At 63.6% G+C, this 54,782-nt stretch carries 59 protein-coding genes and 1 tRNA gene (2 of these 60 cut by a window edge); 34 read left to right on the top strand and 26 right to left on the bottom strand.

The features are described from left to right. Both bfr and CCK88_RS12435 read right to left on the bottom strand, forming a co-directional pair. Positions 1-455, bottom strand: the 5' portion of a protein-coding gene (bfr, locus tag CCK88_RS12440) for a bacterioferritin (RefSeq protein ID WP_086470723.1). Its footprint begins 31 nt before the window's first position; 455 of the gene's 486 nt are visible here — the first part of the coding sequence; the start codon lies at positions 453-455; its stop codon lies beyond the left edge, outside the window. Beyond that, a complete protein-coding gene (locus CCK88_RS12435; protein ID WP_086470722.1) occupies positions 421-732 on the bottom strand; it encodes a (2Fe-2S)-binding protein in 312 nt (103 codons plus the stop codon). The genes bfr and CCK88_RS12435 overlap by 35 nt, the downstream gene beginning before the upstream one ends. 192 nt (positions 733-924) lie before the next feature. On the opposite strand from CCK88_RS12435, the gene CCK88_RS12430 reads away from it, so the two are divergent. Then, entirely contained in the window at positions 925-1,749 is an 825-nt protein-coding gene (locus CCK88_RS12430) for an alpha/beta hydrolase (protein WP_170926460.1), read from the top strand. On the opposite strand, the gene CCK88_RS12425 is transcribed toward CCK88_RS12430, so the two are convergent. Both CCK88_RS12425 and CCK88_RS12420 read right to left on the bottom strand, forming a co-directional pair. Further along, positions 1,712-2,407 (bottom strand): DUF599 domain-containing protein, encoded by a 696-nt coding sequence (locus CCK88_RS12425; protein WP_086470940.1) that lies wholly within the window; start codon positions 2,405-2,407, stop codon positions 1,712-1,714. The two genes, CCK88_RS12430 and CCK88_RS12425, sit on opposite strands and share 38 nt — an antisense overlap. 95 nt (positions 2,408-2,502) lie before the next feature. After that, positions 2,503-3,540, bottom strand: a complete 1,038-nt coding sequence (locus CCK88_RS12420; RefSeq protein WP_086470720.1) for an aldo/keto reductase — start codon at positions 3,538-3,540, stop codon at positions 2,503-2,505. Between the two features lie 231 nt (positions 3,541-3,771). Between CCK88_RS12420 and CCK88_RS12415 the strand changes: the two genes are divergently transcribed. From CCK88_RS12415 to CCK88_RS12400, 5 genes are all read left to right on the top strand, one after another. After that, positions 3,772-3,848: transfer RNA gene (locus tag CCK88_RS12415), tRNA-Met, on the top strand. A gap of 164 nt (positions 3,849-4,012) precedes the next feature. Then, entirely contained in the window at positions 4,013-5,170 is a 1,158-nt protein-coding gene (locus tag CCK88_RS18470; protein WP_170926459.1) for a glycosyltransferase family protein, read from the top strand. Continuing rightward, complete coding sequence (locus CCK88_RS18465; protein WP_170926458.1) at positions 5,167-6,162, top strand: glycosyltransferase family 2 protein; 996 nt, start codon at positions 5,167-5,169, stop codon at positions 6,160-6,162. The genes CCK88_RS18470 and CCK88_RS18465 overlap by 4 nt, the downstream gene beginning before the upstream one ends. 2 nt (positions 6,163-6,164) lie before the next feature. Beyond that, positions 6,165-7,055, top strand: coding sequence for a glycosyltransferase family 2 protein (locus tag CCK88_RS12405; RefSeq protein ID WP_086470719.1), 891 nt, complete (start codon positions 6,165-6,167; stop codon positions 7,053-7,055). 20 nt (positions 7,056-7,075) lie between these two features. Then, positions 7,076-9,301, top strand: a complete 2,226-nt coding sequence (locus CCK88_RS12400; RefSeq protein WP_086470718.1) for a Wzz/FepE/Etk N-terminal domain-containing protein — start codon at positions 7,076-7,078, stop codon at positions 9,299-9,301. A 69-nt stretch (positions 9,302-9,370) separates the two neighbouring features. Here the strand turns inward: CCK88_RS12400 and galU are convergent, their stop codons facing one another. After that, on the bottom strand, positions 9,371-10,282 hold the full coding sequence (galU, locus tag CCK88_RS12395) for a UTP--glucose-1-phosphate uridylyltransferase GalU (RefSeq protein ID WP_086470717.1): 912 nt from the start codon (positions 10,280-10,282) through the stop codon (positions 9,371-9,373). Between the two features lie 429 nt (positions 10,283-10,711). Here galU and CCK88_RS18460 point away from each other — a divergent pair, with 429 nt between their 5' ends. The 7 genes from CCK88_RS18460 (at position 10,712) to CCK88_RS12365 (ending at position 17,241) form a co-directional block, all read left to right on the top strand. Next, positions 10,712-10,882 carry a hypothetical protein gene (locus tag CCK88_RS18460; protein WP_170926457.1) on the top strand — a complete coding sequence of 57 codons (171 nt, stop codon included), beginning with the start codon at positions 10,712-10,714 and terminating at the stop codon, positions 10,880-10,882. A 423-nt stretch (positions 10,883-11,305) separates the two neighbouring features. Continuing rightward, entirely contained in the window at positions 11,306-11,974 is a 669-nt protein-coding gene (locus CCK88_RS12390; protein WP_086470716.1) for a sugar transferase, read from the top strand. A gap of 11 nt (positions 11,975-11,985) precedes the next feature. Next, complete coding sequence (locus tag CCK88_RS12385; protein ID WP_086470715.1) at positions 11,986-12,366, top strand: hypothetical protein; 381 nt, start codon at positions 11,986-11,988, stop codon at positions 12,364-12,366. Beyond that, positions 12,344-13,528, top strand: coding sequence for a glycosyltransferase family 2 protein (locus CCK88_RS12380; protein ID WP_086470714.1), 1,185 nt, complete (start codon positions 12,344-12,346; stop codon positions 13,526-13,528). The genes CCK88_RS12385 and CCK88_RS12380 overlap by 23 nt, the downstream gene beginning before the upstream one ends. Then, positions 13,525-14,814 carry an O-antigen ligase family protein gene (locus tag CCK88_RS12375; RefSeq protein ID WP_086470713.1) on the top strand — a complete coding sequence of 430 codons (1,290 nt, stop codon included), beginning with the start codon at positions 13,525-13,527 and terminating at the stop codon, positions 14,812-14,814. Before CCK88_RS12380 ends, CCK88_RS12375 begins: the two co-directional genes overlap by 4 nt. Beyond that, positions 14,756-15,763 carry a glycosyltransferase gene (locus CCK88_RS12370; RefSeq protein WP_086470712.1) on the top strand — a complete coding sequence of 336 codons (1,008 nt, stop codon included), beginning with the start codon at positions 14,756-14,758 and terminating at the stop codon, positions 15,761-15,763. The genes CCK88_RS12375 and CCK88_RS12370 overlap by 59 nt, the downstream gene beginning before the upstream one ends. Next, positions 15,760-17,241, top strand: a complete 1,482-nt coding sequence (locus tag CCK88_RS12365; protein WP_086470711.1) for a lipopolysaccharide biosynthesis protein — start codon at positions 15,760-15,762, stop codon at positions 17,239-17,241. Before CCK88_RS12370 ends, CCK88_RS12365 begins: the two co-directional genes overlap by 4 nt. Here the strand turns inward: CCK88_RS12365 and CCK88_RS12360 are convergent. The 5 genes from CCK88_RS12360 to CCK88_RS12340 all read right to left on the bottom strand — a co-directional run bounded on the left by CCK88_RS12360 (position 17,238) and on the right by CCK88_RS12340 (position 22,403). Beyond that, entirely contained in the window at positions 17,238-18,131 is an 894-nt protein-coding gene (locus CCK88_RS12360) for a polysaccharide pyruvyl transferase family protein (RefSeq protein ID WP_086470710.1), read from the bottom strand. The genes CCK88_RS12365 and CCK88_RS12360 overlap by 4 nt on opposite strands. Beyond that, the gene (locus CCK88_RS12355; protein WP_086470709.1) at positions 18,131-18,898 is read right to left on the bottom strand and encodes a family 16 glycosylhydrolase; all 768 of its coding nucleotides are present in this window, start codon (positions 18,896-18,898) and stop codon (positions 18,131-18,133) included. Before CCK88_RS12355 ends, CCK88_RS12360 begins: the two co-directional genes overlap by 1 nt. Further along, the gene (locus CCK88_RS12350; RefSeq protein ID WP_170926455.1) at positions 18,895-20,127 is read right to left on the bottom strand and encodes a polysaccharide biosynthesis/export family protein; all 1,233 of its coding nucleotides are present in this window, start codon (positions 20,125-20,127) and stop codon (positions 18,895-18,897) included. The genes CCK88_RS12355 and CCK88_RS12350 overlap by 4 nt, the downstream gene beginning before the upstream one ends. Before the next feature lie 128 nt (positions 20,128-20,255). Beyond that, the gene (locus CCK88_RS12345; RefSeq protein ID WP_086470707.1) at positions 20,256-20,960 is read right to left on the bottom strand and encodes a hypothetical protein; all 705 of its coding nucleotides are present in this window, start codon (positions 20,958-20,960) and stop codon (positions 20,256-20,258) included. Positions 20,961-21,281: 321 nt separating this feature from the next. Then, positions 21,282-22,403, bottom strand: coding sequence for a 5-methyltetrahydropteroyltriglutamate--homocysteine S-methyltransferase (locus CCK88_RS12340; RefSeq protein WP_086470706.1), 1,122 nt, complete (start codon positions 22,401-22,403; stop codon positions 21,282-21,284). 124 nt (positions 22,404-22,527) lie between these two features. Between CCK88_RS12340 and CCK88_RS12335 the strand changes: the two genes are divergently transcribed. From CCK88_RS12335 to CCK88_RS12325, 3 genes are read left to right on the top strand one after another with little or no spacing between them, the layout of a single operon-like run. Beyond that, complete coding sequence (locus CCK88_RS12335) at positions 22,528-23,574, top strand: aromatic ring-hydroxylating dioxygenase subunit alpha (protein WP_086470705.1); 1,047 nt, start codon at positions 22,528-22,530, stop codon at positions 23,572-23,574. Between the two features lie 41 nt (positions 23,575-23,615). Then, a complete protein-coding gene (locus CCK88_RS12330) occupies positions 23,616-24,305 on the top strand; it encodes a GntR family transcriptional regulator (protein ID WP_086470704.1) in 690 nt (229 codons plus the stop codon). A gap of 2 nt (positions 24,306-24,307) precedes the next feature. After that, entirely contained in the window at positions 24,308-25,276 is a 969-nt protein-coding gene (locus CCK88_RS12325; RefSeq protein WP_086470703.1) for a PDR/VanB family oxidoreductase, read from the top strand. On the opposite strand, the gene CCK88_RS12320 is transcribed toward CCK88_RS12325, so the two are convergent. Then, a complete protein-coding gene (locus CCK88_RS12320) occupies positions 25,277-26,671 on the bottom strand; it encodes an L-serine ammonia-lyase (protein ID WP_086470702.1) in 1,395 nt (464 codons plus the stop codon). Positions 26,672-26,812: 141 nt separating this feature from the next. Here CCK88_RS12320 and CCK88_RS12315 point away from each other — a divergent pair, with 141 nt between their 5' ends. Further along, on the top strand, positions 26,813-27,400 hold the full coding sequence (locus CCK88_RS12315) for an alpha/beta hydrolase (RefSeq protein WP_086470701.1): 588 nt from the start codon (positions 26,813-26,815) through the stop codon (positions 27,398-27,400). A gap of 83 nt (positions 27,401-27,483) precedes the next feature. Beyond that, the gene (locus CCK88_RS12310) at positions 27,484-28,539 is read left to right on the top strand and encodes a DUF3298 domain-containing protein (RefSeq protein ID WP_086470700.1); all 1,056 of its coding nucleotides are present in this window, start codon (positions 27,484-27,486) and stop codon (positions 28,537-28,539) included. Here the strand turns inward: CCK88_RS12310 and CCK88_RS12305 are convergent. Both CCK88_RS12305 and CCK88_RS12300 read right to left on the bottom strand, forming a co-directional pair. Continuing rightward, on the bottom strand, positions 28,536-28,832 hold the full coding sequence (locus tag CCK88_RS12305; protein ID WP_086470699.1) for a GNAT family N-acetyltransferase: 297 nt from the start codon (positions 28,830-28,832) through the stop codon (positions 28,536-28,538). The genes CCK88_RS12310 and CCK88_RS12305 overlap by 4 nt on opposite strands. A gap of 23 nt (positions 28,833-28,855) precedes the next feature. Further along, positions 28,856-29,407 carry a tetratricopeptide repeat protein gene (locus CCK88_RS12300; RefSeq protein WP_086470698.1) on the bottom strand — a complete coding sequence of 184 codons (552 nt, stop codon included), beginning with the start codon at positions 29,405-29,407 and terminating at the stop codon, positions 28,856-28,858. A gap of 131 nt (positions 29,408-29,538) precedes the next feature. Here CCK88_RS12300 and CCK88_RS12295 point away from each other — a divergent pair, with 131 nt between their 5' ends. Continuing rightward, complete coding sequence (locus tag CCK88_RS12295; RefSeq protein WP_210189946.1) at positions 29,539-29,925, top strand: RidA family protein; 387 nt, start codon at positions 29,539-29,541, stop codon at positions 29,923-29,925. Between the two features lie 77 nt (positions 29,926-30,002). Here the strand turns inward: CCK88_RS12295 and nadA are convergent, their stop codons facing one another. After that, positions 30,003-31,070, bottom strand: a complete 1,068-nt coding sequence (gene nadA / locus CCK88_RS12290; protein WP_086470697.1) for a quinolinate synthase NadA — start codon at positions 31,068-31,070, stop codon at positions 30,003-30,005. Between the two features lie 170 nt (positions 31,071-31,240). Between nadA and eda the strand changes: the two genes are divergently transcribed. The 5 genes from eda to CCK88_RS12265 all read left to right on the top strand — a co-directional run bounded on the left by eda (position 31,241) and on the right by CCK88_RS12265 (position 35,485). Beyond that, on the top strand, positions 31,241-31,876 hold the full coding sequence (eda, locus tag CCK88_RS12285; RefSeq protein WP_170926454.1) for a bifunctional 4-hydroxy-2-oxoglutarate aldolase/2-dehydro-3-deoxy-phosphogluconate aldolase: 636 nt from the start codon (positions 31,241-31,243) through the stop codon (positions 31,874-31,876). 141 nt (positions 31,877-32,017) lie between these two features. Then, on the top strand, positions 32,018-32,386 hold the full coding sequence (locus tag CCK88_RS12280; protein WP_086470695.1) for a winged helix-turn-helix domain-containing protein: 369 nt from the start codon (positions 32,018-32,020) through the stop codon (positions 32,384-32,386). A gap of 69 nt (positions 32,387-32,455) precedes the next feature. Continuing rightward, the gene (gene modA / locus CCK88_RS12275) at positions 32,456-33,184 is read left to right on the top strand and encodes a molybdate ABC transporter substrate-binding protein (protein ID WP_244557482.1); all 729 of its coding nucleotides are present in this window, start codon (positions 32,456-32,458) and stop codon (positions 33,182-33,184) included. Between the two features lie 241 nt (positions 33,185-33,425). Further along, the gene (modB, locus tag CCK88_RS12270; protein ID WP_086470694.1) at positions 33,426-34,100 is read left to right on the top strand and encodes a molybdate ABC transporter permease subunit; all 675 of its coding nucleotides are present in this window, start codon (positions 33,426-33,428) and stop codon (positions 34,098-34,100) included. A 212-nt stretch (positions 34,101-34,312) separates the two neighbouring features. Then, positions 34,313-35,485: an alpha-hydroxy acid oxidase gene (locus tag CCK88_RS12265; protein ID WP_086470937.1), complete on the top strand. Its 1,173-nt coding sequence runs from the start codon at positions 34,313-34,315 to the stop codon at positions 35,483-35,485. Here CCK88_RS12265 and CCK88_RS12260 read toward each other — a convergent pair. Genes CCK88_RS12260 through CCK88_RS12250 form a run of 3 tightly spaced genes read right to left on the bottom strand, consistent with a single transcriptional unit; the run spans position 35,482 to position 37,203 of the window. After that, complete coding sequence (locus CCK88_RS12260; protein ID WP_086470693.1) at positions 35,482-36,273, bottom strand: anti-sigma factor family protein; 792 nt, start codon at positions 36,271-36,273, stop codon at positions 35,482-35,484. The genes CCK88_RS12265 and CCK88_RS12260 overlap by 4 nt on opposite strands. Then, positions 36,270-36,776, bottom strand: a complete 507-nt coding sequence (locus CCK88_RS12255; protein WP_086470692.1) for a sigma-70 family RNA polymerase sigma factor — start codon at positions 36,774-36,776, stop codon at positions 36,270-36,272. The genes CCK88_RS12260 and CCK88_RS12255 overlap by 4 nt, the downstream gene beginning before the upstream one ends. A 28-nt stretch (positions 36,777-36,804) precedes the next feature. Then, the gene (locus CCK88_RS12250) at positions 36,805-37,203 is read right to left on the bottom strand and encodes a COG4315 family predicted lipoprotein (RefSeq protein WP_086470691.1); all 399 of its coding nucleotides are present in this window, start codon (positions 37,201-37,203) and stop codon (positions 36,805-36,807) included. Positions 37,204-37,436: 233 nt separating this feature from the next. Here CCK88_RS12250 and CCK88_RS12245 point away from each other — a divergent pair, with 233 nt between their 5' ends. Then, the gene (locus tag CCK88_RS12245) at positions 37,437-38,537 is read left to right on the top strand and encodes a TRAP transporter substrate-binding protein (protein WP_086470690.1); all 1,101 of its coding nucleotides are present in this window, start codon (positions 37,437-37,439) and stop codon (positions 38,535-38,537) included. Positions 38,538-38,702: 165 nt separating this feature from the next. Here CCK88_RS12245 and CCK88_RS12240 read toward each other — a convergent pair whose 3' ends face one another. Both CCK88_RS12240 and CCK88_RS12235 read right to left on the bottom strand, forming a co-directional pair. Then, a complete protein-coding gene (locus tag CCK88_RS12240) occupies positions 38,703-40,091 on the bottom strand; it encodes a TRAP transporter large permease (RefSeq protein ID WP_086470689.1) in 1,389 nt (462 codons plus the stop codon). After that, positions 40,091-40,654: a TRAP transporter small permease subunit gene (locus CCK88_RS12235; protein ID WP_086470936.1), complete on the bottom strand. Its 564-nt coding sequence runs from the start codon at positions 40,652-40,654 to the stop codon at positions 40,091-40,093. The genes CCK88_RS12240 and CCK88_RS12235 overlap by 1 nt, the downstream gene beginning before the upstream one ends. 163 nt (positions 40,655-40,817) lie before the next feature. Between CCK88_RS12235 and CCK88_RS12230 the strand changes: the two genes are divergently transcribed. The 5 genes from CCK88_RS12230 (at position 40,818) to CCK88_RS12210 (ending at position 45,107) form a co-directional block, all read left to right on the top strand. Next, positions 40,818-41,414, top strand: a complete 597-nt coding sequence (locus tag CCK88_RS12230; protein WP_086470688.1) for an ArsR/SmtB family transcription factor — start codon at positions 40,818-40,820, stop codon at positions 41,412-41,414. A 10-nt stretch (positions 41,415-41,424) separates the two neighbouring features. After that, positions 41,425-42,174 (top strand): SRPBCC family protein, encoded by a 750-nt coding sequence (locus CCK88_RS12225; RefSeq protein ID WP_086470687.1) that lies wholly within the window; start codon positions 41,425-41,427, stop codon positions 42,172-42,174. 379 nt (positions 42,175-42,553) lie between these two features. Beyond that, positions 42,554-44,176, top strand: coding sequence for an ABC-F family ATP-binding cassette domain-containing protein (locus tag CCK88_RS12220; protein WP_086470686.1), 1,623 nt, complete (start codon positions 42,554-42,556; stop codon positions 44,174-44,176). Between the two features lie 253 nt (positions 44,177-44,429). Continuing rightward, positions 44,430-44,684: a hypothetical protein gene (locus tag CCK88_RS12215; protein ID WP_086470685.1), complete on the top strand. Its 255-nt coding sequence runs from the start codon at positions 44,430-44,432 to the stop codon at positions 44,682-44,684. A gap of 165 nt (positions 44,685-44,849) precedes the next feature. Beyond that, positions 44,850-45,107, top strand: coding sequence for a hypothetical protein (locus CCK88_RS12210; protein WP_086470684.1), 258 nt, complete (start codon positions 44,850-44,852; stop codon positions 45,105-45,107). Between the two features lie 4 nt (positions 45,108-45,111). On the opposite strand, the gene rpsU is transcribed toward CCK88_RS12210, so the two are convergent. Further along, positions 45,112-45,372, bottom strand: a complete 261-nt coding sequence (gene rpsU, locus CCK88_RS12205; RefSeq protein ID WP_086470683.1) for a 30S ribosomal protein S21 — start codon at positions 45,370-45,372, stop codon at positions 45,112-45,114. Between the two features lie 185 nt (positions 45,373-45,557). On the opposite strand from rpsU, the gene CCK88_RS12200 reads away from it, so the two are divergent. Beyond that, positions 45,558-46,502, top strand: a complete 945-nt coding sequence (locus tag CCK88_RS12200) for a PfkB family carbohydrate kinase (protein ID WP_170926452.1) — start codon at positions 45,558-45,560, stop codon at positions 46,500-46,502. Positions 46,503-46,578: 76 nt separating this feature from the next. Next, entirely contained in the window at positions 46,579-47,454 is an 876-nt protein-coding gene (locus CCK88_RS12195; RefSeq protein WP_140048975.1) for a c-type cytochrome, read from the top strand. A gap of 9 nt (positions 47,455-47,463) precedes the next feature. On the opposite strand, the gene CCK88_RS12190 is transcribed toward CCK88_RS12195, so the two are convergent. From CCK88_RS12190 to CCK88_RS12175, 4 genes are all read right to left on the bottom strand, one after another. Next, the gene (locus tag CCK88_RS12190; protein ID WP_086470680.1) at positions 47,464-49,050 is read right to left on the bottom strand and encodes an L-aspartate oxidase; all 1,587 of its coding nucleotides are present in this window, start codon (positions 49,048-49,050) and stop codon (positions 47,464-47,466) included. Positions 49,051-49,298: 248 nt separating this feature from the next. Then, positions 49,299-50,150, bottom strand: coding sequence for a fumarylacetoacetate hydrolase family protein (locus tag CCK88_RS12185; protein ID WP_086470679.1), 852 nt, complete (start codon positions 50,148-50,150; stop codon positions 49,299-49,301). Continuing rightward, positions 50,147-50,605, bottom strand: coding sequence for an RbsD/FucU family protein (locus tag CCK88_RS12180; RefSeq protein ID WP_086470678.1), 459 nt, complete (start codon positions 50,603-50,605; stop codon positions 50,147-50,149). Before CCK88_RS12180 ends, CCK88_RS12185 begins: the two co-directional genes overlap by 4 nt. 13 nt (positions 50,606-50,618) lie before the next feature. Continuing rightward, positions 50,619-51,368, bottom strand: a complete 750-nt coding sequence (locus CCK88_RS12175; RefSeq protein WP_086470677.1) for a GntR family transcriptional regulator — start codon at positions 51,366-51,368, stop codon at positions 50,619-50,621. Between the two features lie 119 nt (positions 51,369-51,487). On the opposite strand from CCK88_RS12175, the gene CCK88_RS12170 reads away from it, so the two are divergent. After that, complete coding sequence (locus CCK88_RS12170) at positions 51,488-53,038, top strand: UxaA family hydrolase (protein ID WP_086470676.1); 1,551 nt, start codon at positions 51,488-51,490, stop codon at positions 53,036-53,038. Between the two features lie 13 nt (positions 53,039-53,051). On the opposite strand, the gene hpt is transcribed toward CCK88_RS12170, so the two are convergent. After that, positions 53,052-53,600: a hypoxanthine phosphoribosyltransferase gene (gene hpt / locus CCK88_RS12165; protein ID WP_086470675.1), complete on the bottom strand. Its 549-nt coding sequence runs from the start codon at positions 53,598-53,600 to the stop codon at positions 53,052-53,054. Positions 53,601-53,716: 116 nt separating this feature from the next. Between hpt and CCK88_RS12160 the strand changes: the two genes are divergently transcribed. Then, positions 53,717-53,959: a DUF982 domain-containing protein gene (locus CCK88_RS12160; RefSeq protein WP_086470674.1), complete on the top strand. Its 243-nt coding sequence runs from the start codon at positions 53,717-53,719 to the stop codon at positions 53,957-53,959. A gap of 148 nt (positions 53,960-54,107) precedes the next feature. On the opposite strand, the gene CCK88_RS12155 is transcribed toward CCK88_RS12160, so the two are convergent. Further along, positions 54,108-54,782 carry the end of a glutamate synthase subunit beta gene (locus CCK88_RS12155; RefSeq protein ID WP_086470673.1) on the bottom strand. The gene runs 753 nt beyond the window's last position, so 675 of the gene's 1,428 nt are visible here — the last part of the coding sequence; its start codon lies off the right edge, out of view; its stop codon occupies positions 54,108-54,110.

Genomic DNA, 54,782 nt, shown 5'->3' with positions numbered 1-54,782 from the left:
AGCTGGCCGTATTTTTCGGCACCGATCTTTTCGAGCAGTTCGAGCTGGGTTTCGAGGAAATCGATGTGGCCTTCCTCCTCGGTCAACAATTCCTCGAAGAGGTTCTTGGACACGTAATCGCCGAGCTCTTCGCAGAGTTCGCGGCTGGCCTTGTAGGCGGCGCGCGCATCATATTCACCGGCAAGGTCGGCTTCGAGCACTTCCTTGATGGTCTGGCCGATGCGCAGGGGGGCAACGCGCTGCAGATTGGGGTGGCCTTCGAGGAAGATAATGCGTTCGATCAGCCGGTCGGCATGGTGCATTTCTTCGATCGATTCGGCGCGTTCCTTGGCGGCCAGGCGCTTGTAGCCCCAATCGTCCAGCAGGCGATAATGCACCCAATACTGGTTGACTGCGCCGAGCTCGAGGAAAAGGGCCTCGTTAAGCCGCTCGATGACTTGTGCTTCGCCTTTCACGACGTACTCCGTTCCGTTGCTTCTTGAGCTTTTCCAGCCCGGTCTGGAGCTCGACGAGCTCTGCGGGCTGATGGGCTTGCTGTGCGTGATAATTTTCGGTGACGCGGACGATAATGTCCACCACATTCGGCACGCAACCCGAGCATTTCGCACGGCGATTGAGTTCGGCGTAGACTTTGGCGGGAACCACGAGCTGCCATGGATCGGCCCGCAAAAGATCGAGCACGATATCCTCGATCTCCTTGGACGTGATCATGTTGCACTGGCAGACGAGCATGGCAGGGGCCACAGAAAGGTCTCAACGGCGCCGTTAAACGCCTCCCATTCCTGAATGTCAACGTCATAAATAGTTGCGCGTGGTCCGAAGGGGACACAATGCCGCGGGTCGAAACTCGGCGGGGCCTCAAGGCGTAGCTGTGCTGACCCAGGAGTATCGACCATCTCTATCACCGACCTCGCCAGCGCCCTCGTGCCGAAAGACTGGGGCGTCCGCCGCATCGACCATGATCTGCCCTATGGTCCCCATATCCGGCAGAAGCTCGACATCTACGCTCCACGAAACGGCGGCCGGACTGCATTGCCGGTGATCGTGTTTTTCTACGGCGGCGCCTGGAGCGACGGCAACCGAAAGCACTATGCCTTTGCGGCGCATGCGCTGGCGGCGCTCGGCTATGTGGTGGTGGTGCCGGATTACAGGCTGGTTCCGCAGGTGGAATATCCCGAATTTCTGCGCGATTGTGCGCTGGCAGTGCACTGGACCAGCAGAAATATCGCCAGCTATGGGGGCGATTGGACGCGACTGGTGCTGGCGGGGCATTCTGCCGGTGCTTACAACGCCGCGGCCTTGGCCCTGGACGGCAGGTGGCTTGCCGACAGCGAGCTTCACAAGACGGTCGTCGGCGTGATCGGGCTATCGGGACCTTATGACTTCTACCCGTTCGACGGGCCGATTTCGCAGCGGGTTTTCGGTCGGGCCGAAGACGGCAAGGCGACCCAGCCGATCAATCATGTGGATGCATCGGCGCCGCCGATGCTGCTGATTTCGGGTGGTCGTGACGAGCTGGTGCTGCCGCGCAACAGCGAAAATCTCGGCGCGTCCCTGGAGCGAGCCGGGAATGGCGCCGTGGTCCGAATTTTTCCCCGCCTGGCCCATGTCGAGACGCTGCTCGCCCTCAGCCTGCCGTTGCGCTGGATTGCGCCGGTGCTGGATGAATGTCGCAGGTTTCTCGCTGAGGTGACGGTTGCCGATGGCGCGATCAGACGCCGGGCTTCTTCCGATGCCGGGCAGCGATGACGGCTGCCGAGGCAGCGGTGCGATGAGCTGACGAGAAGAACTCCCGGTGGGCAAGAACCAGTACAGTGGCGAGGCAGGTTGCCACGGCCAGCCACTCTGAAACGAACCAGGCAACGGTGGCGACCGAGAAATAATAGGCGCGAATGCCGGAATTGAAATTCCGCGCGCCAAGGCCGTTCATCTGCGCAATGGCGTCTACTTCTTCCTCAGTGGTGACCCGGTCGTGATCGAGCGCGCCCAGCATGATACAGAAGTGGTTGAACTGGCGCAGCGAGAGGGTGAAGGCGAAAAAGGCCATGACGAACATGGCCAGCATGATACCGAGATGGATTTGCACATCGAGCACCGTGTAAGTGCGCTCAAGCGAGAGAGAATCCAGCGCCTCCATCAGCGTGGGCAATTGTCCGAAGACCGCGAAGACGGCCAGGACCAGCAGCACCGAGGTCGATGCCATGAAGCTCACCGACCCCATGATGTTGCCCGAAAGAATGGCATCGAACGGCGTTTCTCGGCGCGTCGCGTTGGACACCCAGCGCCGGCGCTGCATGTTCATGATCACCGACAGCGACGGGCGCTTCCGCTCGATCAGCGGCACCAGCACGTTATAGGCCAGATAGGCGAAGAGCGGAAAAACCGAGGTAAAAAGGGTCGTGAGCATGATGGTTCCGAAGCGGCGATCACGCGCGAGACTATAGCGCCGCAACTGCGCTTGGCTAGGCGATGCGGGGCGATGATGGTTCGCCCCGCCGCGGTTCAGATCGGGCGCGGGTTGGCGCGGTGGGTGGCCTCGATGTCGGCAAGCACCTCGGGCGCGAGGGTGAGGTCGCGGGCGGCCAGGACATGGCGCAACTGTTCGGTGCTGGTCGCGCCGATGATGGTCGAGGTCATGAAGGGACGGCTGCGGCAGAAGGCGATGGCCATCTGTATCGGATCGAGCCCGTGGCGGGCAGCCACGTCGTGATAGGCGTGGGTGGCACGCTCGCTGTGTTCGTTGAGGCGCCAGAATCCCTTCTGGTAGTCCTTGCGGCTCCCCCTGGGCGTCGCGCCGTCGAAGTACTTGCCCGTGAGCAGGCCGCCGGCAAGCGGCGAATAGGCGAGCAGGCCGACATCCTCATGATGGCTCAACTCCGCCAGGTCGTGATCGAAGAGGCGGCGAAGGAGATTATACTCGTTCTGGATGGAAGCGACGCGCGGAAGGCCGCTGCGCTCGGCCAGTTTGAGCCATTGCGCCGTGCCCCAGGTGGTCTCGTTGGACAGTCCGAAGTGGCGGATCTTGCCTTCGCTCACCAGGTCGCCCATCGCGCCGAGTAGCTCTTCCATATTGGCGATGGCGGCAGAGGTGTCCTGACGGTGGGGACTGTAGGTCCAGTAGCCCTCGAAATGGTAATGCCCGCGGCTGGCCCAGTGGATCTGGTAGAGATCGAGATAATCGGTCTTGAGGCGGCGCAGGCTGGCTTCGAGTGCCTCGCGGACCGAGGCGGCGTCGGGGCGGCGGCCGTCGCGAATATGGGCCGATCCGCCACCACCGATCTTGCTGGCGAGGATCCACTTGTCGCGATCGCCCTGGGTGGCGAACCAGTTGCCGATGATCTCCTCGGTGCGGAAGCTTGTTTCCTTGCTGCCCGGCACCGCATAGAGCTCGGCCGTATCCATGAAGGTGATGCCTGCGTCACGCGCCATGGCGATCTGGGCGTGTCCCTCCGCCTCGGTGTTCTGGCTGCCCCAGGTCATGGTGCCGAGGCAGATGTCGGTGACCTCGATACCGGTGCGGCCAAGAGTGTTGAACTGCATGCGAAAATCCGTTGGCAAACTGGGAAGTCGGTTCGGTGGCGGACCCTAGACGAGCAGGCGCAGGTAGGGAAGGGCGCCGTCCGCGAATGCCGATCGGATCGCTTTTCCACAGGCCGGACCACGCATTTCGCGGCGCTTTCAAAAAACCGTCACGGAACGTGGAAGAGGGGTTGAGGTCTCGGCGTTCACCCCCTATATAGCCCTCACACCGCGCCGCAAGGCAGTGTTTGACGCGGGATGGAGCAGCCCGGTAGCTCGTCAGGCTCATAACCTGAAGGTCGCAGGTTCAAATCCTGCTCCCGCAACCAAAAAAACCCAGTGAACCATCCGGTTCGCTGGGTTTTTCCTTTGCGCGATTACGGCTGCTTCATGGCATGCACTTGCCGCATCGCTGCGTCACCTTCCTTCCGGTTGACCCCATCACGTCCATTCCCAATCTTGCCGAGACCCGGCATGAACAGGAGTGGCGCCTTTGCCCAACATTCTCTACCTGGTGCACAATCTCTCCGACCCTGCGGTTGCCCGCCGGGTGGAGATGTTCCGCCATGGCGGCGCGACGGTGGAGATCGCAGGCTTTCGACGCGCCGATGCACCGCTGCCGGACCTCCCACCGGGAACAGTCGTAGAACTGGCACGGACGCATGACGCGCGTCTGACGCACCGGATGCTGGCAACGCTCCGGGCGGGCTATACGGCCAAGGAATGGGCCCGCCAATTCAGCCGCCCCGACGTGATCGTCGCCCGCAACCTTGAAATGCTGGCGATCGCCCACCGGCTGCGCGCGATCTGGGCTGGTGCGCCGCGGCTCGTCTACGAGTGCCTCGACATTCACCGCATGATGTTGCGAGAGGATGGTGTCGGGCGTGGAATGCGGGGTCTCGAGCGACATCTCCTGCAGTCGACGGACCTGCTGATTACCAGCTCGCCCGCCTTTGCCGAGAACTACTTCCGTCGTCAGAATGCCCCACCGATCTGCCTCGTCGAGAACAAGGTGTTCGCGCCCCGCGATGTGGCGGTCGGCAGCAATCCGGCGCTGGCCGGACGTTGCGAGCCGATCCGGATCGGCTGGTTTGGCGCCCTGCGCTGCAACCGCTCGCTCGCAGCGCTCGCCGGTCTGGCAAAGGAGGCCGAGGGCGGGATCGAAGTGGTGCTGCGGGGGCGCCCGGCGCTCACCGAATTCGACGATTTCCACGCGACAACCGACGCAGCCCAGAACCTGAGCTATCTCGGGACCTACAATTACCCCGATGATCTGCCCTCCATCTATTCCGGCGTGCATTTCGCCTGGGCGGTGGACTTTTTCGAAGCCGGACAGAATTCGTCTTGGTTGCTGCCGAACCGCATCTACGAAGGCTGCCTCAACGGCGCCATCCCGATCGCAGTATCCGGGACCGAGACGGCGGCGTTTATCGAACGCCTTGGTATCGGCATCGTGGTTCCAGATATCGACGTCGGCACCCTTCGGGCTGTTTTCGATGGCATGACGCCGAGCCGCATCGAAGCCCTGGCAAGCCAGATCGCCGCGCAGGATATCCGGCATTTCCGTGCCGACCAGGCAGAATGCACGACGCTGGTCGAGCGGATTTCGGGCCATGACAGCGCGGTGGCCTTGCAGGGATTGGCTGCATGACAGCGCGCGTACTTATCATCGTGCCGACGCTCAACGAAGCGCAGCACATTGGGTCCCTGCTCGATGGCATCCTGGTCGAAGCCGAAGCGCTCGACGCCAGGATCGTGGTCGCCGACGGGGGAAGCAGCGACGGTACGCAGGAGCAGGTGTCGGCTCGCGCCGCGCTTTCGGACCGGATTACATTGTTGCACAATCATCGGCGGATCCAGTCTGCCGCGATCAACCTCGCAGTGGCCCAGTTCGGCGAGAATGCCGACACCCTTATCCGCATCGACGCGCATGGGATCTACCCCCATGACTATTGCCGGCAACTGGTCGCGGAGGCGGAGCGGCGCAAGGTCGCGTCAGTGGTCGTGCCGATGTTGACGGTGGGTCGGGCCGCCTTTCAGCAGGCTGTTGCCACGGCGCAGAATTCACCCATAGGCACGGGCGGATCCGCACATCGCATGGGTGGAATGACAGGGCCCGTGGATCACGGCCACCACGCGCTGATGCGGATCGACGCGTTTCGCGGTGTCGGCGGCTATGACGAGACCTTCCGCTGCAACGAGGACGCCGAACTCGATCACCGCATGCGGATGGCGGGTCACACCATCTGGCTGACCGACCGCACTGTCATGACCTACTACCCGCGCGCCACCATGGCCGGACTGTTTCGTCAATATTTTGGTTATGGCGGAGGCCGGGCCGCGAACATCTTCAAGCACCGGATGCGACCGCAGCCACGCCAGCTTGCGCCACTGGCAATTGTTCCGGTCGTGCTCCTTGCGGCGCTGTCGATCTGGCACTGGGCTGCGCTGATCCCGCTAGCCCTGTGGGGCCTGGGATGCATAGCGCTCGGCATGCATGCGGCTCGCAAGCACCCCGATCAGGGCACGCCCCTCTGGGCAATGCCGCTGGTGGGTTGGGCCGCCATGATCATGCATTTCGCATGGTCGTCCGGCTTTTGGCTGCATGTGCTGCGACGTCCTTTTCAACGCAGGGCGGTGTGAATATGGCGAGCATCGATATCTGCATCTGCACCTTCCGCCGGCCCTTCCTGACGGAGACCTTGAGGTCGGTTGCGCGGCTGGACGCAGGCGGTCATGACGTTCGCGTCATCGTCGCCGACAATGACGAGACGCCCTCGGCTCGCAAGCGTGTCCAGGGCATGCTTGACGAGATGCCCTTCGCGACGACCTATCTCCACGCTCCCGCAGCCAACATCTGCATCGCCCGCAATGCATGTCTCGATGCGGCCTCGGGCGACTTCCTCGCCTTTATCGACGACGACGAGACAGTGAGCGAGGGGTGGCTCCTGGCATTGCTCGACAAGGCGCGCTCCGAGAAGGCGTCGGCCGTGCTCGGACCGGTGCGGGCCATCTACCCGCCCGAGGCTCCGGACTGGATGACCGAAGGCGACTTTCACTCGACATTGCCGGTCTATGTCAACGGGACCATCCGCACGGGCTATACGTGCAACGTGCTGATGCGCTGGCATGCGCCGCTGCGTGGCCTGCGGTTCGATACCCGTCTGGGGCGATCAGGCGGTGAAGACACCGACTTCTTCTATCGACTGCGCGCGATGGGCGGCACGATCGCCTATGCGCCGGATGCGGTGGTGGCAGAGCCCGTCACAGCGCAAAGGGCAACGATGGCCTGGCTGGTGCAGCGTCGCCTGCGCTTCGGACAGACACACGGCATGCTGATGTCGGGATCGCGGTTTCGCGCGATGCCGAAAGTCGCGGCAAAAATCGCCTATTGCGGGGCCATGACGGGACTGACGGTGCTTTCCCCCGTGGCCCGGCGTCGCAACTGGCTGCGGGCCATGCTGCATATCGGCGTTGCAAGCAGCCTGCTCGGCCATCGCACCGCGGAGCATTACGGTCAGCCGACCGCCTCCTGAGACAGAACCGGAGCCAAATCATGTTGGAAAAGACCGGATATCCGGAGGTCATGGCGCCACAGCCATCCGACCTCAAGACGATCGACCTCGATCAGGTTTTCGCACTCGTGCGCCGCCAGGCGCTGGTGCTCGGCCTGTGCCTTGCGGTGGGCGTGACGCTGGCCGTGGTGTATCTCAGCCTCGCGCCACGCAGCTATCTGTCGGCAGCACAACTCCTTATCGACAAGAATCTTGAACAGCTCACCGCCGACGGCAACGCCCAGTCGAGCGCCACCGACCTCGAAGCGCAGGTGCTCAACCAGATCGAAGTGCTGCGCTCAAGCCGCGTCGCCAAGACGGTCGCCGAGGCAGAAGGGCTCACCAAGGACCAGGATTTCCTCAATCCACCACCTTCCTTCTCGCAACGGGTCAAAAGCCTCGTCGGTCTCGGGCCAGCGCCACAGGCGGATCAACTCGAGGCAAGTCTTGACCAGGTCGTCGGCATGCTGCGGGCGAACGTGCAGGTGGAGCGTATGGGGCGATCCTCGATCATCCGCGTGGGATACGAGGCCGCAGAGCCCGAACTGGCGCAGCGTATCGCCAGTGCCTATGCCACGGCCCTGGTGCAGGATCAGCTCAACGCCGAGCTCGAAGCCACCAGCGCGGCCGCCGACTGGCTGCAGCAGAGACTGGCCGAAATCGGGGAAAGTCAGCGCCAGGCAAGCCTTGCCATCGAACAGTACCGGCAGGAATCGGGTCTTTCGGTGGGACAGGACCAGACGCTGAGCACGCAACGCATCCAGAGCCTTTCGAACCAGCTGGCCGAGGCGCAGGCCGAGACAGCGCGGGTGCGCACCCTCTCCGAACAGTTGCAGAGCGTGATCGACGCTGGCGCGGCGTCGGCTTCAAACTCGCTGTCCATGCTGGGTGGCGCTGAAACCGATCCTGTTCAGATGGCTACCCTGCGCAATCAGGTCGCGACATTGACGAGCCGCATGGCGGAAATCGAGGCCAGCTATGGTCCGGACCATCCGCAACTGCTGACGCTCAAAGCGGAAAAGACCGCGCTGGACAACCGCATCTATGCCCTGCTGCAGAACCTGAATGAGCAGTATCGCAGCCAACTCGCGCTGGCGCAGCAGCAGGAAGCGGCGCTGCGAACCAATATCGACGCCGAAGGGCAAAGTGCCGGCGCGGTAAGCCAGGAGCAGGTGCGTCTCAACGAGTTGCAGCAGCGCTCCGATGCCCTGCGCGCGCTCTACAACAGCTACCTCACGTCGTATGAAGAAGCCGTACAGCGTCAGAGCTTCCCCATTCCGTCGGTCCGTGTCGTCACCGAGGCGTTGCTGCCTGAGGACCCATCGAGCCCTCGCACAATGGTGATCCTTGCCGCGGCAATCATCGCCGGTGGTTTCATGGGGATAGTGCTGGGGGTGCTGAACGAGCTGCGTGAGCGCGGCTTCCGAACGGGGGCGCAGATCCGCCAACAACTTGGGCTGCGGTTCCTCGGCTATGTGCCGCGACTTCAGGTCGAGGGGCCGAGATCGATCCGCGGGCTGGTACATGGGGCGCTGACCTCACGTATCGGCCGCCGATGGGGTGCGCCCTTCATGGAGACGCTGAAGTCGACGCGGCTGGTCATGCAACCCATGGCCGATCGGGGAACTGCGGTTATCGGCGTGCTGTCGGTGCTTCCGGACGAGGGCAAGACGACCTTCGCCATCTCGCTGGCGGAGATGCTGACGGCCATCGGGTCGCGCGTCCTGCTTATCGATGGCGATGCCGGCCAGAGCCAAACAGGGATTCCGACCCGGATCATGCCGTCGCAACAGGGCGATTGGCGCAAGGCGGCCGTGGCTGACCACGATACCGGGATGGTCACGCTCTCCGCCGCAGCGCCGGAGGCGGGCGGCGGCGACCTTTCGAGCCTCGCCATGCAGCGCGTCCTGGCGGAGGCGCGCGGACAGTTCGACTATGTGATCATCGACCTGCCGCCGCTCGGCCCGGTGATCGATGCGCTTTCCGTGCTCCCTTATACCGACGCCAGCGTGCTGGTGGCAGAATGGGGTCGCACGCCGCGACGGCTGTTGCGCAACATGCTGGAGCGGGAGCCCGAGCTGGCCGACCACATTATCGGCGTCGTGCTGAACAAGGTCGATCTCGGCGCCTTGCCCAGGTTCACCGATGTCGGCGGCCTCGAGCGCTTTGCCTATCGTGGCGAGCAGCAGCGGATCGCACGTCATCCGGAGCCCAACGCGGCCGAATAGGCAAGCGTCGTATTGAAAGCAAAACCCCCGGACCTTGGTCCGAGGGTTTTGTTGTGGGCGATACGAGACCTATTCGGCTGCGATGCGGAAACCTTCGCTCAAAGTCTCCTCAAGACCCAGTCTGGACAATGCGGTCAGGAAATCTCCCGCAATGTCTTCGCGATCGAGCGCGTAGGCGACGTTGGCTGCGAGGAAGCCGATCTTGGAGCCGCAGTCGAAGCTTTGTCCCTCATACTTGACGCCGGCAAAGGGCTGGGACTTCATCAGCGTCTGCATGGCATCGGTGAGCTGAATTTCGCCGCCAGCGCCCCTGGGCTGGTCGGCGAGCAGCGGAAAGATTTCGGGCTGCAGAATGTAGCGGCCGGAAATGATAAGATTGGACGGCGCTTCCTGTGGCGTCGGCTTTTCGACCATGCCGGTGATGGGAAAGCCGGTATCGCCGCCGGGGCCACGGCCGACGACACCATAGGATGACACCTCGTGCGGGGCGACTTCCTCGACGGCGAGAATATTGCCACCGGTCGTCTCATAGGCCTCCATCATTTGCCTAAGCACGCCGCGCTTGCCCTTGAAAAGCATGTCCGGGAGCAGGAGCGCAAACGGTTCATCGCCAACAATCTGGCGGGCGCACCACACCGCGTGACCGAGACCCAGCGGTTCCTGCTGCCTCGTGAAGCTCGTGCGACCCGCTGAGGGAAGGTCCTCGTGAAGCTGGTCCAGAGCCTTGGTCTTGCCGCGCAGTTCAAGCGTGGTCTCCAATTCGAACTGACGGTCGAAGTGATCCTCGATCACTCCCTTGTTGCGACCGGTGACGAACACGAAGTGGGTGATGCCCGCGTCACGTGCCTCGTCGACGGCATACTGGATGAGTGGCCGATCAACGACTGTAAGCATTTCCTTGGGCATGGCCTTGGTGGCCGGCAGGAAGCGTGTTCCGAGGCCGGCCACGGGAAACACGGCAGTCTTGACTGGTTTGACCATGGTATTCTCCTGATCTAGGTGAGCAGTGGCGCAAGTGTGAGCATGGGAAATCCAGTTGATCCAGCACATTCGCCACCCAGAAATTCATGGCTCGATTGCAGCAATGCTGTTTATCGATTTTGACCGATTTGCCGGCATCCGGCCGCCATTCTGCCTTTTTGTCATGTGCGCCCAGCGGGTTCGATGCCAGTATTCGGCGGCATCAGCATAGTCTCGGAGCCGCCGGGTCGATCGAGACGCAATATCGGGGCATAATGGCGGACGACCCGAGCCTGGGCGGCCTACGCGGTCGTGAACGGGGCCGGTATTCTATTCTTGGCGGCAGGGGTGTATTTACCGCTGCCATGCTAGGGGGAAGCGGTGCAGCAGAAGCGCCCACGCCAGACCAGTCTGTTCGGACCGCCAGCAGGGCGGCTTGGGAGGAACCCCATGGATAATAACCGGCCCGACGAGGGCGCTGCGCACAAGCAGCCGCTTGCCGCAAGCGAACGCTCTCAGTTTCCCTGGCCCTGGGGTATCGTCGCCATCGGGGTCATGGCCTTGGCCTGGGTCGGTATTTATTTGCTGTGGAACGGCGTTGTCTTTGTGATGGGCGGCTAGCGCGCCAGACAGAATTGCGGCCGCGCTGGACATGCGTTTATTTGGTGCGGGCATGCCAGCGCCCGTTGCGGACAGGCCGAGACTGTATTCGGTCTTGCAACGCAGTTCTCTTTTCTTAAATCCCTGATTTGCTTCGTTTCAGCCCCAGCCCAATGGGTTGAGAATGTGGCGTCCTGCTATCATGACAGCCATGCGCTGAGGGCGTTGCCACGTTTTTCCGATCGTGTTTGCCTCTGCACCTGCCGAGCGATTTCGCCCCGGCATCGCAAAGCGGCGTCTCCGGGCCAATCGTCCGGAACCCATCCTGAGAATGCGAAAACAACCGGTCAACGCATCGGCGCATAGCGCTTGTGCGAACCCTCGTGCGCGCGAGAGCGACAGCGGACCTGTCCTCCTGCGGCCCATTCTGCGTGAGAGGACGTCATGTCGATCATCAATGCCGAAATCGGCTCGGACAATCCAACCAAGGGCGGCATGCCGCGTGGTGGCACGGCGAAGCGCGGCTTCGACATCGTGGCTGCTTCGGCCATGCTGTTTTTTGCGCTTCCGGCCATGTTCTTTATCGCCGTCATCATGTTCTCGACGGATCGGGGGCCAATCTTCTTCGGACACGAACGGATCGGGCGCAATGGCAAGCGGTTCCGTTGCCTTAAGTTTCGCTCCATGGTGGTCAATTCACAGGAGGCGCTGAAGCGTCACCTTGAACTGTTTCCCCATGCCCGAGCGGAATGGGAAGCGACCCAAAAGCTCACCGACGATCCGCGGATCACCCGCATCGGCCGGTTCCTGCGCGTCACCAGTCTCGACGAACTGCCCCAGCTCATCAACGTCATCCGGGGCGAGATGAGCCTCGTCGGTCCCCGCCCGATCGTGCAGGACGAGGTGGTGCGCTATGCGGAAGAAATCCACCACTATGCCGCGGTCCGCCCCGGCATTACCGGCCTTTGGCAGGTCAGCGGTCGCAGCGACGTCGACTACGACCGCCGTGTGCAGCTCGATAGCCTCTATGTCCGCCAATGGACCTTCCTGGGCGACATGGTGATCCTGCTCAAGACCGTGAAGGTCGTCGCCCTGCGTACCGGCAGCCGCTAGGAGAACTCGAAATGGCCATTCTTTCCCTTCGTCCCCGTGCTTTCCGATCGCGCAATGCCGGCCGTGATGCCGAGACCGATGCCGCCCGTATCGAGACGGTACGAAACGCCATCACCATGGCGCTCAACGATGCACGCCGCGAGCGCGACGGCCTGCAAGGGCGCATCGACCTCTATCATGCGCAGGCGGCCTCGATCATGGATCATTCCGGCGATTATGGCTGGCGCGACCGTGCCGACGAGACGGCCATCGGTTCGGCCGAGAGCAAAGCTGCCAACGGGCGCCGGCGCATTGCCCAGCTCAACGATCAGATCGAGCGTTTCGAAAAGCTGATCGCCGACCTCGAAAACCCATACAGTCAGGCTCAGGATGCCGGCGTCGCCTCAGCCTAGGGTTCCTCTCGTCTCGGTGGTCATGGCCAATTTCGAGGCAGGGGACAAGATCGTCCACGCCTTGCGCTCGGTGCTGGCGCAGACCATGAGCGACCTCGAGATCATCGTTAGCGATGATTGCTCGGGCGACGACAGTGTGGGCCACGTTCGTCGTTTCATGGACGGCGACAGCCGTATCCGCCTGGTCGCCGCCGATCGAAATCGAGGGCCTGCGGCCTGTCGCAACAGGGCGCTGGACATGGCGCGCGGTCAATGGATCGCCATAGTCGATTCCGACGACATCATACACCCGGAACGCTTCGAGCGCCTGATAGCGGCTGCCGGGGCGGCCGAAGCCGACATCATTGCCGACGACCTTCTGCTGTTCTTCGAGGACGGAGCCCCGCCGAAGCTGATGCTGGGCGAGGATGCGAGCAGTCCCATCGTCGTCACGCCCGAGCGATGGATCCTGGCGGGACAGGACGGTTCGCCGGCCCTGGGTTATCTCAAGCCGATGATCCGCAGGGACGTGCTCGGAGCGCTGCGCTACGACGAAAAGCTGCGCATCGGAGAAGACTATGACCTGATCCTGCGGCTGTTGCTGGCGGGCCAGGACATGGTCGTCGTTCCCGAACCCTATTATCTCTACCGCCGCCACTCCGGATCCATCTCGCATCGTCTTTCGGTGGGCGACATGGCTGCGATGGTCGAGCGGCAGGATGCACTAATCGCGGAAACCGCGTCCCTGGCCCCTGAAATCGCCGACGCGTTCGATCGTCGTCGTGCCAGTCTCAATGCCGGCCTTGCCTATGAGCGGCTGGTCGAGAGCATCAAGCGGCGACGTCCAGGTCAGATAATCGGACGGCTCTTCGCCGATCCGCGGCAATTGCGACAGCTGTTCGCATCCTTTCTCGAAGGACGCCGTCGGCGGCGCCCGACAGGGCCGCGCCCGCTATCGCCGTTGCTGTTGCTCGGCGCCAAGGGCACGCCCGGCGTGGCGCAGACGGTGCCGGACTACAAGCCCGTTGCCGCCAACGGCGAGGCAGCAGCCTCATCGCGTCAGGTTTGGCGCGACCTGGCCGCTACAAGGGGGCAGGGTGCGGTGCGCTGCATTCCGCTCGACGCGGCCGGACGGTATGCAGCCGGCTTCATTCCCGAGGCAGAGATCGCGAGCGTGCCATGACGGGCCGGCTGCAATTCAACCTCGCGACCATGCTCACCTTCGGTGCGTTCTCGGCGCTTGTTCTCAACGCCATGTTCGGCCCGCGCGCGGCGCTGGTCTTCATGGCTTGCGGCGCCCTGCTGATCGTATCGAATATGCCCCAGAGCATCGACAGCGTGAAGCGCTGGTGGCCGATCCTGTTGCTGCCGGCCTGGTGCCTGCTCACCGCACTCTGGTCGCTCTACCCGTCCAATTCCATTCGCTACAGCATCCAGCTCGGATTCACCGTGGTGGTTGCCATGGTGATGACCGGTCGAGTGTCGACCACCACGCTGATGCGCCTGATGTTCGTGGTCTATGGGATCGGCGTCGTGGCCAGCATCGCGTTCGGTCGAACCGGATCGTTCGGAGCATGGCTGGGCGTCTTTGGCAGCAAGAACGCGTTTGCCGCCCACATCGCCGTCTTCATGCTGATTGCCATGGCGATCACCGCCGATCGGCATTCCCACCTGCTGGTTCGGCTATGTGGCGTCATCGGTTTTGGTGTTTCGGTGCCGATGCTGATCCTGGCCCAGTCTGCCGGGGCAATCATGATGGTGGCTCCCTGCGTCGGGATCATCGTTCTCACGATCCTTATCGTTCGGCTCACCGGACCACAAAAACTGTTCCTGTTCGCCCTCCTTGGCCTCGGGCTTGCGGCGCTGGCTCTCTTGTTCGCCACGATGGGCAATGTGCTCCTCGCCGATATCCTGGAAGGCTCGGGCAAGGATGCGACCTTGACCGGGCGGACCGACCTTTGGACCATCGGTCTCAACTATATCGCCGAGCGGCCGTTGCAGGGACTGGGCTACCGCTCGTTCTGGGTTGTCGGCTTTGCCCCTGCCGAAGAGTTGTGGGCCATGTTCCTGGTGCCATCAGGTGCAGGGTTCAATTTTCATAACACCTATATTTCGAATGCGGTCGAGATCGGCATGATCGGGCTCGGCCTGCAGGTGATCATCATCTATGGCGGCGCCCTTACCATGGCGGCATACACCATCGCCCGGCCCAACGCGCCCAATGCACTGCTACTGTCGCTGCAGGTGCTGATGATCCTGCGCAGCTTCATCGAAGTAGAAGTGTTCTTCGAATTCTCCATCCGCTCGATCATGGGGGTCGCCACCCTCATCTACGGCGCGCAGGGTCTTCTGGCCTTGCGGCGCAACGCGCCGAGACCGGCGCGGCCCCGTCCAAGAGGATTACTGAGCCATGTCAGAGTACCAGTCCGGCCTCGTTCACATACGCACGCCCACCTACAGGCGCCCTGAAGCGCTGCGCCGGGCGCTCTATTCCATGGTCGATCAGACCTGGCCGCACTGGATTTGCGACGTCTATGACGATGATCCGGATCGGGCAGCGGAAGCGGTCGTGGCCGAGATCGGCGATGCGCGGATCCACTACCATGCGAACAGCCCGCAGCGCTTCGCATCCAGAAACATCGACCAGTGCTTTGCCGCAAGCAATCCCCATGGCGCGGACTATTTCTGCGTGGTCGAAGACGACAATTTCCTGCTGCGCGATTTTTGTGCCGCCAACATTGCTCTGCTGGACGAGCAGGGTGTGGAGATCGTCCTGCGCAACCAGTTGTTCGAATATGCAAGCGGAACTGCGGATGCGCGGCTGGGCGAGGATGGTGTGCTGGACGCGCTGTTTACCGAAGGGCGCTACGAAGCCGACGCATTTCGGCTCTCACTTCTGGCAGGTATCGGCGTTTCCAATGGCGGACTGTTCTGGAGTCGCCACGCCGTGTCCCCCCTGGAAATTCAGTATTCCTGCACGGCCACCCTGCAGGAATATCTGCGGACCTATTCCATCTCAGAGCCGGTCTATGTGGCCATGGAGCCGCTCGCCGTCTGGGCCGAGAACGGGGCAGGCACGACCCGTAATGCAGAACTCGATGCGAGCTACCTGCGCCGGGAACTGGACCTCAAGCGCGCGATACAGGACCTGCGCCGTCGGGTGTGGGACGATGCTACATCGGCGCAGCGCGACCGCTTTCTCACCGACCCGCTGTTCACGACGCCGACAGACATCAGGGCCACGCATGCAGGCAAAGCCTTGCTCAGCCCTCCCATCTCCCGCCATGTGGGAGGCGGCGAGGCGCTGAAGCTGCGGATGCGTGGCCTGACGATCCGGATGCTGGGGCGCCTGACGCCGGAATTCCATGACTTTGTTGTGTCGCGTGACAGGCTGCGGCGAATGGCAAGCATCGCATGAGCGCAGTTTCGGACACTGGAGGCGGGCGGCTCGATCATCTCAGAACGGGCCGTGCTTCCGCTGCGATCAGGGGCACGCTCTGGTCGTTGATCAGCAGCTTTGCACCGGCAGCGCTCGGCTTTCTGGTTTTCCTGGCCACGTCGCGCGTGTTGTCGCCAAGCGAATTCGGCGTGGTCGCCTTTGCGGCCAGCATCGCTACCGTCGGGATGGCCGTCGCGCCCGCTGGATTTCGCGAGGCGCTCATTCAGCGCAGCAGCATCGGGCCGGTTCATCTCGATACGGTCTTCTGGATCTGTATGACGGCGGCCTTTTTCATCTACGCCGCGCTTTGCCTGGCATCCCCCTTCATTTCCGGGCTGTCGGGTGAAGAGCCGCTGCGGTTGCTGATCCCGTTTATTGCCGCTCGCGTGATCTTCGACATGGCAGCTGCAGTGCCCAATGCGCTTCTGGTTCGAACCATGAACTTCAAGATGCTGGCCCTGCGCACCACCATCGCCTCGGCGGTCGCGGCGGTGGTGTGCCTGGGGCTCCTGTGGATGGGCATGGGCGTATGGGCGCTGGCGGCATCGCAGGTGGCGGCATCGGTGACCACCTGTGCCGGTGCAATGATCGCGGCACGGTACCGGCCCGGCCTCTCGTTCAGCACGCGCGCGCTGGGAGAGCTCAAGGCCTTCGGACTGTTCTCGACCGGCAATCATTTCATTACCACGATCAACCTGGACCAGTTGCTGGTGGGGGCGCTGCTCGGTCCCGCGTGGCTGGGCATCTACGGTTTTGCGCGACGCATATTCCAGATCCTCACAGACCTGATCTCCGGCGCCCTGAACCTTGTTTCCTATGCGCTTCTGTCCTCCATGCAGCGCGAGCCCGCAAAGCTGCGCGAAGCGTATCTCCTGGGAACCTTCGCCTCCTCGATGGTCGCCTTTCCGGTATTTTCCGGATTGGCCCTGATTGCCGGGGACCTGATCCCGCTGGCCTTCGGCGAGCACTGGTCCCCTGCGGTGCCGGTGGTGCAGGCCTTCTGCGTCCTGGGCATCCTGACCTCGGTCGGCATCCTGCAGTCCGCACTGATCCGCAGTCAGGGGCAGGCCGATATCTGGTTCTACTACGTGCTCGGCAAGCAGGCCGTCACGGTGCTCTACATCTTCCTGTTTGCCGGTTGGGGCATTGTGCCGCTGAGCGTTGCGCTGGTGATGCTCAACTGCTTCGTCTGGCTGCCGACGATCCATATGGTCGTGCGTCTGCTGGACATTTCCGTCCTTGGGTATCTGCGCTCTTTCGCGCTGCCAGCACTGGCCACAGGCCTGATGTGGGTCGTAGGGTGGCAGGTGCAGCAGCTGCTGGCGGATGCCGGTCCCTGGGTGCGTCTGGGCGCAACGACAAGCGCCGCAGCGTTGAGCTACGGCGCCGTCATGCTCGTATTGGGATGGGACCGCCTCGAGAAGCTGCTGAGCTTCGTCCGGCGCCGGGGCCGCTAGGCCACCGTCTGCCGCTCGCGAACGAAGCTATCCACGGCGGTCCAGGCCTTTTCGGTCACCTCGGCGATCTTGGCGTCACTGCTCAGCTGTGCCGTCATCTGAGCCATGCGCTGGAGATGCTGTGCGGCCATGCCGACGAGAATGCGATTGGGAATGCCGGCAAGCGGCGAGCGGTTGAAGCGCCCGACCTTTCCCAATTCCCCGCCACGTCCGGTGCGGGCGATATAGTATTCTAGGACACTGGTGGGCTTGAGTTCGTTGAGCCGCACATCGAGATCAAGTGCGCCGGCCCAGTCGAGCCATTTCTTGTGGTGGCCGCCATAAATGGGCCTCGCCCCGATCCATGGCGTGCGCAAGGCATCGGCAACGATGGCGCCGTGCATGGCTTCGGTGATCAGCAGCTTGGCACCGCGGATCTGGCCCAAAACCTTGTCCACCGGCTCGGTGGCATCGATCAGGGTCATTCCGGCCAGCCTGCAGGCCGTCGCCCAGTCGCCACGCTCCAAGCTTTCGTAATGCGGCATGAAGGCGATGCCCGTGGTTTGGTCGGGAGGCGGCAGGTCCATGGCGCGGAGCAGCACGGCGCTGTCGCAAATCGACAGGCGCGGATCGACCTTCAGCGTGCGGGCCGTGTTGGGACCGCGGAGAAACCGGATGTCCCAGGTGCCGTCATGAACATCGGGCAGGCCCATATATCCAGCATAGCCTGAGCCCATCACGTACTTTCGCGACCCGGCCGGCAGATGGTCGCCGATGATCGATCCGATGCCGACGAAAAGCTCGCTTTCGTCTTCATCGAGAAAGTTCTTGGGAAGCAGGGCCGGCCAAACCAGGAGATTGAGTTCGTCGCCGAAATTGGGGACCTTGCCGCGAAAGAATACCAGCTTCATCAATCGTCCTCGTTCTGGCAAAGAATGGATTGTTCGAAGGCGCAGTCCGCACCCTCGGGAGTAAAGGCTACCCAGTCCACCTCCATGGCCACCGGGTCCGCAGGCTGCGAAAAGCGGCCCATCCAGTCGGTCAGGGTGTCCGAACCCCAAAGGCTGAAAAAGATGCGCTGCGGATTGGCGGGAATGGTGGCTTGATCGTCCATGGTCCGCACCAACTTGCCGTTGATGTAGTAGCGCAGCCGGTCCGGCTCCCAGGTGAAGGCGAATGTGACGAAATCGCTGTCGGACGGATAGGGCAAGGCGTGGGCCTGGCCGCTGCCGACTTCGCCGTCGCCGCTCTTGCCGTTGACGAATGTGGTGGTTTCGACCGTGCCGGTGTCCTTGAGCAGGATCTCGAAGTCGATCTCGTCGTGCGGCTTGCCCTGCTGTTGGCCGATATAGGTAAAGAACGCGGCGTTGAGACCGGAGCCCGAGGGCGTCCTGAGGCGCGCTTCGTAGGTGCCGTAGCCATATTCGGAGCGGGTCTGGATTTCGCCGCAGCTATTGGATCGCTCTCCGGCGGGCACCGGCGCGAATCCGACGCGAAGCGCGCCGCCCTCGACGGTGATCTGGCCGGCCGACCACGTGCAATTTTGGTGACTTCCATTGCTCCAGCCGTCGGAGACATACCAGCGGCCCTGGTCGAGACTGTCGAAATCGTCGAAGAACGCCTCCTGCGCCATCGCTGGCGTGGCGATCAGTGCCGCAAGGCAGATCAAGCCTCTCATGGAATGCTCTCCGTATTGGTGAGTTGCAGGCGCGCCACGACAACGTCGCCGGCCACGAGTGGCGTATTCGGCTCGGCGGCGATTTCCTCGCCATCGCGAAGGATGCTGTAGCTGTAGATGGCGGCCGTATCGCCGGGTACGGCGGCGCCCGTATATAGGGCCGCTTCCCGCACAAGACCCTGCTGCGTGCCGATCTTGAGTGCCAGCGCGCGGATCTGTCCGTCGACGGTCTGGCGTTCGAGAGTCAGATCGGAAATGCGCTGGTCGGCAAGCCGCGAGCGCTCGCGATTGGCGGCAGCGATATCCTGCCTCGCCTGGAGGTTGGCGGTTTCGGTATCGAGCAGCCTTGCTTCGAGATCGGCCACCACCGTCTGCAACGACGCCACGCGCGAGGTCAGGGCGAGACCGTCGTCCGACAGGGTCGTGACCCGATCGAGCTGCTCGCGAGAGGACGCCAGTTGAGCCTCTGTGCTCGACTGCTTCTGGGTAAAGGCGTCGATCTGGCTGGTGAGCAGGCCGACCTGGTCAGTCAGCGAAGTCGACTGTGCCTCGGCCTGCCGTCGCTGAGCTTCGAGGATCGCCGTCTCGGCGGCCAGGAGGGTGCCCAGGTCGGGATGGTCCTCAAGTTCGGGCGGAACGGCGATCTGGTCGAGCCCGGCCAGTTCGGCGTCGAGCCGGGCGCGGCGCACCAGAAGTCGGTCATATTCTTCCTCGAGCACATCGAGAGCGCCCGAAGTGGTGAGCATTTCGCGCTCCGGCCTGGCCGACGTTTCGGCGCTGCGACTTTCGCCACCCGCCAGCGCCAGCGCCTTGATGACGTTGAGATTTGGCGCGAAGGGATACTCGCCCGGCGAAGCGACGTCGCCAGAAACATAAATTGGCCCGAACTGAGCGATCTCGACCGTGACGGTTGGTGCTGTCGTGAGGCCGAGAGCATGCTGCAACTCGGCGCCCAAAGTGGCCGCAAGCTCCGTGCTTGTCTTTCCGGCGCCCTGAGTGGACCCGACCATCGGGAAGGTGATGCTGCCATCGGCGCCCACGGCGTAATCGCCGCCCAGGGCCGTCCATTCCTCGAAGGTCGAATCAGCGGCCTTCCATTGGACGACCTTGATCGTCAGCTTGTCGGAAATGCCGAGCAGGTAGGGTTCGGCGGCATGCAGGGGGCTGGCGCACAGCGCCAGCGTGGTGCCAAGCAGCAGGCATCGGATGTGATCGGGGGCTGAACGCATATCCCCATCCTTGTGTCTGGTCTTCATCTCAGGATCGTTGAGGCTGATCATGCCCGCAATGGGGCAGGCATCGGCGCCGGACGGGAGGCGAGAGTCTCAATTTATTGATAAGTGCCTGATTTCAGGCATTAATCGGGCTGTCGCTGCGGGCTTGCCGCGTCGCTCAACACAGCCATGCGTGGACTGATCGTGTCCGGCACGACGCCAGGACGGCGTTTCCCGCGCGGCTGGCGCAGGATCGCGTCACGCGGGGCAAAGCCCAGGGATGCGATGCGCCGCCTTTGTTGCGGAGAGAGCGCCGCCCAGACTGCGCGTCGCTGCGCCTCGTCGAGGCTGCCGAATTCTTCCTGGTGGGCATTGCTGCGCGTCTGCACTTCGAAAATACGGACGTCGACGGGGTGGGGCAGGCTCGGCATGGCAAGGAAGATGATGGCGGCTCGAAGGGGCGAGAGCTGTAGGTTGCGGTCGAAATAGACCAGAGCCTCTTCAAGGGCGGGATCGGGCGACACCGTCTGGACCTGGCGGATGACGTCCTGGCAGGTTTGCTGCTTGAGGCGTGCCGTCAGGCCATGGATCTGATCCCTGGTGGTCCGCACATCAAGCAGCAAGCCGTCGATAGCGCCGCTGATAGGGTAGCGGCCGGCGCACCGGGCGCACACCTGCATCCGGTCGTCGCTGCGGTGAACCCCGTAGGTGATGCGCTGTTCGCCCTGACCGCAGAAATCGCATGCGCTGGCAAAGGTGACGTCGTCGGCCAGGTCCCAGGTGTAGAACCAGCTTGCCGGGTCTTCGACGCGTTCGTTGAGCGTGTAGCGATATCTGGACTGCGGCATACGGTGAGCCTCTTCGGTCGTGAACAATTCCCTTCTCGGATGCGTTATCTTCGCGGCGAGGACTTGGCCCGACACGTGATGAAGTGAGTCAAAACTGGGGTAACTTGGTGACTCCCCGAACGTCCGCATGCTCTCGTGGTCAATCAAAATCACTCGAAAGGCTGACACCATGCGAGGCCGATGCCAAGGCATGGCTGCCGTGCCATGCACAGAGGGAAGCACTCGCATGCCCTCAGGCGGTTGACATCATCTCTCTGACGTCAAAGCAAAAACCCGGCGGACTGGTCCGCCGGGCTGTGATTGGAATACGGGTCTGTTGGCTCAGACGTGGCCCCAAATGGTCTCGGCCGTTTTGACCACGAGGTCGAGCTTGCGCCGCTGGTCGTCCATGGTCAGGTCGTTGCCTTCCTCGGTCGAGGCGAAGCCGCATTGCGGTGCGATGCCGAGCTGGTCGATGTCCGCATATTTCGACGCGGCGTCGAACTTGCGCTTAAGATCGTCCAGATCTTCGAGTTCGGGTGTCTTGGTCGTGATGAAGCCCGGGAGCACGCGCTTCTTGCCCTTCGGGAGCAACCGCAACGGCTCCAGACCACCAGCGCGGTCGGTGTCGTATTCCATGAAGTATATGTCGACATCGGTCTGGTTGAAGATGGCGTCTGCTGCCGGGTCATAGGCCCCTTCGGCGACCCATGTGGATTTGAAGTTGCCGCGGCACATATGCATGCCGATCAGCATGTCATCGGGACGGTCGACGATGGCGTCGTGCATCATCTTGGCATAGCGGCCGATCAGCCAATCGGGATCCTCGCCCTTGCCCTTGCGCTCGGCGCGGATTTTCGGGTCGCAGAGATAGGCGAAGAAGATGTCATCCATCTGCAGGTAGCGGCAGCCGGCATCGTAGAAGGCTTTCACGGCGTCCTTGTAGGTCGCGGTGATCGCCTCGAAATAGGCTTCGGCGTCATGCTTGTAGTCCTGGACGGCGATGTCGTCGTCGGCAATGCGGAAGTGGATGGCACTCGGACCGGGGATGGAAATCTTGGGCGTGACGGATGTGTTGGCGGCAACGAACTTGAAGTGTTCGAGCATCGGGTGATCGGGTGGGAAGCTCAGCCGGTCAGAGATGACCGGGACATCCTGCTTGGTGTGGACGCCATGGAATTGAATGCCGCCGCCTTCGCGCTGGATGATATCGAGGCCATTCAGCATGCCCATGAAGTCGAAGTGCCACCAGGCACGGCGGAATTCACCGTCGGTCACGGCCTTGAGGCCGGCATCTTCCTGCATCCGGATCACGTCGCGGATCGCTTCGTCTTCGATGGCGCGGAGGTCTTCCGCGCTCATGGTCCTGTCCTCGAGCCGCGCCTTGCGGGCCTTCTTGATGCTGTCGGGACGCAGAAACGATCCGACGACATCGGCATGGTAGGGCGGCTTGGCTACGGCCATGGGGTGATCCTCCTTCTGATTTCGGCGGCAGTGATGGCAAGCTCGTCCTCAATTGGCAATCGGCTTCTTGCAAAATGTATACAACTGGTATTTTCTGTTGACGAGGAACAGGAGGAGAGTAGCGATGGGTGAACCCACATTTCCCATGAATGCGTGGTATGCAGTGGCCTGGGATGTCGAGGTCAAGCGCGAGCTGCTCGCGCGCACCATCTGCAACAAGCCTGTCGTTCTCTATCGAAAGCACGACGGATCAGCCGTTGCGCTAGCCGACGCGTGCTGGCACCGGCTGCTCCCATTGTCCATGGGCGAGCTTCACGGCGATAATGTCATCTGCGGTTACCATGGGCTCGAATTCGACGACACGGGTCGTTGTGTATACATGCCGTCGCAGGACACAATTAATCCGTCGGCCTGCGTCAAGTCTTATCCGCTTGTCGAGCGGCATCGCTTCATTTGGCTCTGGATGGGCGAACCGGCGCTGGCCGATCCGGCGCTGGTGCCAGACCTTCACTGGAACGACGACCCCGCATGGGCGGCCGATGGCAAGTACATCCATGCCAAATGCGACTATCGCCTGGTGGTCGACAATCTCATGGATCTGACGCACGAAACCTACGTGCATGGCTCGTCGATCGGCAATCGCGCCGTGGCCGAGGCGCCCTTCGAGGCAACCCACACGGATACGACCGCCACCATTACCCGCTGGATGCGCGACATCGATGCGCCGCCGTTCTGGCGCGGACAGCTCGGCAAGCCGGGCAACGTCGATCGCTGGCAAATCATCAATTTCCAGGCGCCTTCGACCATTGCCATCGATGTGGGCGTGGCGCCTGCAGGCACCGGCGCGCCGGACGGCGACCGCAGCCAGGGCGTCAACGGCTTCGTCCTCAACACCATGACGCCGGAAACCGACAAGACCTGCCACTACTTCTGGGCCTTCGCCCGCAACTACAAGATCGACGAGCAGGCTCGCACGCACACATTGCGCGAAGGGGTGTCCTCCATTTTCCGAGAGGACGAGAGGATCCTCGAGGCACAACAAAAGGCCATCGACGCCAATCCCGATCACGTCATCTACAATCTCAATATCGACGCCGGCTCGATGTGGGCGCGGCGGTTGATCGATCGCATGATCGATAGCGAACAGGCGATGCAGGAGGCCGCAGAGTGAACCCGACATCGCAAAGGGCGGCGCAGTCGCAACGGGCGCTGATGGGCGTTCGTGACCTCATTATCTCAGGCGAAATCCGTGCCGGATCGCGACTGTCGGAACTGGCGCTGGTCGAGCGCCTCGGCATTTCCCGCACGCCGCTTCGTGCTGCCCTTGCCCGGCTGGGCGAAGAGGGACTGGTAGAGGCCATTCCGTCGGGCGGCTATGCGGTGCGCAGCTTCTCCCGCGAGGAGGTGGTCGACGCCATCGAGTTGCGCGGTGCCCTCGAGGGCCTGGCGCTGCGTCTGGCCGCGGAACGGGGTGTGGCGCCGGCGCGCATGGGCGAACTGGGCCGGTTGCTTGAAGGGATCGACGAGGCGCTCAGGGGCGAAGTCGCGGATATGGATTTCGATCGCTACGTCGATCTCAACGCTGCCTTTCATGAAAAACTCTGGGGGCTGGCGAGCCAGACCATTCGCCGTGAACTGGAACGGGTCACCAGCCTGCCTTTCGCCTCGCCCAGTGCTTTTCTCGACAAGCAGGCCAATGTCATCGAGTTTCGCCGCTCGCTCTATGGCGCGCAGACCCAGCATCGGGCCATGGTGGAAGCCATCGGCCTGCGCGAAGGCAGCCGGGCCGAAGCTCTGGCGCGCGAGCATGCGAGACTGGCGCGACAGAACCTGGAATTCGTGCTCGATCAGGACCGCAGCCTGATCCGCCGCGTTCCGGCCCTGTCACTGGTCGTGGGCTGATCATGCGCAATCGTGTTGAATGGCGCGACGGAACAGTCGCCGAAATCCGTCAGATCGCCGAGGATGTCCGCCAGATCGCTTTCGCGGTCGACGGCCCGGTTCCGCGGTTCGATCCGGGATCGCATAGCAATTTCAAAGTGCAGATCGAGAGCACGGCAGCCAATCGCGCCTATACGGTCGTGCCGGCGGCCCCTGGTCAGATCGCTATAGCGGTGAAGCTCCATCCACAAAGTCGGGGTGGGTCCCGGTTCATGTGGGGGCTCGGGGTCGGCGAGAAGATCCGGCTGACGCTGCCAGAAAACCGGTTCGAGCTCAGTTGGCGCGCTGCGCACTACCTGCTGCTTGCGGGCGGGATCGGCATCACGCCGATCTATGGCATGGCGCAAGCGCTGGTGGCACGCGGGGCATCCGTCAGGGTGGTCTATGGGGCGCGGTCGCGCGGTTTGATGGCTTTTGCCCAAGAGTTGCAGAGCCTGCTTGGCGACCGCCTGGTGCTGAATGACAATTCGCTAGGTGACCACGTTGACCTGGCGGCTGAATTTGCGGCCCTACCGGCGGATGCCGAATGTTACCTTTGCGGGCCAATCGGCATGCTGGAGGCTGCCAAGGCCGCCTGGACGGCATCGGGTCGGCCCGTCAGCCGGTTGCGCTACGAAGTCTTCGGGGACAGCGGGCTCTTCGCCGAAAAGGCGTTCAGCGTGGATGTGGTCAATCGCGGCATCACCGTGGACGTGCGATCGGATCAGACACTGCTCGATGCACTGATCGGGGCGGGGGTGGAGATGATCCACGACTGCCGCCGCGGCGAATGCGGTCTGTGCGCCGTGCAGGTTCTGGAGACGCAAGGACAGATCGACCATCGAGACGTGTTCTTCAGCCCCGAGGAAAAGTCGGAAGGTGGCAAGATGTGCGCCTGCGTTTCTCGGCTCACCGAGGGGCATGCCCGGATCGACGTGGGCTACCGCGGCTGATCAGCAGGCCACGACATTGACGGCAAGGCCGCCGAGGCTGGTTTCCTTGTACTTCTCGTTCATGTCGTGGCCGGTCTGGCGCATGGTTTCGACGCAGGCGTCGAGCGGCACGGCATGCGTGCCATCACCTTTCAGGGCCAGGGATGCAGCGGTGACGGCCTTTACCGCACCGAAGGCATTGCGCTCGATGCACGGGATCTGCACGAGACCGCCGACCGGATCGCAGGTCATACCCAGATGATGTTCGAGAGCGATTTCCGCCGCGTTCTCCACCTGCTCGGGCGAGCCGCCGAGAATAGCGCATAGTCCGGCGGCCGCCATGGCAGATGCGGAGCCGACTTCACCCTGACAGCCGACCTCAGCGCCGGAAATGGACGCGCGATGCTTGATGATGCCGCCGATCGCAGCGGCCGTCAGTAGAAAGTCCCGAATGGCCTGATCGCCGGTCCCCGCATTGAACTTGACTGCATAGCTGAGGACGGCCGGAATGACCCCGGCAGCTCCGTTGGTGGGTGCGGTGACGACGCGTCCACCTGCAGCATTCTCCTCGTTGACCGCCATGGCAAAGACCGACAGCCAGTCGTTGGCCATCAGCGGATCGACTTCGTTGCGGGACCATTTCTGCGCCAGCTGGTCGTGAATTGCCGCAGCGCGACGTTTGACCCGCAGACCGCCGGGCAGTTCGCCTGGCTGTGAGAGGCCGCGATCAATGCATGACGACATGGCCGACCAGATCGCATCCAGGCGACGATCGAGGTTTGTCCGGGAGAGCCCAGCTTCCTCGTTAGCCCGTTTCATCGCAGCGATGGACAGGCCCGAGCGCTTCGCCATGTCGAGCATTTCGCGCGCATCCGCAAAAGGCCAGGGCACATCGGCGTCGCCAGGCGAAGCGGTGCGAAGCGCTTCGAGCTCGTCTGTGGTGACGACGAAACCTCCTCCAATGGAGAAGTAGTTTCGCCGCAGCAGCAATTGCCCGTCGGTATCGTAGGCGCAGAACTGCATGCCATTGGGATGACCAGGCAGCGGCGTCCGCTTGTCGAGCACCAGGTCGACGGCTGGCCGGAACCGGTAGGCTGGACGCCCTGGCGGCGCGATCGTTCCAGTCTCGCGCACACGGGCAATGATGCCGTCCATCGCGTCGGGGTCGACAGTCTGCGGAACTTCGCCAGAAAGGCCAAGGATCACAGCGCGATCGCTGCCATGGCCGATGCCGGTAAACGCCAGCGATCCGTGAAGACTTGCGGTGATTGCGGCCGGCCGGGCGCGGGCGGCACGCGGCCAATTGCCGGCGGCGAGATCATCGAGAAAGCGGCGGGCGGCGGTCATCGGGCCCATGGTGTGGGAACTCGATGGGCCGACGCCGATCTTGAAGACATCAAACACGGACAGGAACATGCTGCATCATAGCGGTCCTGCCACGCTGCGCAATTGCGACACGGCGGCATTGTTCCGGATCGCGCAACGGTGTGTGGCGTCCACCGGGCATTGCCCGGCGCTCGGAAAGCGCCAATATCGGCGGCAACAAAGGAGTGCACCATGTCCAGCTATCAGTTCCGCAGCGACGTCGATGCCGATCCTGCCGCGCCTGTGTTTTTCCTTTTCCACGGCACGGGCGGAGACGAAAACCAGTTCTTCGACCTTGCCGGACAATTGCTGCCCGGATCGCGACGGGTCGCTCCGCGCGGGGATGTCAGCGAACACGGTGCGCTTCGCTATTTCAGGCGAACGGGCGAGGGCGTCTATGACATGGACGATCTGCGGCTTCGTACAGCGGCCATGACGGAATTCGTGCGTACGCAGATCGGGACCGCATCGCGGGTCATCGGGCTGGGCTACTCAAATGGCGCCAATATTCTTGCTTCCGCGCAGTTCACCGCGCCCGACCTCTTCGACGCGACGATCCTCATGCATCCGCTGATCCCGTTTTCGCCGCCCAAGGCGGATTTCGGAGGACGAAAGGTGCTGATCACCGCAGGGCGTCGCGACCCGATCGCGCCGGCGGGAGCGACCGAAGCGCTGGCCAAATACTTCTCGGCCAACAATGCGGCGACGACGCTGGAATGGCATGAGGGCGGGCACGAGTTGCGCAACGAAGAGTTGAGGGCGATCCAGGCGTTTCTCTGAGGATCCAGCGCTCGTGCGCTTGGTGATGACGCGCGCCGAGGCAAGGGGTATCGTGGCTGAAATCAAACCGTTCAAGGTCGATCATGCTGCGCGTCACTCTCTCCACAGCCTTGCTGCTGGCCGGTTTTTCTTTGGTGCCGATTTCGTCAGGTCAGGCGGCGAGCTTTGATTGTTCCAAGGCCGGCACGCCATTCGAGCATGCGATCTGCGACAGTGCCGACCTGTCTACGGCCGACGAGCGCCTCGCCAAGACCTATGCGACCGCAGTCGGCGGGTTGTCGGAGACGGCGCTGGATGCGTTGCGGACGAGCCAGCGCGAATGGCTCGACTATGCGCAGCGCGCCTGTACCCGCAATGCGGAACCACTGGCCGGGAGCAACTATGACGAGCGGGGCGTTTCCTGCCTCGGCGATCTGTTCGACAGCCGAAGCGATGTTCTCGAAACCAGCCGCATGATCAACGGTCTGCGGTTCTACCCGGTGGCCGAGTTCTCGGCCCTGCCCGATCCCGCGGAGGCCGCCAATCCTGATTCCAACTGGCCGCTCGCACTGCATGAACTGTCCTTGGTGCAGCTCGATGGCGACGAGGATTCTTCAAAGGTATTCAACGACCTGGTGCGGGCGGAGGGGGAGTTGATCTCTGGCGTGTTCGCGCCGCAGGGCGGTGCGGAACGGGTCGAAGACGATACGAGCAGCGATTCCACCAACAGCATCACCGTCGACGATATCTCAGGAAACCGCATTTCTCTCCTGGCGAACACCTACTGGTTCGGCCATGGGGCGGCGCACGGTAATTACACGATCTCCTATCGCCATTACCTCAAGGACAAGCAGCGCTTCGTTGAAGCGCAGGATGTGTTCTCGGGAAAGGGCTGGCAAAAGGCGCTGCTGACGCTGGCCGTCGAAGCCGCCAAGGCCGAGCATGGTGACAACCTGATGCTCGACGACACGAGCTACATCGCTGAATCCGTTATCGATCCAAGTCGTTGGGACCTGTCGGACCCCTATGGCCTGGTGATCCAGTTCCAGCCCTACGAGATATCCGCCTATGCCTATGGTGCCCCGACGGCGCGGGTCAGTTGGGAGGCGCTGGCGCCGTATCTCGCAGACACGGCTGACAGCATCCGCTACGGTTTCTAGGCGCGCAGATCGCCCCATTCGGGGTGACGGCGGAACTGCGCGACAACGTAGGAGCAGAGCGGGGTGATCTTGAACCCTTCCTTGCGTGCGTCGGCGATGGCGGCATTGACCAGTTTCGAGGCGATGCCGCGGCCTTCGTATGCAGGAGGGACGCCGGTGTGGTCGATGATCATCGGGCCGTCGGCGGCCTTTCGATAGGTCATCTCGGCCTCGGCGCCGGGGGCGAGGTGGATGACGTAGCGGCCGCGGGTCGGGCCGTCCTCGCGATGGATGATATAGTCGCCTTCAGCCATGCTCTTGTTTTCCTTGACCTTTATCAGCTTCGCATCGGCGGTTTGCCAAGCTCGGGAAACAGGCTGCGCTCGGGAAGCCAAGGGTGAATATCGAGTGCTTGCTTAATGGATTCAAGGGCTTGGTCATATTTGCCCTGGGTGTGGAGGATGAGGGCGCGGCCGGCCATGGCGCCGAAATGACGAGGCTCGAGTGCGAGGGTGCGGGCGACGTCGGCCAGGGCATCGTCATAGGCACCGCGCATGAAATGGGCGGTGGCGCGGAGGTTCCAACCCTCTGGATAATCAGGATAATCTTCGATGAGGGCATCGATCAGCGGCAGCTGGCTGGCGGGGCCGGCAAAGCCGCCGCCCTTGATGATCTCATCGACCCGGGCGGCGAGGACGGGATCGTCCGGCCGGGTCCAGATGCGCCAGATCCGGTCGGCGATCTGGCGTGCCTCAGGCTCGGTGGTGGACGCGGAAAGCCTTGAAAACAAAGCGTCTAATTCGGCCGACTGTGTGGCACTGGGCGTGAAAGTCTGCCCCAGGGCGACACTTGACGGCAGGGCGGCGACCAGGAACACCGATAGGGCCATACGCGCTAGCATTTGCATGCAAAATATAGTGCGCTTTTGCTCGAACCATAGCAAGCATGGGCAATTTGCTAGCAGACTGCTAACCCTTGAGCACTCGCTCCGGTTAATCCAGAAAAGATCGCATGTCCGACATTCTCCATCACATGATTTCCTCCGGTCCGCGCCCGGTCGCCCCCTTCAGCCACGCGGTGGAAGCCAATGGGTTCGTGTTCGTCACCGGACAGATGCCGACCGATCCCGATGCACCGGACGCGCCGCTGCCCGAGGGGATCGAGGCGCAGACGCGGCGGGTGGTGGACAATCTCAAGATCGTGCTCGGCGGGGTCGGTCTGGGGCTCGAGCATGTGACCATGGCCCGGATCTATCTCACCGAGTTCGAGCGCGACTATGCGGCGCTCAACGACCTGTGGCCGACCTTTTTCGAACCGGGGAAGCTGCCGGCTCGGACGACCGTGGGCGTGACGGCCCTGGCGGTTGGGGCGCTGGTGGAAGTGGACCTGGTGGCGCTGCGTCCCTAGGAAGGGGCCCTCCTCACCCGGCGCTGCGCGCCGACCTCGCCCAGAGAGAGGTGACGCGAGGTCGTGCCTCTGATTGCTCAATCGCCCCGCTTCGACAACTCGATCATGCGCTCCACGGCCTGTCGGGCGGGGGCGATGATGTCGGGGGCGATGGTGACTTCCTCGCTCATGGTGTGGAGCGACCAGAGGACGTTTTCGAGATTGATGCGCTTCATGTGCGGGCAGATGTTGCAGCCGCGCAGGAAATCCACGCCTGTTGTTTCCGAGGCGACATTGTCGGACATGGAGCATTCGGTGACCATGACGACGCGCGGGGGCTTGGTCGACTTGACCCAATCGATCATGGCCGCGGTCGAGCCGGCGAAATCCACCGCGTCGATCACCTCGGGCGGGCATTCGGGGTGGGCGATGATCTTGGCCGTCGGATAGGCGTGGCGAAGCTCGGAAATGTCCTCGGCGGTAAAGGTCTCATGAACCTCGCAGGCACCGGCCCAGGTGATGATCTTCTTTTTCGTCTTCTTGGCGGTATTGGCCGCCAGATACTGGTCGGGGATCATGATGACCGTATCGCCCTCGACGCGGTTGACGATGTCGAGCGCGTTTGACGAGGTGCAGCAGACATCGGTGACGGCCTTCACCGCGGCCGAGGTGTTCACATAGGTGACGACGGGTGCGCCCGGATACTGGGCGCGCATGGCCAGCACGTCCTCGGCGGTGATGCTCTCGGAAAGCGAGCAGCCAGCGCGGCTATCGGGAATGAGAACGGTCTTGTCGGGATTGAGGAGCTTTGAGGTCTCGGCCATGAAATGCACGCCGCACTGGACGATGACCGACTGCCGGACCTTGGTTGCTTCGATGGCCAGCTGCAGACTGTCGCCCACCACGTCGGCGACGCCGTGATAGATCTGCGGCGTCTGGTAATTGTGAGCGAGAATGACCGCGTCCTTCTCCTTTTTCAGCCGATTGATCTGAAAAATCAGGGGGGCATAGAAGGGCCACTCGATCTCGGGGATCTTGTCGCGAACACGGTCGAAAACCTTGTCGGTGGCGCGGGCGACGGCGGGGGTGAACTTGAGATCGAAATTCTGGGCAAGAATGACGCGCGCGTCTGCCAGTGGCGTCACTGCATTGATCGTCTGAACCATGATGTCCTCCCGCCCAGGCCCTATCGCGCATCCCGCGGGTTGCGAGAAGGGCGCGGCGACAGCCAGCGGGCGGAACCTAGGGATTTTCTCCCGCCAATTCAATGAACCCGCTTGCAGGAAATTCGGTCTGCGCCTAACGCTGGGCGCAAATCCAGCCGAGGACACTTCTGATGCCGCAGGACGCAAACGCCATCCGCTCGATCCTTTCGCTTGCCCCGGTCGTGCCGGTCATCATTCTCGATGATGTGGCGCAGGCCCGGCCGCTGGCCGAGGCCCTGGTCGCCGGTGGCCTGCCGGTGCTGGAAGTGACGCTGCGCACGCCCAATGCGCTCAAGGTGATGGAAGAAATGGCCAAGGTCACTGGCGCCATCGTCGGTTCGGGTACCGTGCGCAATGCCGTGCACATGAAATCATCGGTGGATGCCGGTTGCCGGTTCATGGTTTCGCCCGGCGCCTCGCCGCGGCTGCTCGATGCGGCCGATGACGTGGCCATTCCGCTGCTGCCGGGCATCGGCACCCCGACGGAAGCCATGACCGCTGCCGAGCGCGGCTATTCCTTCCTGAAGTTCTTCCCGGCCGAAGCGCTAGGCGGCGCGCCAGTGCTGAAGGCCTTCGCGTCGCCGCTGCCCGATATCACGTTCTGCCCCACCGGCGGCATCGATCCTGAAAAGGCCAAGACCTACCTCGCGCTGCCCAATGTCATCTGCGTGGGCGGCTCCTGGATCATGCCGGCCGACGCGCTGGCCAGCGGCGACTTCGCACGCATCGAGGCGCTGGCGAGAGAAGCGAGCGCGCTCAGAGGGTAACTCCTTGTCCTCGGATACCCCCACCCAGCCTCCCCCTGTCAGGGGGAGGGGTGCGGCTGGTGGTCGTTGCGCAATTCAGCCTGGAACACGATTTTACTCCTCCCCCTATCAGGGGGAGGTTGGGTGGGGGTCTTTCGGTTCATGACCAAACCTGTCCACTCCCACGGCCTTGGTCACCTGCGCGTCGTCATTTCGGAAACCGCCTATATCGGGCCGGGGCGTGCGGATCTGCTGGAGGGGATTGCCCGCACCGGGTCGATCTCGGCGGCGGGGAAGGCCATGGGCATGAGCTACAAAAGGGCCTGGGGCCTGGTGCAGGCGCTCAATGACGGATTTGGGCAGCCACTGGTGACGTCGAGCCGGGGAGGCGCGGCGCAGGGTGGCGCGAGCCTGACGCCGCTGGGCGAGGCCGTGCTGGAGCGCTATCGGGCCATGCAGCACAAGACCGAGCTGGCTATCGCCGAAGACGTTCGGGCTCTGCGGGCGAAGTTTTCCGATATTTCCAAATAAACATATCGCTTGCATCGTCATGCGGTTTTGCGCATCGATATGTTCGATAAAACATATCGGAGCGTCCTTGTGTCCCGCACTCTCCTCGTCGCCCTCCTCCTGGCCGGTTCGGCCCTACCCGCCATGGCGGAAACCGTAAACGTGGCTGTCGCCGCCAATTTTACCGCCGTGGCTGAACAGCTGGCAGCCGATTTCGAAGCCGATAGCGGCCACGCGGTCGAATTGAGCTTCGGGGCGACCGGACAGCTCTATACGCAGATCAGCCAGGCGGCGCCGTTTGGCGTGTTCTTGGCAGCCGATACGGCGCGACCGGAAAAAGCCATCGCGGATGGCTTTGCGGTGGATGGCTCGTTCTTCGTCTATGCTGAAGGACAGTTGGCGCTCTACGGCCCCGGTCGTGACCTCAGCGATGGCAAGGCTGCGCTCGAAGGCGATTTCACCAAGCTGTCGGTGGCCGACCCCGACGCCGCTCCCTACGGCAAGGCCGCGGTGGAAACAATGACCGCGCTGGGCGTCTACGAGACACTGGAGCCCAGGATCGTCTGGGGCGAGAACATTTCGCAGACGCTGCAGTTCATCGAGAGCGGCAATGCAGAACTGGGCTTCGTGGCGGCCAGCCAGGTAGTGGGCAAAGAGGACGTGTGGCTGGTGCCCGATGACCTGCACGCACCGATCGCGCAGGGCGCCGTGTTGCTGAAGGAAGGCGAGGGCAATCCGGCAGCTGTCGCGTTTCTGGACTATCTCAAGAGCGACGCGGCGGTGGCTGTCATCGAGGCGGCGGGATACTCGGTGCCCTGAGGGCTGATCACCCCCACCCCAACCCTCCCCCTGAAGGAGGGGGAGGGAGCCTGGCCGGTGGAATGGCAGGATACTCCATTGGCCGTCATTGCCCGGCTTGACCGGGCAATCCAGTGCGCGGCGGCGTGGACCAGCGGGTCAAGCCCGGTGGTGACGATGAACAGAAGAGATGAACAATGCCGCGGCATCCCGAACAGGGTTCCCGCTTTCGCGGGAATGACCCGGCAGATATGACCAGCTGATGGATCTAGCACCCCTCCTATCTCCCATTCTCCTGACCCTGTCGCTGGCGCTGTGTGTCACGGCGATCCTTGTGGTCGTGGCGACGCCGCTGAGCTGGTGGCTGGCGCTTGGAAAGGGCGGGGGACGCGAGGTGGTGGGGGCCGTCGTGACCCTGCCGCTAGTGCTGCCGCCGACAGTGCTGGGCTTTTACATGTTGCTGGCGCTGGGCCCCAATGGTCCGGGCGGGTGGATTGCAGGCCTCTGGGGGGCGCGGACGCTGGCCTTCTCGTTTGGCGGCCTCGTCATTGGCGGGATGATTGCCTCGCTGCCCTTCATGGTGCAGCCGCTGCGCAATAGCTTTGCAGCGATCGAGGGCGAGGTGCTCGAAGTCGCCGACACCTTGGGGGCGTCAAGGGTGCAGCGGTTCTGGCGCGTGGCCCTGCCGCTGGCGCGGCCGGGGTATCTGGTCGGCGCCATTATGGCCTTTGCCCACACGGTGGGTGAATTCGGCGTGGTGCTGATGATCGGGGGCAATATTCCGGGCCAGACCAAGGTGCTCTCGATCGCCATCTACGACTTTGTCGAACGTCTCGAATGGGACAGGGCCCATGTGCTGGCGGGCGGCATGGTGCTGTTCGGGTTTACGGTGATTTTCGCAACGCTGGTGGTGGGGCGGCGGGCCGAGCAAAGGTGAGCTGGTTCAGCGCTTGTTGAAGCCGTCTGGCCATTTGCGCGAGGAGTTCTCGTGGCCTTCTCGGGGCGGCCGCCACTCGAGCGCAGCTCTTGTGGGCTTCGCGCCTAGAATTGCTCCACTGGAGCAATTCTGCCTGTGGCACGGCTTGAAGACTAACATGTTAGTTGTTAGAGCAGGCGGGACTTACTCCGGAGCGCGCTGCCATGACCGCGATCGACAAGGTCCTGACCGTTGAGGAAATGAAGCGGCTGGCGCATCGGCGCGTGCCGAAGATGTTCTTCGAATATGCCGATAGCGGCTCCTACACCGAGGGGACCTATCGGCAGAACGAGAGCGATTTCGGCAAGATCCTGCTCAACCAGAAGGTGGCGGTCAATCTCGAGGGCCGCAACCTCAAGGTCGACATGCTGGGCAAGCCGATCACCATGCCGGTGGCGATCGCCCCGGCGGCGACCGGCGGCATGCAGACGGCGGACGGCGAGATCAAGGCGGCACGGGCCGCCGAAAAGTTCGGCATTCCGTTTTCGCTCTCGACGATGAGCGTCTGCTCGATCGAAGACGTGGCCGAGAACACGACGGCGCCGTTCTGGTTTCAGCTCTATGTCATGCGCGACCGCGACTTCATCAACCGGCTGATCGACCGGGCCAAGGCGGCGAAGTGTTCGGCGCTGGTGCTGACCATGGACCTGCAGATCCTGGGGCAGCGGCACAAGGACATCAAGAACGGGCTGGCGACGCCGCCCAAGTTCACGCCCTACTCGATCTGGCAGATGATGCAGCACCCGCTGTGGTGCCTGCGCATGCTGGGGACCAAGCGGCATACATTCCGCAATATCGTGGGGCATGTGAGCGGTGATCACGACCTGGCGTCGCTGTCATCGTGGACGGCGTCGCAGTTCGACCCGACGCTCAACTGGGGTGACGTGCGCTGGATCAAGGAGCGGTTCGGCGGTCCGGTCATCGTCAAGGGCGTGCTCGATGCCGACGACGCGCAGGCGGCGGTCGACAATGGCGCCGATGCGGTGGTGGTTTCCAATCACGGCGGGCGGCAGCTGGACGGGGCGCCCTCGACCATTCGCGTGCTGCCCGAAATCGTCGACCGGGTGGGGCACAGGACCGAAGTCTATCTCGATAGCGGCATCCGCACGGGACAGGACGTGATCAAGGCGCTGGCCTATGGCGCCAAATCGACCTTCATCGGTCGCCCGATGCTCTATGGGCTGGGGGCCGGTGGCGAGGCGGGCGTGACGCGCGTGCTGGAGATCCTGCGCAAGGAAATCGACACGACGATGGCGCTGTGCGGGGAGCGCGACATCCGCAATGTGGGCCTGCACACCATTTACTCCAACGATATTCCGCCCCGGAATGCGCCCAGGCGCGGCTAGAGCTCGTAATCGGGCACTTCTGCCGATGCGGCCGGCGTCAGCTGGGCGAAGATGCTGGTGGCGAGTGCCTGGAGCGCTTCGGGGGACTGCGACCCGACAATGGTGCAGGTGATGGTGGCATTGGCCCAGTAGAGCGCGTTGTCGCCGCCGAAGCTCACCGCCTCGAGTTCGGGTCCATCGACGCCATTGGACGGGGTGACATAGAGCGTCAGGCGCTGGCCGGCGGCATCCTCGTACATGAGCTGGGCGGCGCGACCGCCGGGAATGGCGGGGGCAGGCAGGAGGCGGCCGCCCAGGAAGCTGAGGCCCGCAGGCGAGAGGTCGGGCATGGCCAGGCCCGTGCCCAGCCGATTGGAAAGCCAGGTCGAGAGATGTTCGGTTTCGCCGCCCGGGACTTCGACGGCGTGCCGGTTTTCCGCGACGTATACGGTGTGGGCGCTGACGGCGTCGGCGATGAGGCGATTGTAGAGGGCGGGCTCGTCGGGGGCGGGGCGATTGAGCCAGCCGGTGACGATGCCGATGCCGAGGAAGACGGCCAGGACCGCCGCCTGGCGCAGACCCGACCAGCGGCGCCGCGCGCGCAGGAGCGCCAGGCGATGGGGATCGAGCCGCTTGGGAACGGGTTCCGCCCCGGCCGGCGCATGCAGGGTGCGGATGGCGTCGGACTGGCGCTGGAGCACGGCGACTTCGGCCATGGCGGCCGGATCGGCCTCGACGGCGTCGCGCCGGGGCTGGTCGAGCTGCCCGTCGACATAGGCCATGATGGTGTCGCGATCGATGCCGCTCATTTGACGGTCCTCAGATGCGGTTCGGCCGGCGTGCCGGTGAGCGTGCGCAGGGCCGAACGGGCGCGGCCGAGGCGGCTCATCAACGTGCCCTGGGGAATGTCGAGGATGCGGGCGGCGTCGGCATAGGCGAGGCCTTCGAGGGTAACCAGCAGCAGGGCTTCCTTCTGTTCGAGGGGCAGGGTGTCGATGGCGCGGGCCAGTTCGGCGAGGGCCAGGTGGCCGGGTTGTGGCGCCGGAGTCGCCGGTTCGGGCACGGCGTCGAGATCAAGCGGCGTGCCGTGGCGGCGCTGGGCGCGCAGGCCGTTGCGGTGGAGATTGGTGAGGATGGTGTAGAGCCAGGGGCGCAGGGGGCCGCGCGGCTGGAACAGGCCGCGGCGGGCGATGGCGCGCTCGAGGCAATCCTGCACCAGGTCGTCGGCGCGGTCGACGTCCCGGGTGAGCGCACGGGCGTAGCGGCGCAGGGCCGGAACGCATTCCTGCAGCTCATCGAGAAAATCGACCACGCCGACCAGTCCTCGCGGTGGAACTCAGTTACTCGATGGCAAGATGCCAGACGCCGCCGACGCCGTCACCCTTGGTGTCGCCCGCCGCCATGTCCTCGTACCAGTAGTAGAGCGGCCAGCCCTTGTAGGCCCACATCTTGGAGCCGTCGTCGCGGGTGACGACGGTGAAGTCGCCATCGTCGGTGGCGGCGGCATCGGCCATCAGCGGCGGCCACTTGACGGCGCAATCGCCGTTGCAGACGCTCTTGCCGTCGCCCTTGGTATCCTTGTCGAAGGTGTAAAGGGTCATGCCATTGGTATCGGTCAGAACCATCTTGCCGCCGATATCGGTCGACTTGACGGCGCCGCCCAGATAGTCGGCGGCGAAGGCGGGGGCGACGATGAACGCGAGCGCGGCGGCGCCGGCGAGAAGCGAACGGAACTGCATGGGAAACGTCCTCCTGTTGCAAGGCCAGTGAGCGGCCTTCCCCTGCATCAACACCGGGCAGGGCGGTTTAATCCCGCGACGCCGAAAAAACCTCGTGGCCGGAAATTTGCATTGGCGCATAACAACATGCTGGACAGGTGGCATCCGGATTGCTTTGTTAGCCGTGACCGGTGCGTCGCTTGGGAGAGGGCGCTTTTCGGTCCGGCGGGAGACGCCGCAAGGGAGGGATTTTCATGAAGAGACGCGAATTTTTCAAACAGGCTTCGGTTGCGACCATCGGCGCAGCAGCTGCTGCAACACTGGCCACGCCCGCAATTGCACAGGGCAACATCACCTGGCGCATGGTGACGACCTGGCCGAAGAACTTTCCGGGCCTGGGCGTGGGCGCCCAGAACCTGGCCGACCGCATCACCCGCGCCTCGGGTGGCAGGCTGACCGTGCAGCTGTTCGCTGCCGGCGAAATGGTGCCGGGCCTGCAGGCGCTGGATGCCGTGATCGACGGTTCTGCCGAAATGAGCCACGGCACGCCCTATTACTGGCAGAACAAGAGCCAGGGGCTGAGCTTCTTCACCGGCGTGCCGTTCGGCATGACCAGCCGCGAACTCACCGCCTGGGTGCGCTATCTGGGCGGCCAGGAGCTGTGGGACAAGATCTACGACCAGTTCGGCCTGCAGGGCTTCCTTTCGGGCGATACCGGCACCCAGGCCGGTGGCTGGTTCCGCAATGAGCTGACCGGCGTCGCCGATATCCAGGGCCTTCGCTTCCGCACGCCGGGTCTCGGCGGACAGGTCTGGGCCAAGCTCGGCGCCTCTGTGACCAATCTGGCCGCCGGCGAAATCTTCGCCGCGCTGCAGTCGGGTACGCTCGATGCCGCCGAATTCGTCGGGCCCTATAACGACCTGGCGCTCGGCTTCTACCAGATCGCCAAGAACTACTACTTCCCAAGCTTCGTCGAGCCGGGCCTGGCCACCGAAATCGTGGTGGACAAGGCCAAGTTCCAGGAGCTGCCGGAAGACCTGCAGGAAATCGTCCGCATGTGTGCCCAGGCTTCGTATGACGACGTGGCGTCGGACATGTATGCCAACGATCCGCGCGCGCTCAATGCGCTTGTCAGCGAACATGGCGTGCAGATCCGCCAGTTCCCAGAGGAAATCCTCGAGGCTGGCGCCAAGGCTTCGATGGAACTGATCCAGGAAATCCGCGACGGCGGCGACGCCAATACCAAGGAAGTGGCCGAGAGCTTCGTCTCCGCCTTCAACCTGCTGCGCCAGCGCACGGAAGGCACCGACATGCCGTTCCTGGCCGCGCGCGAAAAGTACATCAAGTACGAATAAGCGAACTATCGACCGCACGAAGAAGCCCGGGCTGAGGCCCGGGCTTTTTGTTTTCATTCTCTGCTACCGTTCGGCTGGCTGCCATTCGAGCGTAGCTCTCATGGCCTTCTCGACTTATGCGGCTCCACTGGAGCCGCATATTCGCTGCGCGAACCGTCTTCGAAGTCAGTAAAGCACGCCGGGCAGCCAGGTGATCAACTGCGGGAAGAAGAACAGCGTGATCAGGGCGACGATCTGCAGGATCACGAAGGGCACGACGCCCTTGTAGATCATGCCCGTGGTAATGCGCGAAGGGGCAACGCCGCGCAGATAGAACAGGGCGAAGCCGAATGGCGGGGTCAGGAAGCTGGTCTGAAGGTTCACCCCCACCATCACCCCAAGCCAGATCGGATTGACATCGAGCGCCAGGAGCACCGGGGCCGTTATCGGGATGACGATGAAGATGATTTCAAAGGTGTCGAGGATGAAGCCCAGCAGAAACATCACCAGCATCACGATGATGATGGCTCCAACGGCGCCGCCCGGCATGGACGACAGGAATTCGTGCACCAGGTTATCGCCGCCCATCATGCGGAAGACGATGGAGAACACCGCCGCGCCGAAAAGGATGATGAACACCATGGAGGTGATGGTGGCGGTGGAGATGACGGCCTGGCGGAGAATACCCAGGGTGAGCTTGCCACGCAGCAGCGAGAGCAGCAGCGCGCCAACCGAGCCGACCGAGGCAGCCTCGGTTGGGGTGGCGATGCCGGCCAGGATGGAGCCGAGCACGGCAATGATGAGGAGTAGTGGCGGAATAAGCGCCACGACCACCTCACGCCAGAGCGATGCCTTTTCGGTTTCGGGCACCGGCGTTGCTGGCGCAGACTTGGGGTCGAGCCAGGCCTTGACGATGACGAAGATCGCGTAGAGCGAAACCAGCAGCAGGCCAGGAATGATGGCACCTGCAAACAGGGCGCCGACCGAAACGGGTTCGGGGGCAAAGTTGCCCTTTTCCATCTGCACCTGGGCATTGATGCCCGAGAGCATGTCGCCCATGAAAATCAGCACCGTGGAAGGCGGTATGATCTGACCCAGGGTGCCCGAAGCGCAGATGACGCCGGTCGCAAGCTTGGGATCGTAGCCGGCACGCAGCATGGCAGGCAGCGAAATCAGGCCCATGGTAACGACGGTGGCGCCGACCACGCCGGTGGAGGCGGCGAGCAACGCACCGACGACAATCACCGACAAGGCAAGTCCGCCCCGCAAATTGCCGAACAGCTTGCCCATGGTGAGCAGAAGTTGCTCGGCAATTCCCGAGCGTTCGAGCATTACGCCCATGAACACGAACAGCGGCACCGCCACCAGGACTTCGTTGGTCATGAGGCCGATATAGCGCCCGGCCAGCGAGCCATAGTTGGAGGGGTCATAGACGCCCAGCCACCATCCGACGAGGCCAAAGAGAATGGCCGTGCCGGCCAGCGAAAAGGCGACCGGGAAACCGAGCATGAGGACGCCGATGACGCCCACGAACATCAGGGCGGCGAGAATCTCGCCGATAAGGACGGGATCCATCAGTGCGCTTCCCTTGCGTCGTCTGTCTTATAGCGGAGGTCTGGCGGCAGGAGTTCCTCGCGGTTGGCGAGAACCAGAATGGCGCGTGCTGCCATGGCTATGCCCTGAAGGCCGACCAGCACGGCAAAGGCGATTATGAAGCCCTTGAGGATGAACAGCCCCGGCATGCCCCCGATATTCGAGGAGCCCTCGTAAAAGCCCCAGGAGCGCGCCACCGCCGGATAGCAGTAGCGAATGACGACATACATGAAAGGGAGAAGGAACACGACCACGCCGAAGAGATCGGCCATGGCTTTGCGCCTGACCGAAGACGGGCGGTAGAAAATGTCGACACGAACATGATCGTCACGCAGGAGCGCGAAACCGGCGACGCCCGTGAACATGGCGCCTCCGACCCAGACATAGAGATCCTGTACCCAAAGCGTCGAGGTGTTGAAGAAGTAGCGCTGCACCACGACGGTGAAGCAGACCAGAACACAGGCCAATGCCAGCCAAGACAAGATCTGGCCCACAAGCCAGTTGATAGCGCTGATACCTTTGACCAGCGCGGCTAAACCCTGCACGGATCGCCTCCCCTCATGCTTGCAGCGCTCCCCGGCGCCGCTTTCTCCCTTGAAAAGATTGACCATCATCCTTCCGGCCGGTCAACACGATATCGTCCGGCGATGACCACGCTCACCCTCGTTGTTAATTGACAAATATAATTGTCAATTCTAGCCTTGGGCCATGACTGCATCCGAACCGACCCGCCTGATCGATGATGCCGCGCGCGCCATGATGGTGCTCTCGCCGATCAAGCGACGCTTGCTGGATGCCTTGCGCGAGCCAGGCTCGGCCAGCAGCCTGGCCAAGCGTCTCGACATGTCCCGCCAGCAGCTGGGCTACCACCTGCGGGCCCTCGAAGCCGCCGGACTGGTGCGACTGGTGGAGGAGCGCAAGCGCCGCGGTTTCGTCGAGCGGGTGCTCGTCGCATCGGCGGATGCCTTCGTGCTCGACCCGGCGCTGCTGGGCCGCAAAGAGGTGGACGCCCAGGACCGGTACGCCGCGGAACACCTGGTTGCTGTGGCAGGCGACATCGTGCGCGAGGTGACCCGCATGCGGGGCGCGGCCGAGGCAGCTGGCGCGCGGCTGCTGACGCTGACAATAGAGGCCGATGTCGGCTTTGAGCAGCCACACGATTTCGAGGATTTCGCTGCCGCACTCAGCGAGGCGGTCGCGGCCGTGGCGGCACGATATCCGCAAGGCGCCGGAAGGCGCCGCTATCACCTGACGGCCGCAGCGCATCCGGCCGTCGCCGACAGCAAAACCAAGCCGATCAATTGAGGAGAGTGCCATGAGCGAGACGCCGGACACGAGACAGGTCGTGGTCGATATCACCATTGCCGCGCCCATCGAGAGCGTCTGGGAGGCACTGCGGGATCCCAAACTGATCGAAACCTGGTTCGGGTGGGACGCGCCGAGCCTTGCCGAGGAGATCAAATTCATCTTCCTCGACCATGCGGAAGCGGACGCGGCGCGGCGCGTGGTGCAGTTCGGCGAATGGGAAGGCTCGAGCGATGCCATAGAGCTGACGGAAGAGGCCGGCGGGACACGGTTGCGGATGATACGATCGGGCGGCGCACCGCTCGACTGGGACGGGGTCTACGAGGATATCCGCGAAGGCTGGGTCAATTTTTTCCAGCAATTGCGGCTGGCGCTGGAACTGCATGAGGGCGAGGAGCGGCGCACGATCTATCTCTCGGGGGCCGCCAAGCCCGGTGTGGGCGAACCCAGCGCAGAGCTCGGACTGGATGGGCCGGTGGCGTACACGGCCGGGCGCCCGTACACGGCGGCGCTGTCGACGGGGAACAATGCGCGGGGACTGGTCTGGTACACGACGCATTTCCAGACGGCGCTGGTGGTGGAGCAGTTCGGCAATGGGCTGATCGTGGTCAGCGACATGGGTGTTTCACCCAAGCGGCCGAACGGCGGTGGGTCGGTGCTGATTACGACCTATGGGCTTTCGGCGGGTGAGTTCGATGCGCTGGAAGCGCAGTGGAAGGGCTGGTGGGACGAGCGGTATGAGACGGCAACCCCCTCCTAGCTATGCTACGGCCCTTTGGGCCTAGCGCCGCTACCTCCCCCTGCAGAAGGGGGAGGGGGATCCAGCCTATGGTGTTCGAAGGCTACCCCACACGCGGCGCCGCTCTCGGGCCTGACCCGAGGGCCACTATCGGGGTGCACCGAACCGGCATTGGGGCTTGCTGAGAGGCCCTCGGGTCCAGCCCGAGGGCGGCACGGTGTTATCTGGAGCGCCGTATCCGGCCGTCGCATGGCTGAGGGCTTTCGGGCGGGGTTGCTCGAATGGGCTGGGGATGCTTTAGGAGCGGCTGATTTTTACCGCATGGCCGGGCCCCCACCCTGCCTCCCCCTGAAGAAGGGGGAGGGGCGAAGGACCGGTCGTTCAGCAGGCACTACGTTTCATGATCCGTCTCGAATCCATTTCCAAGCAGAACGGCAAGCAGATCGTCTTCATCGAGGCGAGCGCCGCGCTGCAGAAGGGCGAGAAGATCGGGCTGGTGGGGCCGAACGGGGCGGGCAAGACCACGCTGTTTCGCATGATCACCGGCGAGGAAAAGCCCGATGAAGGCCAGGTGTCGGTCGATCGTGGGGTGTCGATCGGCTATTTCAGCCAAGATGTGGGCGACATGGAGGGCAGGCCCGTCGTCGCCGAGGTGATGAACGGGGCGGGGCCGGTGAGCGAGCTGATGGCCGAGATGGCCGTGCTCGAAGCCGACATGGCCGACCCCGACAAGGCCAACCAGATGGACGCCATCATCGAGCGCTATGGCGAGGTGCAGGGCCGGTTCCAGGAGCTCGACGGCTATTCGCTGGATGGGCGCGCCCGCGAAGTGCTCGATGGCCTCGGGTTTTCGCCCGAAATGATGGATGGCGACGTGGGTGCGCTCTCGGGCGGATGGAAGATGCGCGTGGCGCTGGCGCGCATCCTCCTGATGAAGCCCGACGTGCTGCTGCTCGACGAACCGAGCAACCATCTCGACCTCGAAAGCCTGATCTGGCTGGAAAACTTTCTAAAGACCTATACCGGCGCGCTGCTGATGACCTCGCATGACCGCGAGTTCATGAACCGGATCGTCAACAAGATCCTCGAGATCGATGCGGGCACGCTGACGAGCTATACCGGCGATTATGAATTCTACCAGGGCCAGCGCGAGATTTCCGACCGCAACCAGCAGGCGCAATTCGAGCGCCAGCAGGCCATGCTGGCCAAGGAAATCGCCTTTATCGAGCGGTTCAAGGCGCGCGCCAGCCACGCGGCGCAGGTGCAGAGCCGGGTCAAGAAGCTCGACAAGATCGACCGGGTGGAGCCGCCCAAGCGGCGGCAGACGGTGGTGTTCGAATTTCGCCCGGCGCCGCGCTCGGGCGAGGACATCGTGCGGATCGAGGGCGTCAGGAAGGCCTATGGCAGCCGCACGATCTATGACGGGCTGGACTTTCACGTACGGCGGCGCGAGCGCTGGTGCATCCTGGGCGTCAACGGCGCGGGCAAATCGACGCTGCTCAAGCTGGTGGCCGGAACCTCGGAGCCCGATGCCGGCGCGGTCAGCCGCGGGCCCAGCGTCAAGATGGGGTATTTCGCCCAGCACGCCATGGACGTGATCGACGGCGACCTGACGATCTTCCAAATGCTGGAAAGCACGTTCCCGCAGGCCGGGCAGGCGCCGATCCGGGCGCTGGCGGGCGCCTTCGGCTTTTCGGGCGACGATATCGAGAAGAAGTGCCGGGTGCTGTCGGGCGGCGAGAAGGCGCGCCTCGCCATGGCGCTGATCCTCTTCGATCCGCCGAACTTCCTGGTGCTCGACGAGCCGACCAACCACCTCGACATCCAGACCAAGCAGATGCTGATCGAGGCGCTCTCGAATTTCGAGGGGACCATGCTGTTCGTCAGCCACGACCGGCATTTCCTCGCCGCGCTCTCCAACCGCGTGCTGGAACTGACGCCGGAGGGCGTGCATGCCTATGGCGGGGGCTATACGGAATATGTGCAGGCGACGGGGCAGGAAGCGCCAGGGCTGCGGAGCTGAGATTTCCGGGCGAATTGGCGCTTGCCTTGACTCCACCACGATTGGGGTAGATGATCACCCTACGTTTTCTGCCCCTGTTGGCGACCTGATCCTTCCGGCATAGCCGGTTGCATGGCTTTCCTTCCGAACCTGCGAACGTATAGACCCCTGATGCATGATGCGCAGGGGAAACCTGCTCGTTTGCCATTGCTTCGAGCCGAGATCAGTCCCGGAGACGCCTTCAAGGCGTCGGTACCGTCGGAAGGAGCAGACCATGTCGCACCGTTACACAGCCGGCCAGATGCTGGAACTGCGCTCCGCACCGCGCCTCAGCAACCGTCCGTCGGGGCCGTGCGAGGTCATCACCTGCCTTCCGCATGAACGCGGGCCGGTGCTGTACCGGGTCAAATCGCTGGGCGAAAACATCGAGCGGGTGGTGGAAGAGGGCGACCTTGCCCCCAGTTCCGCCACCAAAACGGCGCTGGCCGAAAACGAAACCGCCTTCACCATCGCCATCAGCAAGCGCTAGCAGCCGGCTTCGTCACGCGTCAGCGCTGGCAGGCAGGTTGGCTGGAAATCGCTGGCAATCATCATCGTTACCGGGAGATCGGGGCGCCCAATGTGGCGCGGATCATCCCCTGGCGCGCCTTGCGCCGAAGACCGGCCGGAGTGCCGGCAGAAAGACCATAACACAATGAATTTCGATATCTTGAGCGCGCCCGGGGAATTGTTCCTGGGCAGCGACGTCACCACCGCACAGGCTTTGGGCGGCCGTCATTTCGGGACTGCTGCACGCGCGGTGCGCTTTGCCATGGAGCAGGCCGCGCCGGTGAGCCTGAGGGGCGCATCGCTGCGAATCGGCGCAGCGGATTTCGGTCCGGGCCAGATCCGGCGGATGCATGCGCGCCTCGAGGCGCTCGGCCAGGCCAGGCGGCCCGGCCGAAGAGCCTGAAACGCTAGCGAGCGCCGCCGGGGCGACTGCCGAAGGTGCGCTCGGGGCGCTTGGGCGCGGCGATCAGGCCTTCGCGGATCGCCTGCTTGCGCGCCGCCTTGCGGCTGCGCCGCACGGCTTCGGCCTTGCGCCGGACACGTTCTTCAGAGGGTTTTTCGAAATACTTCCGGAGTTTCATCTCCCGGAACACGCCTTCGCGCTGGAGGCGCTTCTTGAGGACCCGAAGGGCCTGATCGACATTGTTGTCGCGTACCTGAACCTGCAAAAACTTTCCTAACATAGTGCGTTCCGGGCCCCATAGCCCGGACGGAAGCAACGCTGCCGCTGCCCGGGGAGGGTGTAGCAGCTTTGGCCGCCGAGACCAAATCCCCGGCGTGCATAAAGAGGCCGATGGTGACAAGTGATCCGAAAGTGCTATGCAGCGGCCAGCGCAGCACTCGGGAGGGACGCATGTTCGTAGTTGGGGGCGAAAGCCTGATTGACCTGGTGCCGGTTTCGGCCGCTGCGGATGCCGAGCGCGTGGCGCTGGCGGGTGGATCACCCTTCAACTGCGCGATCGCCCTCTCCAAGCTGGGAAACGCGACGGGTTTTCTCTGCCCGATCAGCCAGGACCAGTATGGCGACCTGCTGCTCAAGCCGCTGGCGGAGGCGGGCGTCGCGGTGTTGCTCAAAGACCGCGTGCCGGAGCCGACCACCAAGGCGATCGTGACCTTTAACGAGAAGATGCAGGCATCCTACGTCTTCGAGCGGCATGCCGACCGCGCGTTCACCCGCGAGGGCCTGATCGCGGCGCTGCCGGAGCGGATCGCGCTTTACCAGATCGGCGGCTTCTCCCCGATCCGCGCCGACGACGCCGCCATCTGGACCGACGTGGTCGCGGCAGCAGTCGAGCGGGGCGCAACGATCTCGATCGACATCAATGTGCGCGACAAACTGATCGACGACGAGGCGGGCTATCGCAGCCGGCTCTCGGCTTTCCTCGATACAGCCCATGTGGTCAAGCTCTCGGAAGAGGACCACGACTGGCTCAAGCCAGGGACCAGCATCGAGGCGCATGCGGCAGAACTGCTGGCGCGGCCGCGGTGTGAACTGGTGGTGGTGACGCTGGGCGAGCACGGAAGCCGTGCCTTTACCGCAGCCGGGGAAGCCGTGGCGCCGATCTACGCGCCGCCGGTCTTCGGGGACACGGTGGGGGCAGGCGACAGCCTCATGGCGGGCATACTGACATGGCTGGCCGAAGCCGGGGCGCTGAAGCCGGGCGGGCTCGCTGCGCTGGACGCCGAGGCGCTGGCCGAGATGCTGCGGTTCGGCGCCGTGGTGGCCGGGATCAATTGCGGGCGCAAGGGATGCCAGCCGCCGAGCCGGGGCGAAGTCGATGCGGTGCTCGCAGCCTAAAGCTAACATTTCCGTTAGTTGCCAGCGCGATGCCGCTCTGCTCTCTATCCCGTGATAGCGTCTTGGGGTGTTCGTCATGCGGCGGAGATGGATTGTTCTGGGTGTCGTGGTGGTTCTGGGCGCGGCGACCGCGGCCTATTTCCTCAAGCCGGTGACGGGGCCGGCGCGCGACCTGACCCTTGTCGGGGATGTGGCGCGCGGTGACTACCTGATCCGCCTGGGCGGATGCGTCGCCTGCCACACCAATGCTGCTGCCGGCGGTGCGGAACTGGCCGGCGGCGTCGGCCTCGAAACCGCATTTGGTACGTTCGTTCCGCCCAATATCACCTCGGACCCGGATGTCGGCATCGGCCGGTGGACGGTGCAGCAGTTCTCCGATGCCATGAGCAATGGCATGGGACCGCAGGGGCACCTCTATCCAACCTTCCCCTATGAAAACTACACGCTGATGAGCGACCAGGAGATCGTCGATCTCTATGCCGCACTGATGGCGACGGAACCGGTTTCGACGCCGGCGGGCGAAAGCCAGGTGCCGTTCCCGTTCAACATCCGGCTGGCGATGGCCGGCTGGCAGAACCTGTTCTTCCGCCCGGCGCGCTTCAGCCCCGAGGAGGGACAGAGCGAGCAGTACAATCGCGGCAAGTATCTCGCTTATGGCCCGGCCCATTGTGTGGCCTGCCACACGCCCCGCAACGCGCTGGGGGCGCTCGAATGGGACAAGGCCCTCACCGGCTCGCCCGGCGGAACCGGCGGTCGGGCTCCGGCGCTGACGGCCGCGGCGCTTACCGAAGAAGGTTACGATGTGCCAACGCTGGTGCAGACGCTCAAGGACGGGTTTACCCCGGGCTTCGACGTGCTGGGCGGTTCGATGGGCGAAGTGATCGCCGATTCCACCTCGCATTGGACGGACGAAGACCTGACGGCGCTGGCGACGTATTTGCTGACCGAGTGAGCGCTGTCGTCAGGCTTCCGCGCGGATGGAAAGCGCTTCTGACAGCGTCATTTCGGTGTGGTGTTCCCAGGCTTCGTTGGAGTCGGGGAAGTCGATGCGGAAGTGACCGCCGCGGCTCTCGGTGCGTTTCAGGGCCGCCGCGGCGACGAGCGTGGCCGAGGTGGTCATGTTGAGATAGGCGCTTGTGACCCGTTCGGCCGTGGCCTCGAGACGGGCGATCTCGCGAAGGGCGGTGCGCAGGCCTGCGGCGTCGCGCTCGACGCCGACAAGATCGGTCATGACCCGGCGCAGGTCCTGCACGGCGGGGGTGTTGCGAAGCACTTCCTCGGCCCGGGCGCCCTCGGCCTCATCCCACTCGATGCCCTTGAAGGGCGTGAGTTCGCGCTGCGGTTCGAGACCGCCGATATCCTCTGCGATCCGCGCGCCATAGACCACGGCCTCGAGCAGGGAATTGGATGCCAGGCGATTGGCGCCATGCAGGCCCGTGCAGCTTGCTTCGCCACAAACCCATAGGCCCGGCAGTGACGAGCGCCCACGTTCGTCGACCTTGACGCCGCCCATGTGGAAATGGGCAGCGGGCGTCACCGGGATCATGCCGTTGACCGGGTCGATGCCGGCGTCGCGGCAATATTTCGAGACGGTGGGGAAACGGGTGAGGATATCGGCTCCCAGCGCCTGACGCGTATCGAGAAAGACCTGCCGTCCGGCCTGGATCTGCCGGAAATTGGCGCGGGCGACGACATCGCGCGGGGCCAGCTCGGCATCGGGATGAATGGCGGGCATGAAGCGCTCGCCCAGATCGTTGACGAGAATGGCGCCTTCGCCGCGCAGCGCTTCGGTGGCGAGCGGGGCCGGATCGGCACCCGTGGCGATGGCGGTGGGGTGGAACTGCACGAATTCGGGGTCGGCAATGATGGCCCCTGCGCGCGCCGCCATGCCCAGGGCGTGGCCACGCACGCCGGGCGGATTGGTGGTGACCGCATAAAGGCCGCCCAGGCCACCGGCGGCGAGAACGGTGGCGCGCGCGCGAATGAAGATGGGTTCGGAATAGCGATCGCCAAGGCGCCGTCCATAGATGCCGACGATGCGGCCGTTGTCGCGCGCGAGGCTGAGGGCCGTGATGCCTTCAACGACGCGGATCGAGGGCGTCTTGCGCACCTGGGCGATGATGGCCTGCATGATGGCCCAGCCGGCGCGATCACCTTCGACCTTGACGATGCGGTTGGCGGAGTGGGCCGCCTCGCGCCCGAGCTCGAAATTGCCGAAATCGTCCCGATCGAAAGGGGTGCCCCAGCGGGCGAGGTCTTCGATGCGCGCTACGGCTTCTGCCGTGACGCTTTCGGCGATGCCATGATCGACGATGCCGGCGCCGGCCATTTCGGTGTCCTGCGCATGAGCATGAGGGCTGTCACCTTCACCCATGGCCGCAGCGACCCCGCCCTGCGCCCAGGCGGAGGAGGCGCCGGTGCCGAGCGGCTTGGGCGAGAGCACGGTGACCGGACGCGGCGCGAGCTTGAGCGCAGTGAAGAGGCCTGCGAGACCAGCACCGACGATGAGGGCGCCGTCGGCGTTGAGGGTGTTGTCGAAGGTTGTCACGAGCTCCTCCCCAGGATGGCAAGGGGCTTAGCTTGTGCGGGCAGTGGGGGCAAGGAGAGGTTTCACCCCCGCTGGGCAGCCACCGGACTTGATCCGAGGGTCATTTGCAATCTGGTGGGTGCTGCGCGTGGTCCTCGGGTCGAGCCCGAGGACGGATCGGTGGTGGTGTTGGGTGCACCCCCACCCGGCCTCCCCCTTAAGGAGGGGGAGGAGGAGGAAGGTCAGGCCTTATGAAGGAGGTGGAGATTTCAGGCCGAGTAGGCCTTCACGTTCTGCCGCTGTTCGCCCAGACCCTGGATGCCCAGATGCATGACATTGCCGGGTTTGAGCCAGACGGGCTCGGGGCGGACACCCATGCCGACGCCGGGGGGCGTGCCTGTGGTGATGACGTCGCCGGGCTGGAGGCTCATGAAGTGGGAGACGTAGGAAACGATCTTGGCGATGCCGAAGATCATCGTCGTGGTCGAGCCATCCTGATAGCGCTTGCCATCGACTTCGAGCCACATCTTGAGGTTCTGCGGATCGGGAACTTCGTCGCGGGTGACGAGCCAGGGACCGATGGGCCCGAAGGTGTCGGCGCCCTTGCCCTTGTCCCAGGTGCCGCCGCGCTCGGTCTGGAAGTGCCGTTCGGAGACGTCGTTGCAGACGCAGTAGCCGGCGACATGGTCGAGCGCGTCGGCCTCCTCGACGTAGCGGGCCTCCTTACCGATGACCACGGCCAGCTCGACCTCCCAGTCGGGCTTGATGGCGTATTTTGGGATGATCACGTCGTCATTGGGGCCGATGATGGCGCTGGTGGCCTTCATGAAGATGATCGGCTCCTCGGGGATCTTGGCGCCGGTTTCGGCAGCGTGATCGGCGTAGTTGAGGCCGATGCAGATGAACTTGCCGACATTGCCCACGCAGGGTCCGATCCGCTCGGACGCCGAAAGCTGTGGCAGGGTGTCGATGTCTGTCGCTGCTATCCTGGCCAGGCCCTCGGGCAGCAGGGTCGCCCCGGCGATATCCGGCACGACGCCGGAGAGATCACGGATCGTGCCGTCGGCGGCAAAGATTGCGGGCTTTTCAGCGCCCTTGGCGCCAACGCGAAGCAGTTTCATTGTGGTCTCTCCGAGAATTCAGCAGACGTGGGGCGGATGACGCCCTTCTTGAGGATGATATTGCCATAGAGGCGGGTTTCGCCGGTCTGGATGACGGCGGCGGCCTTGCGGGCGCGGTCGTAGAAGGCGAAGCGCTCGATCTTGGAATAGTGCTTTTCGGGTTCGTGGCGGGCGATGATGGCTTCAAACTCGTCGTCGATGGGCTGGCGCGCAGCCGGCTCGCCGACCACCTGCATGCCGATGGCGGTTTCATCGACGAACTGATCGAGTGGGAGCAGCGTCAGGACGGCATCGAGCATGGCCGTGGCTGTGATGCCATCGGCGCGGATCACCAGCGGACCCAGGAACTCGGCCGGAAAATTGGCATCGGCGATGACCAGTTCGTCGCCGTGTCCCATGGCGCGCAGGGTCGAGAGCAGCTCAGGCCCCAGTAGGGCGGGAATGTTTTTCAGCATGATCCGTTTCTCGCTAGCCGAAGGGAAAGTCGTTGTCCTCGGCGGTGAAATCGTGGCCGTCGGCGAACAGCGACGGATGGGCCTGGGCGAAGGCGAAGAGTTCGACCATGACCGCATCGATATGGGCCCGGATCGCCGTCATGGCCTGTTGGGTGTCGCGCGCAAGGATGCCATCGAAGATGGCCTGATGCTCGGCGATGGTATGGTTGAGACGGCGTGGCGTGATGATCAGGCGCCGGGCGCGGTCGAGATTGGCGCGAGCCTTGTCGATGATCGACTTGACCTTGGTCATGCGCAGGGAGCGGAAGATGATGTCGTGGAAATCGACGTCGATCTGGTGGAAGGTTTCGGCGTCGTCGCGGGCCGCTGCATCGCGCTGGGCGGCCATGTTGGCATGCAGGGCTTCGATGGCGTCGGCATCGTGCCGGCCGATGAGCACGCGGAGCGCCTCGCTCTCGAGACCCTTGCGAATGAGCATGTATTCGCGGACGTCGGCGATCTTGACCCGGGAGACGATGGAGCCGCGCTGGGGCAGAATATCGACCAAGCCCTCATCGGCCAGCCGCGCCAGCGCCTCGCTGACGGGGAAACGGGAGACCCCGAGCTGGGCGCAGATGGCCGTCTTGTCGAGCACGGTGCCGGGGGGCAGCGCCAGCGTCACGATGGCATGGCGCAGCGCATTGGTGACATCGACCGTGACGGTGCCGCGCGAGAAATCGCCTGCTGCGCCTAGAAATTGATAAGGACCGACTTCCGTTTTCATGCTAACATGTTAGTTAGTCGAGCGCTGAATGACAATGCCGGTCCCTCCGATTGCGGGCGCAATCTGCGGGGAATTTCCAAAGGCGTAAAGCACCCTTACCTGACCCAAGGCCCTGAGCGATGAATGACATCCTGACCCCGCCGCAAGGCAAGACGCTGGTTCTGAATGCAGCCGACAATATCGCCGTGGCGCTGGCCAATCTCGACGTCGGAACGGAAACCGCGCAGGGCGTTTCCATCGTGCGCCGCGTGCCGCGCGGGCACAAGTTCGCGACGCGACCGATCGGGGCGGGCGAGGCGGTGGTCAAGTTCGGGCAGATCATCGGCTTTGCGAGCGAGGCAATCGTTCCGGGCGACTGGGTGCACGAGCACAATTGCGGCATGGGCGGACCCGACGGCACGCTGACGCATGACTATGCCTTTGCCGAAGGCGCGGTGCCGGTGGATTTCCTGCCGCCGGCGCAACGAGCGACGTTCCAGGGCTACAAGCGGGCGAACGGCACGGTCGGGACGCGCAATTACATCGGCATCCTGACCTCGGTGAACTGCTCGGCGACGGTGGCCAAGTTCGTGGCCGATGCGGTCAATCGCTCGGGCCTGCTCGAGGATTATCCGGAGATCGACGGTGTCGTGCCCTTCGTTCACGGCACGGGTTGCGGCATGGAAAGCCGGGGCGAAGGCTTCGATATTCTGAAGCGCACGCAGTGGGGCTATACGTCCAACCCCAATCTGGGCGCGGCGCTGCTGGTGGGCCTGGGATGCGAAGTGTTCCAGATCGGCCGGATGAAGGAGCTCTACGGCATCGAGGAGGGCGAGACCTTCCAGACCATGACGATCCAGGAGCGCGGCGGCACGCGCAGGATGATCGAGTGGGGTGTCGAGAAGGTCAAGGAGATGCTGCCGATCGCGGCTGCGGCACGGCGCGAGACGGTGGATGCCAGCCACCTGACGCTGGCCCTGCAATGCGGGGGATCGGACGGCTATTCGGGCATTACCGCCAACCCGGCGCTCGGCGTTGCGGCGGATATCCTGGTGCGCAATGGCGGTACGGCCATTCTTTCGGAGACGCCGGAAATCTATGGGGCGGAGCATCTGCTGACGCGGCGCGCCGCATCGCGCGACGTGGGCGAGAAGCTGATCGAGCGCATCCACTGGTGGGAAGACTACACGCGGCGTAACAGGGGCGAGATGAACAACAATCCCTCGCCCGGCAACAAGCTGGGTGGGCTGACGACCATCCTCGAGAAGTCGCTCGGTGCGGCGGCCAAGGGTGGCACGACGCCACTGACGGCGGTCTACGAATATGCCGAGAAGGTCACGGAAAAGGGGTTCGTGTTCATGGATACGCCCGGCTTCGACCCGGTGTCGGCGACAGGGCAGGTGGCCGGTGGCGCCAATATCCTGGCCTTCACTACCGGGCGCGGCTCGGCCTATGGCTGCAAGCCGGTGCCCTCGATCAAGCTCGCCACCAATTCGGACATGTATCAGCGCATGACCGAGGACATGGACATCAATTGCGGCGATATCGTCGAGGGTGTGAGCATCGAGGCCAAGGGGCAGGAGATTTTCGATCTCATGCTGCGCGTGGCTTCGGGCGAGGAAACCAAGTCGGAAGCGCTGGGCTATGGCGACAACGAGTTCGTGCCCTGGCAGGTCGGGGCGGTGATGTAGGACCCGGTGCTTGCTAAGGCTGTTCATCCACAAACCGCACCTTGCCGATGTGGGGCAGGTTGCGGTTGCGCTGGGCGTAGTCGATGCCGTAGCCGACGACGAATTCGTCGGGAATGTCGAAGCCGATCCATTTTGCTGGGACTTCGGCCTCGCGGCGGCTGGGCTTGTTGAGGAGGGCGCAGACTTCCATGCGGCGCGGATGACGCGTCTCGAGGATTTCGAGCACGTGCTTGAGCGTATGCCCGGTGTCGATGATGTCCTCGACCACGAGGACGTCGCGGCCGGCGATCTCGCCGCGCAGGTCCTTGAGGATGCGCACCTCGCGCGAGGATTCCATCGCATCGCCATAGGACGAGGCTTCGAGGAAATCCACTTCCACCGGCAGATCGATCTCCCGCACGAGGTCGGCGATGAAGATGAAGGAGCCTCGCAGCAGGCCGACGACGACGAGCTTGTCGGTATCGCTGAAGGTCTGGGTGATCTCGGCGGCGAGCGCCTCGACGCGGGCGGCAATCGCCTTGGCGGAGATCAGCTGGTCGACGACGTAGGGGGCTTGGGGCATGGAGACTCGGCCGGGAGAATTGCGGCTGCTGTTGAAGCACCGGGCGAGCGAATGGACAAGAGGAACTTCGCGAAGCGGGCACCGTTGGCAGGAGCACGCAGACAGGAGCTCAGCCCATGCTCGACGCCATTCACACCTGGGAGCGGCCAATAACGGTTCGCAGCGCGGATGAACTCCTCGTCATCCGCACGCCTACGCAGGCGCGCAATTTCCTTCTGATGGACTGGCCGGGCGATCGCACCGACAAGCACAAGATCGCCAGCGAGCTCTGCCTTGCGGCCATGGAAGGCGCGAGCGTCGAGACGGCGTGGGTGGCGTTCATGGACGCGGCGCTGGAGGCAGGGTTGTTCGTGGAGTGAGGTGAAGACCCCATCAAATCAAACAACCCCCACCCGACCTCCCCCTATAGAAGGGGGAGGGGCGCATCGCGTTTAACTGCAGATGTTTGGCACGCACCGGTCGCTCCTCCCCCTGTTTCAGGGGGAGGTTGGGTGGGGGTGCGCCGGCCTATCGAGGAAGCGCTGTCTTGCCCATGAGGTCGAAGTCGATGGAGCGGGCGGCCTGGCGGCCTTCGCGGATGGCCCAGACGACGAGCGACTGGCCGCGGCGCATGTCACCGGCGGCATAGACCTTGGGAACCGAGGTCTTGTAGCTCAGGGTATCGGCAAACAGATTGCCACGCTTGTCATACTGGCCACCGAGCTCATTGAGCATGCCTTCCTGAACCGGACCGGCAAAGCCGATGGCGAGCAGGACGATATCGGCCTTGATGATGAATTCGGTGCCCGGAATGGCCTGACGCTTGCGATCGACGCGGGCGCATTCGACGCCCGTCACGTGACCCTTGGCATCGCCCACGATCTTCATCGTGCCCGCGGAGAATTCGCGGATGGCGCCTTCGGCCTGGGAGGACGAGGTGCGCATCTTGACCGCCCAGTTGGGCCAGTTGGTCAGCTTGTTCTCGAGCTCGGGCGGCATGGGGCGCACGTCGAGCTGGGTGACGGCGATGGCGCCCTGGCGGAAGCTGGTGCCCACGCAGTCTGACGCGGTATCACCGCCGCCCACGACCACGACATGCTTGCCAGCGGCCGAGAGCTGGAATTCGCCCGAGACGTCCTCGCCGCCGACACGGCGGTTCTGTTGCACGAGGAACGGCATGGCAAAATGCACGCCCGCAAACTG

The organism is Devosia lucknowensis, assembly GCF_900177655.1.
Classification (GTDB): Bacteria; Pseudomonadota; Alphaproteobacteria; order Rhizobiales; family Devosiaceae; genus Devosia; species Devosia lucknowensis.
The sequence above is the reverse complement of the archived record's forward strand: the minus strand, read 5'-3'. Positions and strand labels throughout refer to the sequence as shown.

Excerpts from the sequence above, each read along its gene's own strand:
- CCK88_RS12170 (WP_086470676.1), top strand. The coding sequence starts at position 51,488 with ATGAATGACATCCTGACCCCGCCGCAAGGCAAGACGCTGGTTCTGAAT.
- CCK88_RS12370 (WP_086470712.1), top strand. The coding sequence starts at position 14,756 with ATGTCAGAGTACCAGTCCGGCCTCGTTCACATACGCACGCCCACCTAC.
- CCK88_RS12425 (WP_086470940.1), bottom strand. The coding sequence starts at position 2,407 with ATGCTCACGACCCTTTTTACCTCGGTTTTTCCGCTCTTCGCCTATCTG.
- CCK88_RS12195 (WP_140048975.1), top strand. The coding sequence starts at position 46,579 with ATGCGGCGGAGATGGATTGTTCTGGGTGTCGTGGTGGTTCTGGGCGCG.
- CCK88_RS18460 (WP_170926457.1), top strand. The coding sequence starts at position 10,712 with ATGGATAATAACCGGCCCGACGAGGGCGCTGCGCACAAGCAGCCGCTT.
- CCK88_RS12330 (WP_086470704.1), top strand. The coding sequence starts at position 23,616 with ATGGGCGTTCGTGACCTCATTATCTCAGGCGAAATCCGTGCCGGATCG.
- galU (WP_086470717.1), bottom strand. The coding sequence starts at position 10,282 with ATGGTCAAACCAGTCAAGACTGCCGTGTTTCCCGTGGCCGGCCTCGGA.
- CCK88_RS12315 (WP_086470701.1), top strand. The coding sequence starts at position 26,813 with ATGTCCAGCTATCAGTTCCGCAGCGACGTCGATGCCGATCCTGCCGCG.
- CCK88_RS12160 (WP_086470674.1), top strand. The coding sequence starts at position 53,717 with ATGCTCGACGCCATTCACACCTGGGAGCGGCCAATAACGGTTCGCAGC.
- CCK88_RS12365 (WP_086470711.1), top strand. The coding sequence starts at position 15,760 with ATGAGCGCAGTTTCGGACACTGGAGGCGGGCGGCTCGATCATCTCAGA.
- CCK88_RS12360 (WP_086470710.1), bottom strand. The coding sequence starts at position 18,131 with ATGAAGCTGGTATTCTTTCGCGGCAAGGTCCCCAATTTCGGCGACGAA.
- CCK88_RS12200 (WP_170926452.1), top strand. The coding sequence starts at position 45,558 with ATGTTCGTAGTTGGGGGCGAAAGCCTGATTGACCTGGTGCCGGTTTCG.
- CCK88_RS12345 (WP_086470707.1), bottom strand. The coding sequence starts at position 20,960 with ATGCCGCAGTCCAGATATCGCTACACGCTCAACGAACGCGTCGAAGAC.
- CCK88_RS12340 (WP_086470706.1), bottom strand. The coding sequence starts at position 22,403 with ATGGCCGTAGCCAAGCCGCCCTACCATGCCGATGTCGTCGGATCGTTT.
- CCK88_RS12385 (WP_086470715.1), top strand. The coding sequence starts at position 11,986 with ATGGCCATTCTTTCCCTTCGTCCCCGTGCTTTCCGATCGCGCAATGCC.
- CCK88_RS18465 (WP_170926458.1), top strand. The coding sequence starts at position 5,167 with ATGACAGCGCGCGTACTTATCATCGTGCCGACGCTCAACGAAGCGCAG.
- modB (WP_086470694.1), top strand. The coding sequence starts at position 33,426 with ATGGATCTAGCACCCCTCCTATCTCCCATTCTCCTGACCCTGTCGCTG.
- CCK88_RS12225 (WP_086470687.1), top strand. The coding sequence starts at position 41,425 with ATGAGCGAGACGCCGGACACGAGACAGGTCGTGGTCGATATCACCATT.
- CCK88_RS12230 (WP_086470688.1), top strand. The coding sequence starts at position 40,818 with ATGACTGCATCCGAACCGACCCGCCTGATCGATGATGCCGCGCGCGCC.
- CCK88_RS12325 (WP_086470703.1), top strand. The coding sequence starts at position 24,308 with ATGCGCAATCGTGTTGAATGGCGCGACGGAACAGTCGCCGAAATCCGT.
- CCK88_RS12220 (WP_086470686.1), top strand. The coding sequence starts at position 42,554 with ATGATCCGTCTCGAATCCATTTCCAAGCAGAACGGCAAGCAGATCGTC.
- CCK88_RS12320 (WP_086470702.1), bottom strand. The coding sequence starts at position 26,671 with ATGTTCCTGTCCGTGTTTGATGTCTTCAAGATCGGCGTCGGCCCATCG.
- CCK88_RS12405 (WP_086470719.1), top strand. The coding sequence starts at position 6,165 with ATGGCGAGCATCGATATCTGCATCTGCACCTTCCGCCGGCCCTTCCTG.
- CCK88_RS12175 (WP_086470677.1), bottom strand. The coding sequence starts at position 51,368 with ATGAAAACGGAAGTCGGTCCTTATCAATTTCTAGGCGCAGCAGGCGAT.
- CCK88_RS12335 (WP_086470705.1), top strand. The coding sequence starts at position 22,528 with ATGGGTGAACCCACATTTCCCATGAATGCGTGGTATGCAGTGGCCTGG.
- CCK88_RS12435 (WP_086470722.1), bottom strand. The coding sequence starts at position 732 with ATGCTCGTCTGCCAGTGCAACATGATCACGTCCAAGGAGATCGAGGAT.
- CCK88_RS12185 (WP_086470679.1), bottom strand. The coding sequence starts at position 50,150 with ATGAAACTGCTTCGCGTTGGCGCCAAGGGCGCTGAAAAGCCCGCAATC.
- CCK88_RS12355 (WP_086470709.1), bottom strand. The coding sequence starts at position 18,898 with ATGAGAGGCTTGATCTGCCTTGCGGCACTGATCGCCACGCCAGCGATG.
- CCK88_RS12375 (WP_086470713.1), top strand. The coding sequence starts at position 13,525 with ATGACGGGCCGGCTGCAATTCAACCTCGCGACCATGCTCACCTTCGGT.
- hpt (WP_086470675.1), bottom strand. The coding sequence starts at position 53,600 with ATGCCCCAAGCCCCCTACGTCGTCGACCAGCTGATCTCCGCCAAGGCG.
- CCK88_RS12310 (WP_086470700.1), top strand. The coding sequence starts at position 27,484 with ATGCTGCGCGTCACTCTCTCCACAGCCTTGCTGCTGGCCGGTTTTTCT.
- CCK88_RS12240 (WP_086470689.1), bottom strand. The coding sequence starts at position 40,091 with ATGGATCCCGTCCTTATCGGCGAGATTCTCGCCGCCCTGATGTTCGTG.
- nadA (WP_086470697.1), bottom strand. The coding sequence starts at position 31,070 with ATGGTTCAGACGATCAATGCAGTGACGCCACTGGCAGACGCGCGCGTC.
- eda (WP_170926454.1), top strand. The coding sequence starts at position 31,241 with ATGCCGCAGGACGCAAACGCCATCCGCTCGATCCTTTCGCTTGCCCCG.
- CCK88_RS12350 (WP_170926455.1), bottom strand. The coding sequence starts at position 20,127 with ATGCGTTCAGCCCCCGATCACATCCGATGCCTGCTGCTTGGCACCACG.
- CCK88_RS12245 (WP_086470690.1), top strand. The coding sequence starts at position 37,437 with ATGAAGAGACGCGAATTTTTCAAACAGGCTTCGGTTGCGACCATCGGC.
- CCK88_RS12305 (WP_086470699.1), bottom strand. The coding sequence starts at position 28,832 with ATGGCTGAAGGCGACTATATCATCCATCGCGAGGACGGCCCGACCCGC.
- CCK88_RS12420 (WP_086470720.1), bottom strand. The coding sequence starts at position 3,540 with ATGCAGTTCAACACTCTTGGCCGCACCGGTATCGAGGTCACCGACATC.
- CCK88_RS12250 (WP_086470691.1), bottom strand. The coding sequence starts at position 37,203 with ATGCAGTTCCGTTCGCTTCTCGCCGGCGCCGCCGCGCTCGCGTTCATC.
- CCK88_RS12300 (WP_086470698.1), bottom strand. The coding sequence starts at position 29,407 with ATGGCCCTATCGGTGTTCCTGGTCGCCGCCCTGCCGTCAAGTGTCGCC.
- CCK88_RS12400 (WP_086470718.1), top strand. The coding sequence starts at position 7,076 with ATGTTGGAAAAGACCGGATATCCGGAGGTCATGGCGCCACAGCCATCC.
- CCK88_RS12180 (WP_086470678.1), bottom strand. The coding sequence starts at position 50,605 with ATGCTGAAAAACATTCCCGCCCTACTGGGGCCTGAGCTGCTCTCGACC.
- CCK88_RS12280 (WP_086470695.1), top strand. The coding sequence starts at position 32,018 with ATGACCAAACCTGTCCACTCCCACGGCCTTGGTCACCTGCGCGTCGTC.
- CCK88_RS12215 (WP_086470685.1), top strand. The coding sequence starts at position 44,430 with ATGTCGCACCGTTACACAGCCGGCCAGATGCTGGAACTGCGCTCCGCA.
- CCK88_RS12390 (WP_086470716.1), top strand. The coding sequence starts at position 11,306 with ATGTCGATCATCAATGCCGAAATCGGCTCGGACAATCCAACCAAGGGC.
- CCK88_RS12380 (WP_086470714.1), top strand. The coding sequence starts at position 12,344 with ATGCCGGCGTCGCCTCAGCCTAGGGTTCCTCTCGTCTCGGTGGTCATG.
- CCK88_RS12210 (WP_086470684.1), top strand. The coding sequence starts at position 44,850 with ATGAATTTCGATATCTTGAGCGCGCCCGGGGAATTGTTCCTGGGCAGC.
- CCK88_RS12260 (WP_086470693.1), bottom strand. The coding sequence starts at position 36,273 with ATGAGCGGCATCGATCGCGACACCATCATGGCCTATGTCGACGGGCAG.